The organism is Tabrizicola sp., from assembly GCF_030694085.1.
In the GTDB taxonomy this organism is placed as follows: domain Bacteria; phylum Pseudomonadota; class Alphaproteobacteria; order Rhodobacterales; family Rhodobacteraceae; genus Tabrizicola.
Genome location: NZ_JAUXZE010000005.1, coordinates 55,596 through 108,707 on the forward strand (window position 1 = coordinate 55,596; position 53,112 = coordinate 108,707).

At 65.3% G+C, this 53,112-nt stretch carries 49 protein-coding genes, 1 tRNA gene and 1 pseudogene (1 of these 51 cut by a window edge); 18 read left to right on the forward strand and 33 right to left on the reverse strand.

The window, feature by feature from the left end; all coding sequences use genetic code 11:
- On the reverse strand, positions 1 to 2,328 hold the 5' portion of the coding sequence (gene ileS, locus Q8M85_RS00605) for an isoleucine--tRNA ligase (RefSeq protein ID WP_305539021.1). Its footprint begins 591 nt before the window's first position; 2,328 of the gene's 2,919 nt are visible here — the first part of the coding sequence; it begins with the start codon at positions 2,326 to 2,328; the stop codon falls past the left edge of the window.
- Between the two features lie 342 nt (positions 2,329 to 2,670).
- Between ileS and Q8M85_RS00610 the strand changes: the two genes are divergently transcribed.
- The 3 genes from Q8M85_RS00610 (at position 2,671) to Q8M85_RS00620 (ending at position 4,803) form a co-directional block, all read left to right on the forward strand.
- Positions 2,671 to 3,849 (forward strand): NAD(P)/FAD-dependent oxidoreductase, encoded by a 1,179-nt coding sequence (locus Q8M85_RS00610; RefSeq protein ID WP_305539023.1) that lies wholly within the window; start codon positions 2,671 to 2,673, stop codon positions 3,847 to 3,849.
- Positions 3,850 to 3,957: 108 nt separating this feature from the next.
- Positions 3,958 to 4,326, forward strand: a complete 369-nt coding sequence (locus Q8M85_RS00615; protein ID WP_305539025.1) for a DUF2237 family protein — start codon at positions 3,958 to 3,960, stop codon at positions 4,324 to 4,326.
- 84 nt (positions 4,327 to 4,410) lie between these two features.
- A complete protein-coding gene (locus Q8M85_RS00620) occupies positions 4,411 to 4,803 on the forward strand; it encodes a group III truncated hemoglobin (protein WP_305539026.1) in 393 nt (130 codons plus the stop codon).
- On the opposite strand, the gene Q8M85_RS00625 is transcribed toward Q8M85_RS00620, so the two are convergent.
- The 11 genes from Q8M85_RS00625 to Q8M85_RS00675 form a co-directional block, all read right to left on the reverse strand.
- Positions 4,792 to 5,328, reverse strand: coding sequence for a LuxR family transcriptional regulator (locus tag Q8M85_RS00625; RefSeq protein WP_305539028.1), 537 nt, complete (start codon positions 5,326 to 5,328; stop codon positions 4,792 to 4,794). The genes Q8M85_RS00620 and Q8M85_RS00625 overlap by 12 nt on opposite strands.
- A 33-nt stretch (positions 5,329 to 5,361) precedes the next feature.
- Entirely contained in the window at positions 5,362 to 5,751 is a 390-nt protein-coding gene (locus Q8M85_RS00630) for a hypothetical protein (RefSeq protein ID WP_305539030.1), read from the reverse strand.
- Between the two features lie 88 nt (positions 5,752 to 5,839).
- Positions 5,840 to 6,274 (reverse strand): PepSY domain-containing protein, encoded by a 435-nt coding sequence (locus Q8M85_RS00635; RefSeq protein ID WP_305539032.1) that lies wholly within the window; start codon positions 6,272 to 6,274, stop codon positions 5,840 to 5,842.
- Between the two features lie 297 nt (positions 6,275 to 6,571).
- Positions 6,572 to 7,804, reverse strand: coding sequence for a tryptophan synthase subunit beta (gene trpB, locus Q8M85_RS00640; RefSeq protein WP_305539034.1), 1,233 nt, complete (start codon positions 7,802 to 7,804; stop codon positions 6,572 to 6,574).
- Between the two features lie 49 nt (positions 7,805 to 7,853).
- Entirely contained in the window at positions 7,854 to 8,297 is a 444-nt protein-coding gene (locus Q8M85_RS00645; protein ID WP_305539036.1) for a GNAT family N-acetyltransferase, read from the reverse strand.
- Positions 8,294 to 8,959, reverse strand: a complete 666-nt coding sequence (locus tag Q8M85_RS00650; RefSeq protein ID WP_305539038.1) for a phosphoribosylanthranilate isomerase — start codon at positions 8,957 to 8,959, stop codon at positions 8,294 to 8,296. The genes Q8M85_RS00645 and Q8M85_RS00650 overlap by 4 nt, the downstream gene beginning before the upstream one ends.
- A 1-nt stretch (position 8,960) precedes the next feature.
- The gene (locus Q8M85_RS00655) at positions 8,961 to 9,314 is read right to left on the reverse strand and encodes a LapA family protein (RefSeq protein ID WP_305539040.1); all 354 of its coding nucleotides are present in this window, start codon (positions 9,312 to 9,314) and stop codon (positions 8,961 to 8,963) included.
- 69 nt (positions 9,315 to 9,383) lie between these two features.
- Entirely contained in the window at positions 9,384 to 9,665 is a 282-nt protein-coding gene (ihfB, locus tag Q8M85_RS00660) for an integration host factor subunit beta (RefSeq protein WP_294983597.1), read from the reverse strand.
- A 178-nt stretch (positions 9,666 to 9,843) separates the two neighbouring features.
- Entirely contained in the window at positions 9,844 to 11,523 is a 1,680-nt protein-coding gene (gene rpsA, locus Q8M85_RS00665) for a 30S ribosomal protein S1 (RefSeq protein WP_305539044.1), read from the reverse strand.
- 172 nt (positions 11,524 to 11,695) lie between these two features.
- Positions 11,696 to 12,553 (reverse strand): YihY/virulence factor BrkB family protein, encoded by an 858-nt coding sequence (locus Q8M85_RS00670; RefSeq protein WP_305539046.1) that lies wholly within the window; start codon positions 12,551 to 12,553, stop codon positions 11,696 to 11,698.
- A gap of 38 nt (positions 12,554 to 12,591) precedes the next feature.
- Entirely contained in the window at positions 12,592 to 13,182 is a 591-nt protein-coding gene (locus Q8M85_RS00675) for a d(CMP) kinase (protein ID WP_305539048.1), read from the reverse strand.
- Positions 13,183 to 13,539: 357 nt separating this feature from the next.
- Here Q8M85_RS00675 and Q8M85_RS00680 point away from each other — a divergent pair, with 357 nt between their 5' ends.
- Entirely contained in the window at positions 13,540 to 13,746 is a 207-nt protein-coding gene (locus tag Q8M85_RS00680) for a cold-shock protein (protein WP_103258321.1), read from the forward strand.
- 51 nt (positions 13,747 to 13,797) lie between these two features.
- On the opposite strand, the gene Q8M85_RS00685 is transcribed toward Q8M85_RS00680, so the two are convergent.
- Positions 13,798 to 14,229, reverse strand: coding sequence for a hypothetical protein (locus Q8M85_RS00685; protein WP_305539053.1), 432 nt, complete (start codon positions 14,227 to 14,229; stop codon positions 13,798 to 13,800).
- A gap of 280 nt (positions 14,230 to 14,509) precedes the next feature.
- On the opposite strand from Q8M85_RS00685, the gene Q8M85_RS00690 reads away from it, so the two are divergent.
- Positions 14,510 to 15,238 (forward strand): class II aldolase and adducin N-terminal domain-containing protein, encoded by a 729-nt coding sequence (locus tag Q8M85_RS00690; protein ID WP_305539055.1) that lies wholly within the window; start codon positions 14,510 to 14,512, stop codon positions 15,236 to 15,238.
- Here Q8M85_RS00690 and Q8M85_RS00695 read toward each other — a convergent pair.
- A complete protein-coding gene (locus Q8M85_RS00695) occupies positions 15,235 to 18,807 on the reverse strand; it encodes a hydantoinase B/oxoprolinase family protein (protein WP_305539057.1) in 3,573 nt (1,190 codons plus the stop codon). The two genes, Q8M85_RS00690 and Q8M85_RS00695, sit on opposite strands and share 4 nt — an antisense overlap.
- A 217-nt stretch (positions 18,808 to 19,024) precedes the next feature.
- Positions 19,025 to 19,624 (reverse strand): arylesterase, encoded by a 600-nt coding sequence (locus Q8M85_RS00700; protein WP_371135157.1) that lies wholly within the window; start codon positions 19,622 to 19,624, stop codon positions 19,025 to 19,027.
- A 97-nt stretch (positions 19,625 to 19,721) separates the two neighbouring features.
- Here Q8M85_RS00700 and Q8M85_RS00705 point away from each other — a divergent pair, with 97 nt between their 5' ends.
- Entirely contained in the window at positions 19,722 to 20,417 is a 696-nt protein-coding gene (locus tag Q8M85_RS00705) for an ABC transporter ATP-binding protein (RefSeq protein WP_305539061.1), read from the forward strand.
- Positions 20,414 to 22,927, forward strand: coding sequence for an ABC transporter permease (locus Q8M85_RS00710; protein ID WP_305539062.1), 2,514 nt, complete (start codon positions 20,414 to 20,416; stop codon positions 22,925 to 22,927). The genes Q8M85_RS00705 and Q8M85_RS00710 overlap by 4 nt, the downstream gene beginning before the upstream one ends.
- Here the strand turns inward: Q8M85_RS00710 and Q8M85_RS00715 are convergent.
- The 5 genes from Q8M85_RS00715 to Q8M85_RS00735 form a co-directional block, all read right to left on the reverse strand.
- Positions 22,924 to 23,667: a class I SAM-dependent methyltransferase gene (locus Q8M85_RS00715; RefSeq protein ID WP_305539064.1), complete on the reverse strand. Its 744-nt coding sequence runs from the start codon at positions 23,665 to 23,667 to the stop codon at positions 22,924 to 22,926. The genes Q8M85_RS00710 and Q8M85_RS00715 overlap by 4 nt on opposite strands.
- Positions 23,668 to 23,806: 139 nt before the next feature.
- Positions 23,807 to 24,718: a pirin family protein gene (locus Q8M85_RS00720; RefSeq protein WP_305539066.1), complete on the reverse strand. Its 912-nt coding sequence runs from the start codon at positions 24,716 to 24,718 to the stop codon at positions 23,807 to 23,809.
- Between the two features lie 273 nt (positions 24,719 to 24,991).
- On the reverse strand, positions 24,992 to 25,495 hold the full coding sequence (locus tag Q8M85_RS00725; RefSeq protein ID WP_305539068.1) for a hypothetical protein: 504 nt from the start codon (positions 25,493 to 25,495) through the stop codon (positions 24,992 to 24,994).
- Between the two features lie 138 nt (positions 25,496 to 25,633).
- Positions 25,634 to 26,281, reverse strand: a complete 648-nt coding sequence (locus tag Q8M85_RS00730; protein ID WP_305539070.1) for a GntR family transcriptional regulator — start codon at positions 26,279 to 26,281, stop codon at positions 25,634 to 25,636.
- Positions 26,282 to 26,314: 33 nt separating this feature from the next.
- On the reverse strand, positions 26,315 to 27,007 hold the full coding sequence (locus tag Q8M85_RS00735) for a M48 family metallopeptidase (protein ID WP_305539072.1): 693 nt from the start codon (positions 27,005 to 27,007) through the stop codon (positions 26,315 to 26,317).
- 124 nt (positions 27,008 to 27,131) lie between these two features.
- On the opposite strand from Q8M85_RS00735, the gene Q8M85_RS00740 reads away from it, so the two are divergent.
- Both Q8M85_RS00740 and Q8M85_RS00745 read left to right on the forward strand, forming a co-directional pair.
- Positions 27,132 to 27,467 (forward strand): TIGR02300 family protein, encoded by a 336-nt coding sequence (locus Q8M85_RS00740; protein ID WP_305539074.1) that lies wholly within the window; start codon positions 27,132 to 27,134, stop codon positions 27,465 to 27,467.
- Positions 27,468 to 27,570: 103 nt separating this feature from the next.
- Positions 27,571 to 27,646: transfer RNA gene (locus Q8M85_RS00745), tRNA-Ala, on the forward strand.
- 181 nt (positions 27,647 to 27,827) lie between these two features.
- Here Q8M85_RS00745 and Q8M85_RS00750 read toward each other — a convergent pair.
- Together Q8M85_RS00750 and Q8M85_RS00755 are read right to left on the reverse strand one after the other, a co-directional pair.
- Complete coding sequence (locus Q8M85_RS00750) at positions 27,828 to 30,977, reverse strand: efflux RND transporter permease subunit (protein WP_305539076.1); 3,150 nt, start codon at positions 30,975 to 30,977, stop codon at positions 27,828 to 27,830.
- Positions 30,974 to 32,071, reverse strand: a complete 1,098-nt coding sequence (locus Q8M85_RS00755) for an efflux RND transporter periplasmic adaptor subunit (RefSeq protein WP_305539078.1) — start codon at positions 32,069 to 32,071, stop codon at positions 30,974 to 30,976. The genes Q8M85_RS00750 and Q8M85_RS00755 overlap by 4 nt, the downstream gene beginning before the upstream one ends.
- Positions 32,072 to 32,411: 340 nt before the next feature.
- Between Q8M85_RS00755 and Q8M85_RS00760 the strand changes: the two genes are divergently transcribed.
- The gene (locus tag Q8M85_RS00760) at positions 32,412 to 33,767 is read left to right on the forward strand and encodes a DEAD/DEAH box helicase (RefSeq protein ID WP_305539080.1); all 1,356 of its coding nucleotides are present in this window, start codon (positions 32,412 to 32,414) and stop codon (positions 33,765 to 33,767) included.
- A gap of 46 nt (positions 33,768 to 33,813) precedes the next feature.
- On the opposite strand, the gene Q8M85_RS00765 is transcribed toward Q8M85_RS00760, so the two are convergent.
- Positions 33,814 to 34,266, reverse strand: coding sequence for a hypothetical protein (locus Q8M85_RS00765; protein WP_371135158.1), 453 nt, complete (start codon positions 34,264 to 34,266; stop codon positions 33,814 to 33,816).
- A gap of 370 nt (positions 34,267 to 34,636) precedes the next feature.
- Here Q8M85_RS00765 and Q8M85_RS00770 point away from each other — a divergent pair, with 370 nt between their 5' ends.
- The gene (locus Q8M85_RS00770; protein ID WP_305539084.1) at positions 34,637 to 35,215 is read left to right on the forward strand and encodes a thymidine kinase; all 579 of its coding nucleotides are present in this window, start codon (positions 34,637 to 34,639) and stop codon (positions 35,213 to 35,215) included.
- Here Q8M85_RS00770 and Q8M85_RS00775 read toward each other — a convergent pair.
- A complete protein-coding gene (locus tag Q8M85_RS00775; RefSeq protein ID WP_305539086.1) occupies positions 35,188 to 36,123 on the reverse strand; it encodes a DMT family transporter in 936 nt (311 codons plus the stop codon). The two genes, Q8M85_RS00770 and Q8M85_RS00775, sit on opposite strands and share 28 nt — an antisense overlap.
- 127 nt (positions 36,124 to 36,250) lie before the next feature.
- Between Q8M85_RS00775 and Q8M85_RS00780 the strand changes: the two genes are divergently transcribed.
- Entirely contained in the window at positions 36,251 to 37,327 is a 1,077-nt protein-coding gene (locus tag Q8M85_RS00780) for a hypothetical protein (protein ID WP_305539088.1), read from the forward strand.
- Between the two features lie 5 nt (positions 37,328 to 37,332).
- On the opposite strand, the gene Q8M85_RS00785 is transcribed toward Q8M85_RS00780, so the two are convergent.
- The 8 genes from Q8M85_RS00785 to Q8M85_RS00820 all read right to left on the reverse strand — a co-directional run bounded on the left by Q8M85_RS00785 (position 37,333) and on the right by Q8M85_RS00820 (position 44,308).
- Positions 37,333 to 37,860 carry an SPOR domain-containing protein gene (locus Q8M85_RS00785; RefSeq protein WP_305539090.1) on the reverse strand — a complete coding sequence of 176 codons (528 nt, stop codon included), beginning with the start codon at positions 37,858 to 37,860 and terminating at the stop codon, positions 37,333 to 37,335.
- On the reverse strand, positions 37,857 to 38,489 hold the full coding sequence (gene upp / locus Q8M85_RS00790) for a uracil phosphoribosyltransferase (RefSeq protein ID WP_305539092.1): 633 nt from the start codon (positions 38,487 to 38,489) through the stop codon (positions 37,857 to 37,859). Before upp ends, Q8M85_RS00785 begins: the two co-directional genes overlap by 4 nt.
- Positions 38,490 to 39,467 (reverse strand): adenosine deaminase, encoded by a 978-nt coding sequence (locus tag Q8M85_RS00795; protein WP_305539094.1) that lies wholly within the window; start codon positions 39,465 to 39,467, stop codon positions 38,490 to 38,492. It abuts the gene before it with no gap.
- A 76-nt stretch (positions 39,468 to 39,543) separates the two neighbouring features.
- Positions 39,544 to 40,752 (reverse strand): phosphopentomutase, encoded by a 1,209-nt coding sequence (locus Q8M85_RS00800; RefSeq protein WP_305539096.1) that lies wholly within the window; start codon positions 40,750 to 40,752, stop codon positions 39,544 to 39,546.
- A complete protein-coding gene (locus Q8M85_RS00805) occupies positions 40,752 to 42,062 on the reverse strand; it encodes a thymidine phosphorylase (RefSeq protein ID WP_305539098.1) in 1,311 nt (436 codons plus the stop codon). Before Q8M85_RS00805 ends, Q8M85_RS00800 begins: the two co-directional genes overlap by 1 nt.
- Positions 42,059 to 42,472 (reverse strand): cytidine deaminase, encoded by a 414-nt coding sequence (locus tag Q8M85_RS00810; protein ID WP_322245966.1) that lies wholly within the window; start codon positions 42,470 to 42,472, stop codon positions 42,059 to 42,061. The genes Q8M85_RS00805 and Q8M85_RS00810 overlap by 4 nt, the downstream gene beginning before the upstream one ends.
- Before the next feature lie 116 nt (positions 42,473 to 42,588).
- Entirely contained in the window at positions 42,589 to 43,671 is a 1,083-nt protein-coding gene (locus Q8M85_RS00815; protein ID WP_305539100.1) for a cupin domain-containing protein, read from the reverse strand.
- A 10-nt stretch (positions 43,672 to 43,681) separates the two neighbouring features.
- Complete coding sequence (locus Q8M85_RS00820) at positions 43,682 to 44,308, reverse strand: GntR family transcriptional regulator (protein ID WP_305539102.1); 627 nt, start codon at positions 44,306 to 44,308, stop codon at positions 43,682 to 43,684.
- A 255-nt stretch (positions 44,309 to 44,563) separates the two neighbouring features.
- On the opposite strand from Q8M85_RS00820, the gene Q8M85_RS00825 reads away from it, so the two are divergent.
- The 5 genes from Q8M85_RS00825 (at position 44,564) to Q8M85_RS00845 (ending at position 51,934) form a co-directional block, all read left to right on the forward strand.
- The gene (locus Q8M85_RS00825; RefSeq protein WP_305539104.1) at positions 44,564 to 46,852 is read left to right on the forward strand and encodes an NADP-dependent malic enzyme; all 2,289 of its coding nucleotides are present in this window, start codon (positions 44,564 to 44,566) and stop codon (positions 46,850 to 46,852) included.
- A 3-nt stretch (positions 46,853 to 46,855) separates the two neighbouring features.
- Positions 46,856 to 47,803: a hypothetical protein gene (locus tag Q8M85_RS00830; protein WP_305539106.1), complete on the forward strand. Its 948-nt coding sequence runs from the start codon at positions 46,856 to 46,858 to the stop codon at positions 47,801 to 47,803.
- A gap of 204 nt (positions 47,804 to 48,007) precedes the next feature.
- Positions 48,008 to 49,894, forward strand: a complete 1,887-nt coding sequence (locus Q8M85_RS00835) for a propionyl-CoA synthetase (protein WP_305539108.1) — start codon at positions 48,008 to 48,010, stop codon at positions 49,892 to 49,894.
- Between the two features lie 73 nt (positions 49,895 to 49,967).
- Entirely contained in the window at positions 49,968 to 50,501 is a 534-nt protein-coding gene (locus Q8M85_RS00840) for a hypothetical protein (RefSeq protein WP_305539110.1), read from the forward strand.
- Positions 50,498 to 51,934 carry a sigma-54 dependent transcriptional regulator gene (locus tag Q8M85_RS00845; protein ID WP_305539111.1) on the forward strand — a complete coding sequence of 479 codons (1,437 nt, stop codon included), beginning with the start codon at positions 50,498 to 50,500 and terminating at the stop codon, positions 51,932 to 51,934. Before Q8M85_RS00840 ends, Q8M85_RS00845 begins: the two co-directional genes overlap by 4 nt.
- Positions 51,935 to 52,007: 73 nt before the next feature.
- Here Q8M85_RS00845 and Q8M85_RS00850 read toward each other — a convergent pair whose 3' ends face one another.
- Positions 52,008 to 52,772 carry an NAD kinase gene (locus tag Q8M85_RS00850; RefSeq protein WP_305539113.1) on the reverse strand — a complete coding sequence of 255 codons (765 nt, stop codon included), beginning with the start codon at positions 52,770 to 52,772 and terminating at the stop codon, positions 52,008 to 52,010.
- 199 nt (positions 52,773 to 52,971) lie between these two features.
- On the opposite strand from Q8M85_RS00850, the pseudogene glyA reads away from it, so the two are divergent.
- Positions 52,972 to 53,112 (forward strand): annotated as a pseudogene (gene glyA, locus Q8M85_RS00855) (serine hydroxymethyltransferase); the annotation flags it as partial.

The following is a 53,112-nucleotide window of genomic DNA, read 5'->3' on the forward strand; positions in this document are numbered from 1 at the left end:
GACCGCCGACAGGTCCGTGGTGCAGAAGGTGAACAGCTTCTGGAACACGCCCTGGAAGTCGTATTTCGCGTAACCCTCGCGGACCTCCTGGTCCAGTTCCGCCAGCCGATGCAGCACCCACCGCTCCAGCTCCGGCATCTCCGCAGGCTCCACCCGCTCGGCATCGCTGAACCCGCCAAGGGCGCCCAGCATGTAGCGCATCGTGTTGCGCAGGCGGCGATAGCTGTCGGCGACGCCTTTCAGGATTTCCTTCCCGATCCGCAGGTCCACGGTGTAGTCCGACTGCGCCACCCAGAGCCGCAGGATATCCGCACCGTACTCGCCGATCACCGCTTGCGGCGCCACGGTATTGCCAAGCGACTTGGACATCTTCATGCCCTTCTCGTCCAGCGTGAACCCGTGCGTCAGCACCCCGCGATAGGGCGCGCGGCCCTTGGTGCCGCAGGACTGCAGCATCGACGAATGGAACCATCCGCGATGCTGGTCGGTGCCTTCCAGGTAAAGGTCCGCGATCCCGTCCGCCGCGCCATCCTCGCGGTCGCGCAGCACGAAGGCATGGGTCGAGCCGCTATCGAACCACACGTCCAGCACGTCGAAGACCTGTTCATAATCGGACGGATTGACGATGCCATCCAGCATCCGTTCCTTGAATCCCTGCACATACCAGACATCGGCACCGTCCGCCTCGAACGCCGCCCTGATCCGCGCGTTGACCTCGGCGTTCCGCAACAGGAAGTCCGGCGCATCCGGCCGCGCCCCCTTCTTGACGAAGGCGGTCAGCGGAACCCCCCAGGCGCGCTGGCGCGACAGCACCCAGTCCGGCCGCGCCTCGATCATCGAATGGAGGCGATTGCGGCCCGTCGCGGGCGTCCACTCCACCAGCTGATTGATCGACGTCAGCGCCCGCTTGCGGATCGTGTCGCCATAGGTGGTCATCCCGTCGTCAAGCGTCCGGTCGATCGCCACGAACCACTGCGGCGTGTTGCGGTAGATGACAGGGGCCTTCGACCGCCAGCTGTGCGGATAGGAATGTTTCAGCTTCCCCTTGGCAAAAAGCGCGCCCGAATAGGCCAGCTGCTTGATGACGCTGACGTTCGCCGGCCCCTCCTTGCCCTCGGGCGTGATGATGTGCTGCCCGCCGAACAGCGGCAGGTCGGTGCGATACGACCCGTCCGCTTCGACGTTGTAGGTCATCGGCAGGCCGAACTTCACGCCCAGCTGATAGTCGTCATCGCCGTGGCTGGGGGCTGTATGCACAAACCCCGTCCCCGCATCGTCCGTGACGTGATCACCGGGAAGCATGGGCACGTCATAGTCCCACTCACCGTTACCGCCTTCGACACCGCGGAACGGATGCGCCAGCACCATCCCTTTCAGGTCCGCCGCCGAAACATCCGCAAGCCGCCGCACCATTTCCGGCCCGACCAGCTTGGCCTGCCCGAACACCGCCTCGGCCAGCTTGTCGGCCACCACAACCCGTTGCCCGATGGTGGCCTGGCTATCCTCCGGCCGCCCGATGATCTCGTAAAGCCCATAGGCAATCTCGGGCCCGAAGGCGACCGCCCGGTTCTGCGGGATCGTCCAGGGAGTCGTCGTCCAGATCACCACATCCGTCGGCGTATTGGAAAAGACCGCATCGCCGTGGATCACCCGGAACCGCACCCAAACCTGATGGCTGGTATGGTCGTGATACTCCACCTCCGCCTCGGCCAGCGCGGTCTTCTCGACCGGCGACCACATCACTGGCTTCGACCCCTGATAGAGCGAGCCGTTCATGACGAACTTCATGAACTCGTCCGCGATCACCGCCTCGGCGTGGTAGTCCATCGTGAGATACGGACGGTCCCACTTGCCCGTCACGCCCAGCCGCTTGAACTCCTCGCGCTGGACGTCGATCCAGCCCTCGGCAAAGCGGCGACATTCCTGGCGGAAGTCGACGATGTCCACGTCGTCCTTGTTCAGGCCGCGGGCGCGGTACTGCTCCTCGATCTTCCACTCGATCGGCAACCCGTGGCAGTCCCAGCCCGGCACATAACGGGCATCGCGGCCCATCATCTGCTGGCTGCGCACCACCATGTCCTTCAAGACCTTGTTCAGCGCGTGGCCGATGTGCAGGTGTCCGTTCGCGTAAGGAGGACCATCGTGCAGCACGAACGGAGCCCGTCCGGCAGCCGAGGAACGCAGCCGGTCATAGACCCCGATCCGCTCCCACCGGGCCAGCCAGTCCGGCTCGCGCTGGGGCAGGCCCGCCCGCATCGGGAAGGCGGTCTCGGGCAGGAATACGGTGTCACGGTAATCGACAGACGGGGCGGCGGTATCGGCGCACATGGCAGGAAAACCTCAAAGGTCAGGGGCAGAAGGGTCCATTCCGGGACCAGCGGCAAGACAACGAACCCGGCCAGGCCTCAGCCCGCCGGGCAAGTAATTCGCGACCGAACGACCCACCACATCTGCATGATCGGCCTTATAGACAAAGCCCCGACAGGGGTCCAGCCCGCCCCAATCCCTTTCACGTTTGCCCAAGTATCCCTGCCAGAGGCCGACCGAGGAGGAGGCGAAGCCCGACGACGAGACAGAAGACTTGCGCGTCAGCGCTCAATTTGAAAACCGTCCAGCCACGCGACATCGCTACCCTTGCGAAAGCCGCAATCGCCTGCCACCGATGCACGCATGACCTACCGCATCGCCATCACCGGGGCCGGGATGGGTGGCCTCGCAGCCGCCGCGCTCCTTGCGCAGGACGGCCACGCTGTCACCCTTTTCGAACGCTTCCCCGCAGCAAGGCCCCTCGGCTCCGGCCTCGTCGTCCAGCCCGTCGGCCTTGCCGTGCTTGACGCCCTCGGAGCCGGAAACGAAGCCCGCAGTCTTGGAGCGTCCCTGACCCGGATGCTCGGCCACTCTGGCCCCCGCATCGCGCTTGACGTCTCCTACCGTCCAGGCCAGCCCGGCCTTGCGATGCACCGCGCGGCGCTTTTCCATTGCCTCTGGCAGGCAGCCACCCGCGCCGGGGTCAGCCCCAAGACCGGACACACCGCCACCGGCACCCGCGAAACCTCGACCGGCATCGATCTGATCACCGACCGGGGCAGCCACGGACCCTTCGACCTGATCATCGACGCCGCAGGCGCAGGCTCTTCGCTGTCGCCCCTCACGTCCAGACCCCTGCCGTTCGGAGCCGTCTGGGCTCATGTCCCCTGGCCCGACACCGACCTGCCCGGCAACGAACTGCGCCAGCGCTACCACCGCGCCTCGCGCATGGCCGGCATCCTCCCCATTGGCCGGTTGCCCAAAGACCCCACCCCCAGGGCTGCCGTCTTCTGGTCACTTCCCACCGCCGACCTTGACGCCTGGCCGACCCGAGATCTGGACGACTGGAAAACCGAAGTCACAAGCTTCTGGCCCGCCCTGTCCCCCTTCCTGACCCACATCACCGAAAAAGACCAACTCACCCCCGCCCGTTACAGCCACGGGACACTTGCCACGTCTTGCAGCCAGCGTCTCATCCACATCGGCGACGCTGCCCACCGCGCCAGCCCCCAGCTGGGCCAGGGCGCCAACATGGCGCTTCTTGACGCGCAGGCGCTGGCCCTTGCCCTTCGCCTGCCGCTGGAGGACGCTCTGCCCGCCTATCGCCAATCCCGCCGCTGGCACCTCGGCCTCTATCAGGCGCTCTCCGCCGCCTTTACCCCGCAATACCAGTCCCACAGCCGCGCTTTGCCCGCCTTGCGTGACCTTATCCTGTCGCCGCTTTCGCGCCTCTGGCCGCTGCCTGGCATCCTCTCTGCCCTGGTCTCGGGCGACCTGATCCCGCCCATCGCGGGCCATGCCTGGGGCGCGCAGGACAGGTAAACACTTCCTGAACGCCCAGGTCCAACCATTTGAATTCATTGAATCCAAGGCCTGCGTCCTGCGTGGACAAGGCTGGACAGCCCGCCCCCGACCTGCCATCGTGAGCCCATGAAACTCCCATCCCTCAACGTCCTGGGGCAGGATCTGCAGCCCTGCTCCACTGATCCCGTTACCGGCTTTTTCCGTGACGGCTGCTGCAACACCGGCCCGATGGACCGCGGCCTCCATACCGTCTGCGCCCTGATGACGGCCGAGTTCCTGGCCCTGTCCAAATACCTCGGTAACGACCTCTCCACTCCCCGGCCCGAGTACGGCTTCCAGGGCCTCAAGCCCGGCGACCAGTGGTGCCTCTGCGCCGCCCGTTTCCTTCAGGCACACGAGGAAGGCGCCGCCCCCAAGGTCCGCCTTGCGGCGACACACCAGGCAACCCTGGCCCTTGTCCCCCTTGATGTGCTGCGGCAATACGCCACCGACTGACCCGCTGCCCTCCGGTGGACTTCCTTCGCTGACCGCGCGACACCGGCGAGGGGCGTATGAAAGTCGCGACGACGAGCGAACCCCATGACCCCGCCTCGATTCGACGTCACCGAAGACCAGATCGCCCGTGTGGTGGCCACGTTCTATGCCTGCGTCCGCGACCATCCCGGCCTTGGCCCGGTCTTCGCCTCTCACGTCGCCGACTGGCCCGCACACGAGGCGAAGATCACCCGGTTCTGGCGGAACGCAATCCTGCACGAACGCAGCTACGACGGGAACCCGCTGGCCGTCCACCGCGCCGCGGGGAATGTGCGGCTGGGAATGTTCGAGGTCTGGCTCGGCCTGTTCGACTCGGTCCTTCGGCTTGAACTCCCACCCGATACGGCTGCAGCCTGGTCGGCTCTCGCCCATCGGATCGGGCGTGGGCTCATGTTCGGGATGCAGGGGGAAAAGGGCGCGCCGCCCTCACTTCGCTGAGATCATTGCCGAGGCGGGGGGGGCAGGCATCGGTCGGACCGCCCCGTCGTCGCGCATCAGGTCCTCGATGAACAGCGACAGAAGCTGCGACCGCCCGCTGACCCCGGCCTTGCGGTAGATCGCGTTGGTCTGCGCCTTGACGGTGCCCTCGGACGTCGCGCGCAGGGTCGCGATCTCGGCAGTCGACATGCCCTTGATTGCAAACAGCGCCACGTCCTTTTCCGATGGCGTCAGCCCCCATTCCGCGAACCGCTCCTGCAGAAGGTCCATGAACGCCCCCGAGGCGCGCCGAAGCTGCTCCTCGGCCGTGTGCCGATCCCGAAGCGCCCGCCGCAGCATGAAGCCGCCCAGGACCACGCCCAGGATCAGCCCAACTGCGGCACCGATCTCCAGAAGCTCGCGCATCTCCCAGCTGATCGGAGCGGTCTGAAACCCGAAGAAGGACGACAGGATGTCGGATACGAAAAAGAAGGCACAAAGCGCCTGGATCACGAAGATCGCAATGAAGGGGGCGGCGCGCCTCACGCGGACGCCCAAGCCGGGTGCCCGGACACAGGGTCAGTCGTCATCATCGTCGCCGTCATCATCATCATCATCATCGTCATCATCGTCATCATCGTCGTCATCATCGTCGTCATCGTCATCGTCCGACCTGCCTGACCTGGAACGATCTTCGATGATCCCGACCTGACGCTTGCCGCCGGACTTCGATGTCCAGAGATCGCGCAGGATCTCGCCGGTGCGCGGGTTGACGATAATCTCTCGCACGCCGTCATGGCGCGACGCGATGATCCGCACGCGGCCAAGCAGGGTGCGTTCAGTGACGACCGATCGGAAGCCCTGCCGCTTCAGCTGCGCGATGATGTCGTCCACAACGCCCTGAGCCAGCGCCGGCCCTGCTACCGCAGCCCCTGCCACCAGCCCGATAAGAAACGCTCTGCGTTTCATGTTCTACCCCACCCGAGTTCAGGCCGACTATGCGACATGGGTCTGGCCCCGGCAAGACCGGGGCCAGACCACAGGTCAGTGTGCGACCTCAGTTGTCGTCATCGTCATCATCATCGTCATCGTCGTCGTCATCGTCGTCGTCATCGTCATCATCGTCATCATCGTCATCATCATCGTCGTGATCCGGCCCGTGATCATCGTCGTCGTCGTCGTCGCCGTCCTCGAAGTCCTTCTTTACGGTCTTCACATCCTTGCCGGTGCGGCCAGCGTCATCGCTGTCCGCCGCCTCGTTTTCCTGCTTGATGATCTTGCCAGTGGCATTGTCATAGATGACCTCGATCTTGCGGCCGTCCTTGATCGCCTCGACCTTGGTCTGGGTCGGGCCGATCTTCACCTCGACGAACGTGTAGCCTTCGGCCAGGTAGTCATCGGCCAGCTTCATGCCATCGATCGCGGCGAAGGCGGCGCCGGCCGAGAGGGCGAGCGCGGCGGTATAGGTCAGGAGCTTGGTTCTCAGCTTCATCAGGTGATCTCCTCGGGTTGCGGGTCCAGCTCGTCCAGGGGCCGCATGACCACCGTCGAGAGCATGAGAGGAGAAAGCCGTATCCACGCCAAGCTTACCATTGCACGGCGGTTTAGGGGATGGGACCTAGTCCAACGGTTTGCGGCAATAAACCCAGGTTTATGCCAAAAGCCTGACAAAACCGGCCCGATCCGCCTTGCAGGGGAAAAGCACAACACGGGCAGCCCTGACTCGTGGAAATGGAAAAGACCCGCAGCGGGGTGCCACGGGCCTTTATCGGTCAAAAGTTTAGGGGGGTCAGACCTTCATCTGAAAGCCAAGGTGCTTGGCGACGGTGAAGATGTCCTTGTCGCCCCGACCGCACATGTTCATCACGATGATCTGGTCCTCCGGCAGGGTCGGGGCCAGCTTCATCACTTGGGCGAGGGCGTGGCTCGGCTCCAGCGCCGGGATGATTCCCTCCAGGCGGCAGCACAGCTGGAACGCCTCCAGCGCCTCGGCATCGGTGATGGAAACATATTCGGCGCGGCCCACATCGTGCAGCCAGGAATGTTCCGGCCCGATCCCGGGATAGTCGAGGCCCGCGCTGATCGAAAAGCCCTCCAGGATCTGCCCGTCCGCGTCCTGCAACAGATAGGTCCGGTTGCCATGCAGCACACCGGGCCGCCCGCCAGTCAGGCTGGCGCAATGCTCCATCCGGTCGTCGACGCCCTTGCCGCCCGCTTCGACACCCACGATCCGCACCGACTTGTCGTCGAGGAACGGGTAGAACAGCCCCATCGCATTCGACCCGCCGCCGATGGCCGCGACCAGCACGTCGGGCAGGCGACCTTCGCCCTCCTGCTCGGCCAGCTGCCAGCGGACCTCCTTGCCGATGATCGACTGGAAGTCGCGCACCATTGCCGGATAGGGGTGCGGCCCCGCAACCGTGCCGATGCAGTAGAAGGTGTCGCGCACGTTGGTCACCCAGTCGCGCAGCGCGTCGTTCATCGCGTCCTTCAGCGTGCCACGACCGGAGGTGACCGGAATGACCTCGGCCCCCAAGAGCTTCATGCGGAACACGTTCGGCGCCTGGCGTTCGACGTCATGCGCGCCCATGTAGACCACGCATTGCAGCCCGAACTTGGCACAGACCGTTGCCGTCGCCACGCCATGCTGGCCAGCACCCGTTTCCGCGATAATCCGGGTCTTGCCCATCCGCCGCGCCAGGATGATCTGGCCCAGCACGTTGTTGATCTTGTGCGCGCCGGTGTGGTTCAGCTCGTCGCGCTTCATGTAGACCTTGGCACCGCCCAGGTGTTCGGTCAGACGCGGCGCGAAATACAGCGGCGAGGGTCGGCCGACGTAGTGCTTCCAAAGATCGTCCATCTCGGCCCAGAATGTCGGGTCGGTCTTGGCGAAGTTGTAGCGCTCTTCCAGCTCCAGGATCAGCGGCATCAGCGTCTCGCTGACGAACCGCCCGCCGAACAGGCCGAAGCGCCCCTGCTCGTCCGGCCCCGTCATGAAGCTGTTCAACCCGTCCTCGGCCATCGCGCACCCCCTTGTTTGATAGTGCATCTAGCGCCCTATGCGGGCGGCGTCAAAGTGGCTTCTTCATCCCCAGGTGCGAAGCCAGATAGCCCAGCCGCTCATAAAACCGATGGGCTTCTTCGCGGCTGCGGTCGGTGGTCAGCTGGATGATGGTGCAGTCCGCCGCCCTGGCCCGCGTCTCGCACTCTGCCATCAGCTTAGCGCCGATGCCCTGAGACCGCAGATCCGCCGCGACGCGCACCGCCTCGACCAGCGCCCGGCGATTGCCACCACGCGACAGGCCCGCAAGGATGGTCAACTGGCAGCAGGCGATGATGCGGCCATCGGCCTCACCCACGATCAACTGGTGCATGGGGTTGGCCACAATGTCGTCATAGGCGGCAAGGTAAGCGTCAGAGGCTGCCTGCTCACGGTCCTTGCCCAGCGTATCGTCTGCCAGTAGTCCGACAATCGCAGTCACATCGTCACGGGTGGCATCGCGGAAACGGATCATCGCAGGATCGGCACGCCGGCTTTCACGCCCTGCGCCGCTTCGACGAAAGCTGCGATCTTCGCGGCATCCTTGACCCCCGGCGCGCTTTCGACGCCGCTTGCCACGTCGACCTGCCGCGCGCCGGTCAACCGGACCGCCTGCGCCACATTGTCCGGGGTCAGCCCGCCCGCCAGCATCCACGGCTTCAACCACTTGCGCCCGACCAGAAGCCGCCAGTCGAAGGTCAGCCCATTGCCGCCTGGCAGGACCGCGCCCTTCGGGGCCTTGGCATCGACCAGGATCTGATCCGACACCAGCTGATAATCCAGGAGATCCGCCAGGTCCGCCTCAGTTGCCACGCCGATCACCTTCATCACCGGCAGGCCATAGCGCGCCTTGATCTCGGCGACGCGCGCGGGCGTCTCGTGACCGTGCAGCTGCAACATATCCAGCGGCACTTTGGCCAGGATGGACTCCAGCAAGGCGTCATCGGCATCGACGACCAGCGCCACCTTGCACAGCCCGTCCGGGGCCTCCAGCGCCAGAGACCGCGCCTCGGCGGGCGTCACATAGCGCGGCGATTTCGGGAAGAAGTTGAACCCCGCATAGGCCGCGCCGGACCTGGCCACGGCAGCCACATCCCCGGCAGTCCGAAGTCCGCAGATCTTGACGCGCACATCCATCTCAGGGCTTTTCCAGCAACGCCAGAACCTCATCCTTCGGCGGGACCGAAGTCGCATCCTTCAGCACTGCCAGCTCCCGCTCCAGCCGCGCGACCTCGCGGGATTTCTGGCTGGCGGTGGCACGGTGGCCATGTTCACGAAACCATTCCCAGACAAAGCCGATGAGAACACCCGCGATGATCCCGCCGAAGATGATCAGGAACAGCGGCAGCTCCATCGCCCAGGTCAGCCTGGTCAGCGCCGCCAGATCCTCGGGCAAAAGCCGCACCGGCACTACGGCGCGATTGGCCAGCGCCACCGTCAGCAAGAACAGCCCCAGCAGGGCCAGAAGGATCAGTCTCAGGTAGCGGATCATTTGCTTCGGTGCCCCAGGCTTCCGAACCAATATCGACCCGATCCGGGTCGGGTGCAAGGCAAAGGGGGGTTACTTGCCGTTCAGCCGGTCGCGCAGAAGCTTGCCGGTCTTGAAGAAGGGAACCTTCTTGTCGTCGACCTTCACCGCCTCGCCCGTCCGGGGGTTGCGGCCCACGCGGGCGTCGCGCGCCTTGACCGAGAAGGCCCCGAAGCCGCGCAGTTCGACCCGGTCGCCCTTGGCCAAGGCTTCGATGATTTCCTCGAAGACGGTGTTCACGATCCGCTCGACGTGCCGCTGCGTCAAATGCGGGTTCTCATCCGCGATCTTCTGGATCAGTTCCGAACGGATCATCCGTAGTCCCCCCCTGTGGTTCGGTCGCTGGCAGGCGGCCGCCACGATGTTGTATTCGCGAGACTATAGCGGCAGGATTTGAATTCAAGCAAACAAAAACCGGGACTTGGCCCAAACGAAAAGGCCCCGCTTGTAGCGGGGCCTTTCCATTCAATCGCAGGTTCAGTGACCTGACGGCTTAGCTGCGGTCCTTGAGGGCCGCACCCAGGATGTCGCCCAGCGACGCGCCCGAATCGGACGAGCCATACTGTTCGACGGCTTCCTTCTCTTCGGCGATCTCGCGCGCCTTGATCGACAGGCCCAGCTTGCGGGTCTTCGGGTCGATGTTGGTCACGCGGACGTCGACACTGTCGCCCACCTGGAAGCGCTCGGGGCGCTGGTCGGCACGGTCGCGGGCCAGGTCCGAACGGCGGATGAACGACTTGGCGCCGTTGTATTCGACCTCGATCCCGCCGTCCTCGATGGCGGTCACGGCCACGGTGATCACCGCGCCCCGCTTCACGCCATCAACGGCATCGGTGAAGGTGTCGTCGCCCAGAGCCTTGACGGAAAGCGAGATGCGTTCCTTCTCGACATCCACTTCGGTGACAGCGGCCTGAACCGTGTCGCCCTTGCGGTAGTTCTGGATCGCTTCTTCGCCGCGCTGGTCCCAGGACAGGTCCGAAAGGTGGACCATGCCGTCGATGTCGTTGTCGAGGCCGACGAACAGACCGAATTCGGTGATGTTCTTGACTTCGCCTTCGATCGACGAACCGACCGGGTGAGTCTCCGCAAAGACTTCCCACGGGTTGCGCTGCGTCTGCTTCAGGCCCAGCGAAACGCGACGCTTGGCGCTGTCGATTTCCAGGACCATGACGTCAACCTCTTGCGAGGTCGAAACGATCTTGCCGGGGTGCACGTTCTTCTTGGTCCAGGACATTTCCGAGACGTGAACCAGACCTTCAACACCGGCTTCCAGTTCCACGAAGGCGCCGTAGTCGGTGATGTTGGTGACGCGGCCTTTGTGGACCGTGCCGATGGCATACATCTTCTCGACGGCATCCCACGGATCGGACTGGAGCTGCTTCATGCCCAGGCTGATACGGTGGGTTTCCTTGTTGATCTTGATGACCTGCACTTTGACAGTCTCACCAATGGCAAGGATTTCCGACGGATGGTTGACGCGGCGCCAGGCCATGTCGGTGACGTGCAGCAGGCCGTCAACGCCGCCAAGGTCAACAAACGCACCGTATTCGGTGATGTTCTTGACCACGCCGTCGACGACTTGACCCTCAGTGAGGTTGCCGATGACTTCGGCGCGCTGTTCGGCGCGGCTTTCTTCCAGGATCGCACGGCGCGAGACAACGATGTTGCCGCGACGACGGTCCATCTTCAGGATCTGGAACGGCTGCTTCATGCCCATCAGCGGGCCAGCGTCACGCACCGGGCGGACGTCAACCTGGCTACCCGGCAGGAAGGCAACGGCGCCACCAAGGTCGACCGTGAAGCCGCCCTTGACCCGACCGAAGATCGCGCCATCGACGCGCTGCTCGGCGGCATAGGCTTTTTCCAGACGGTCCCAGGCTTCCTCGCGGCGGGCCTTTTCACGGCTGATCTGGGCTTCGCCACGAGCGTTCTCGACGCGGTCCAGATAGACTTCCACAGTGTCGCCAACATTGATGTTGGGCTGCTCACCGGGGTTGGCGAATTCTTTCAGGTCGATGCGGCCTTCCATCTTGTAGCCGACATCGATGATGGCCTGGCCCGCCTCGATGGCGATCACGCGGCCTTTGACGACAGTTCCCTCTTCGGGGGTGTCGATCTCGAAGCTTTCCTTCAACAGGGCTTCGAAGTCTTCCATGGTTGCTTTAGCGCACATATAGATCAGTTTCCTTTTCACGTCATTTCACAGGCCATGCGGTTGGCTCCGCCGGTCTTGACCTCAACGAAAAAACGCTGCCGTCCGGGAAACCGGCTGGCGTGAGTCCTTTCAGGATGGGCGGCCTATAATCCCATCGCCCGCATGAGGCAAGGAAAACCGGGGCGCGCGCCTAGACGGCAGGCACCGAACCGCCACGCCGAACGGTGCGCCGGTCCAGCTCGGCGTTGATCTCGGCGCCCAGAAGGACCATCACCGTCGAGAGCCAGATCCACAGCATCAGCACCACCACCGCAGCCAGAGAGCCATAGGTCTCGTCGTAGCTGCCGAAGTTGCTGACATACCACGCCAGGCCAGCCGAGGCCGCGATCAGCCCGACCGTGGCCACCACAGCGCCCGGAGTGATCCAGGCCCACTCGGGTTCGGGCCAGTCGGGGCCCCAGTAGTAGATCGCCGCAAGCACGGCCAGAAGCAGCACCAGGATGACGGGCCAGCGCAGGGCCAGGATCAGGGTCTCGCCCACCGGACCCAGCTGATTGACCAGGAAGGGCAGCGCCGCGACCAGGACGCCCAGAACGATCACCAGTCCGATTCCCGCCAGCGTGAAGCCCAGCGACACCAGGTTCAGCCGGACAAAACCTCGGGTCTCCTTGACATCATAGGCTATCCCCAGCGCCTCGATCAGCGCCTTCGTCCCGCCGTTCGCCGACCACAGCGCGATCATCAGCGCAATCAGCGCCGTCAGCGACAGCGTGTCATTCGCAGTCCCCGAGATCCGCTCGGCCTGCGCAGTGATCAAGGAGGCCGCCTCCGCGGGCATCAGACGGGTGACGGGGGCCAGCAGGCCCGGCACCTCGGCGGGCGACAGCACCAGACCGAAGACCGAGATCAGCGCCGTGATCGCCGGGACGACGGCCAGAATGGCATAGAAGGTCACTCCCGCCGCGACGGCCAGTACGCGGTCGCGGTCGACCTCCTCTTTCAGGGCGCGCAGAAAATCCCGAAGGTCGGCGAAGGATCGGATCGGCATTTGGCAGGCTCCTTTGCAAGGAAACCCGCAAGAGTGGTTCAAGTTCCGGCCAGACGCGCTGCCACCACTGCAACGGCAGCCGCCACCGCGTCGTCGATGCCCATCGCGCTGGTGTCGATCAGCACGGCATCCTCGGCCGGGCGCAGCGGAGCATCGGCCCGCCCCATGTCGCGCGCATCGCGTTCCTTCACCTCGGCCAGCACGCGCGATTCGTCACCACCGATCTCCAGCCAGCGCCGATGCGCGCGGACTTCGGGACTGGCGGTGACGTAGAGCTTCACCTCGGCTTCGGGACAGATCACCGTGCCGATATCGCGCCCGTCCAGCACCGCGCCGCCGTCGGCCCGGGCAAACCGACGCTGAAAATCGACCAGGGCCGCCCGCACCTCGGGCAGAACCGCGACCCGGCTCGCTGCCTGCCCCGCCTCCAGCGTGCGCAGGTCGTCCCGGTCCAGGTCTTCGGGCGTCAGATGCCGCGCGGATTGGGCCGGGTCGCCGCCCTTTACCCCCACGGCCCGATACAGCAGCCCGGTGTCCAGATGCCGGAACCCGAAGCGCCCGGCCACAGCCCGGCTGATCGTGCCCTTGCCCGCCGCTGCCGGCCCGTCGATTGCCACTGTGAAGATCATCACCTTGCCCCTGCGCCCGCCCCGGGATGCAGGGGTCGATTAGGGGGAAAAGCGCAGGCCGTGAAGCGCTTTTTGCGCATGGACCGGCCAGCCCGCGCCCGTAGGGTGGGCAATCTGCCCACCGCCCGTCGGATAGCACCGCCCCAACCCCTTGAAAAGGCTTGTCCGCAGCCTGCCGACACCAAGCTTTTTTACATGATTTTCGCTTGGAATCGCGATGCAACCTGCCTATCTTTCCTTCTGCGACGTTAACTTTTCGACCACTGTCTCCGACCATCGGCCACAGCAATCGACCACAAGCTGACGGGGCCAAGCCGCCGCATCCCGCGGGCGGGACGACAGACAGGAGAGTTCACGATGGCCAAGGGCACCGTGAAATGGTTCAACGAAACCAAGGGTTACGGTTTCATCGCGCCGGAAGGCGGCAAAAAGGATGTATTCGTCCACATCACCGCGCTGGAGCGTGCGGGTCTTCGCAGCCTGAAGGACGGCCAGCCGGTCACCTTCGACATCGAAGCCGGCCGTGACGGCCGCGAAAGCGCGACCAACCTGGCGCTGGCATAAGCCTCCGGGGGCGGTTTGTCGCCGCCCCCACCCGTCTTCAGTTCATCGTCTTCAGTTCATCGTCATCGTGGCCCGGTCGCGCAGCACGTGATCGAAACCGATGCGGAAGCTGGCGTCGGACACATCCTCGGGCAGGCAGACCGCAGTGCGGCGGCCCAGCGGATAGGCCGGCACGTCAAACTCACCGCTGATCAGCATCACCCGCATCTTTGCCGCGCCCGCGATCAGCGCGGCAACCGCACGCTCGGCCCCGGCAACGCCGCCGAAACCATCGCAGTCCATGACGAAGAGGTCATACCCGAACGGATCGTCCAGGATCGCGGCAACTGCCCCGTCCAGATCGTCCGTGACATCAACCAGGCTGCCAAAGTCAGCCAGACGACTTGCAGTACGGCCACTGGAGGCATCGCTAAGAAGCATAACCCGGACACCCAGGGTGTGCTGTCGAACCTGCTGGCGGCCGGTCTGAATGAAAGTCTGCACGTGCACTCCTCCACTACCTTCTGCCAATCTCGCTGAACAATGCGGAGAGCATTCGCCGGAATAAAGGAAACTTGCAGGAAAAACTACCGAACTGCGCCACATTCAAGCCAAGGTTGCCGACCCCAACCCCACATTCCACATTCAGGTTGCAAGACTCACCCCTTTGTAACGCGGAAGTACCCATTGCGGCCCTGTTAACCTAATCTGACGTGCATTGCAGCCCATGAATGGGTTCTTGCCTGATTCGCTGAAAGGCCTCTGTATGAATCATCACACGAACATGACTTTCCTGGACCTGCGCCAGGACCTTGCGGCCGCCTTTCGCTGGACAGCGCGCCTGGGTCTGCACGAAGCAGTGGCGAACCACTTCTCTCTCGCCGTAAACCCTGAGGGGAGCCGGTTCCTCATCAACCCGAACGGTCGCCACTTCAGCCGGATCACCGCCTCGTCCCTGGTCGAGATCGACGCCAACGACCCCAGCACAATGTCCCGCCCCGACGCACCAGACCCGACCGCCTGGGGTCTCCACGGGTCGATCCACCGCGCCCTGCCCCATGCGGCCTGCGTCATGCATGTCCATTCGATCCACGCGACGGTGCTTGCCAGCCTTGCCGATTCTCGCCTGCCTGCAATCGACCAGAACACTGCAATGTTCCATAACCGTCAGGTCATCGACGATCATTACGGCGGCATGGCCTTCGAAGAAGAGGGCGCCCGCTGCGCCCAGCTTCTGTCAGACCCGAAGATCACCACGATGATCATGGGCAACCACGGCGTCCTCGTCATCGGGCGCACGGTGGCCGAGACGTTCAACCGCCTCTACTACTTCGAGCGCGCTGCCGAGACCTACATCCGCGCCCTGCAGACCGGCCGCCCACTGCGGTTCCTGTCCGAGGAGGTCGCAGAAAAGACCGCACGCGAATGGGAAGCCTACCCCGGTTTCGCCGAAAACCACCTGCGTGAGTTGCGGGCGATCCTCGACGTCGAGGACTCGGGCTACGCCCATTAGGCGCCCCAGCCGCCTCCGCCCGGCGTCCGCATCTCGAAGACCGCGCCTGCGGGCAGGTCGCACTCGTCGTTGCCTTGCAGCCGTTCCGTCCGGCCGTCGGGCCAATGCACCCAGTTCTCGCCGACCGCCCCCGGCCCGCCGCCCTCGCCCCCGAACGGAGCAATCTTTCGGCTGCCGCACAGCGTGGTGACCGTCACCGGCGCCAGGAACCGCAACTTCCGCACCGCGCCGTCGCCTCCGTGCCACTTGCCCGTGCCCCCTGAACCGCGTCGGATACCGAACTGTTCCAGCCGCACCGGAAACCGCTTTTCCAGGATCTCCGGGTCGGTCATCCGCGTGTTTGTCATGTGACTTTGCACCGCGTCACACCCGTCAAAGCCAGGTCCGGCCCCGGTTCCGCCCGCGATGGTCTCGTAATTTTGAAACCGCTCATTCCCCCAGATGAAATTGTTCATCGTTCCCTGTGCCGCCGCCACTACCCCCAGCGCACCGTAAAGCGCGTTGCAGGCAGACTGGCTGACCTCGGTGTTGCCCGCAATCACCGCGGCCGGAGCCACCGGGTTCAGAAGCGTTCCCTCCGGCACGATGATTGTCAGCGGCTTCAGGCACCCCTCGTTCAGCGGGATCGCCTTTCCGACCAGGGTGCGGAACACATACAGCACCACCGCGCGCGTCACCGCCTGCGGCGCATTGTAATTGCCCTTGTGCTGGGCGCTTGTCCCCGTGAAATCGACAACAGCAGACCGGCTTACACGATCAACGGAAAGCTTAACATGAATAGTCGTTCCAATATCCATCGGATAAACGAACGTTCCGTCATGCAGATGGTCGATCACGGCTCGCACACATTCCTCGGCATTCTTCTGGACATGACTCATATATGCCGCGACCACCTCGGCCCCGTGCAAGGCGACGACCTGCTGCAACTCGCGCCGACCGGTCTCGTTCGCTGCAATCTGCGCCTTCAGGTCCGCCATGTTCTGACCAATCGACCGGCAGGGCCAGCGACCCGAACCGAGCAGCGCCCGCGTCTCGACTTCGCGAAGCGTGCCGCGCATGACCAGCGGGAAGAGGTCGATCACCACCCCTTCCTCCTCGATCGCCGTGCTGTCCGGGGGCGCAGAGCCCGGCGTCCGCCCACCGATATCTGCGTGATGCCCGCGCGAGCCCAACCAGAAAGCCGCTCTGCCACCTACGAAAACCGGAGTGATGACCGTCACATCCGGCAGATGAGTGCCCCCGTTCCAGGGCGAATTCAGCATCCAGGCATCGCCCTCTTGCGCCGTCTCGCCCACGGCGGCAATCACTGTCTTCACCGCATGCGACATCGACCCCAGATGCACCGGCACATGCGGTGCATTTGCCACCAGATCGCCGCCCGAGTCGAAGATCGCGCAAGAAAAATCCAGCCTTTCCTTTATGTTGACTGACCAGGCGGTGTTCGCCAGCGTCGCACCCATCTGGTCGGCCACCGACATGAACAGGTTGTTGAACACCTCCAGCAGCACCGGATCCGCCTCGGTTCCAGCCGCCGGTGGCCGCGCCACCACCTCGACCCGCCGCAGGATCAGATTCGCCTGCCCGTCCACGGTCGCCTCCCAACCCGGCTCGATCACAGTCGTCGCTGTGGCCTCGGCGATCACCGCCGGTCCGGCGATCCGTGTCAGTGTCCCGCAGTCTTCGCGGCGGTACAGCGGGACCTCATGCCACGACCCGTCGGTCCAGATCGTCAACTGCTCCACCGGCTTGCCTGCTGCGGCACCCGGAGCAAGATCAGGCAACTCCGCGCCACCGCCCTCGGCCTCGACCGCCAGCATCTCGAACAGCACCGCACGTTCCGGGGAAGCGAAACCGAACCGCGCTTGATGGGCCAATGTGAACATATGTTTCATTTCTTTCGCCGCGCTGAACGACACCGGCAGAGACTGGTGTTGGCCCTCATAGCGCAGGTAGGCGGTGCGGGTGATGATTGGCGCCGTGATCCCCTGATCCGCCAGTTCGCGGGCCGCTTCCGCCGCCAGGGCCTCAACTCTGGCCCCAGCCTCCGCATCGGCGGACAGCGGAGCATCGAACTGCGCTTCCCGCAGCTCACGCAGCTGCGCAAGCCCCATCCCGAACGCCGACAGCACCCCTGCCTGAGGATGGATGAAAACCGTTTTCATACCAAGCGCGTCCGCCACCCTGCAGGCATGTTGCCCACCGGCTCCGCCAAAGCATTGCAGCGCATACGTTGTCACATCATGCCCGCGCTGGACGCTTATCTTCTTGATTGCATTTGCCATATTGTCGATCGCGATACGCAGGAACCCTTCGGCAATTACCTCCGGCGGGTCCAACCGCCCAGTTCCTGCCGCAACCTCCTGTGCCAGAGCCGCAAATTGCTTCTGCACGACGTCTGCGTCCAGAGGCTGATCGCCCTCCGGCCCAAACACCGCCGGAAAATGCGCCGGGTGAAGCCGCCCCAGCATCACGTTGCAATCGGTGATCGTCAGGGGTCCGCCGCGCCGGTAGCTCGCCGGTCCGGGGTTTGCCCCGGCGCTTTCCGGTCCGACCTGAAACCTTCCGTCGCGGAACCGGCAAATCGACCCACCCCCTGCCGCTACAGTATGAATGTCCATCATCGGTGCCCGCATCCGCACGCCGGCAACTTCGGTCTCGAACGACCGTTCATAAACTCCGGCATAGTGACTTACGTCAGTCGAGGTGCCGCCCATATCGAAGCCGATCAAGCGGTCAAAGCCGGCGGCCTGCCCGGTCAGGACCATCCCGACGATGCCGCCAGCCGGACCCGACAGGATCGCGTCCTTCCCCTGGAAGCGTCCGGCTTCGGTCAGACCACCGTTTGACTGCATGAACAACAGCCGCCCCGTCGCCCGGCCCATATCAAGCGCGCCTTCCACTTGCGCCACATAGCGCCGCAGGATCGGCGAAAGGTAGGCATCCACCACCGTGGTATCCCCCCTCGGCACCAGCTTTGCCAGGCGCGATACCTGGTGTGAAAGGGAAATCTGTGTGAACCCGGCAGCCTTCGCCAGTTCCCCGACGCGCGCCTCGTGGACAGGGTTCAGATGCCCATGCATCAGCGCAACAGCCACCGCCGCGATGCCATCGGCCCTCGCAGTCCGCAGCGCCGCCATGACAGCCGCTTCGTCCAGGGGCCGCACCTCACCGCCCTCGGCGTCCAGTCGGCCCGGGATTTCAAACACACGTTCATAAAGCAGGTCCGGCCGCCGGATGTTCAGATCGAACAGCGCCGGACGTGCCTGCGTACCGATGCGCAGCAAGTCGCCGAAACCTTCGGTTATCAGCAATGCGACCCGCTCACCCTTCCGCTCGAGCAGGGCATTGGTCGCAACTGTCGTCCCCATCTTCACGGCCTCGACCGCGCCGTCCGGGATCGGCTCTTCGGCCTTCAGCCCCAGGCAATCCCGGATTCCCTGTACAGCCGCGTCGGGATAGCGTTCGGGGTTCTCGGAAAGAAGCTTCACCGTCACCAGCCGCCCATCGGGTAAGCGCCCGACCACGTCAGTGAAAGTTCCCCCCCGGTCGATCCAGAATTCCCATGCCATGCCGCACCTCCGCGCCCTTTGGTGGCCCGCCACGCGCCCGGATGCAACACTTGAGCGATGCCTCAAGTCGTCTGCGACGGCCAGTTGGCATCCGGGTGCGCTGTCATCCGCAGCGCGACGGGAGGCAAGATTGGCGAGGATGTTCGACCAACCGTCAAGGCTGTCAGCAGCTTTCCCGCCACAGCTTCCGCGTTGCGGTTTGCGCCCAGCAGATTGCTCAGGGCGCGACTTTGGCCAGCAGGTCCTCGACTTGCGGCCCCAGCCCGTCGACGATCAGCTTCACGCCATCCGGGTTCGGGTGCAGCCCATCCGCCTGCATGAACGCCGCCAGCGAGGCCGGATCGGACGGGTCCGCCCCCGCAGACCGCAAGCCCGCGAAGAAGTCATCTGCCAAAAGGGTCCCGTAAGACGTCGACAACTCGCCGTACATCGCGTCGAACGCCGCCTTGTACTCTGGCCCGAAGTTGCCCGGAGCCTTCATCGCCACCAGAAGGACTGGCAGGTTCCGTGCCTCCGCTTCCTTCAGGATGCCGTCCAGATTGGCCTTCGACGCCGCCGGATCGATCCCGCGCAACAGGTCATTGCCGCCCAGCGTCACGATCAGCGCGTCGGCCTCTGGCCCCAGTGACCAGCCAACCCGCGCCAGACCGCCCGCCGTCGTATCCCCCGAGACCCCCGCGTTCTGCACCGTGACGTCATGTCCCTTGGCCTGCAGCCAGCCCTCCAGCACCGGCACGAAACCATGCGTCTGGTCCGCAAGCCCATAGCCGGCCGTCAGGCTGTCGCCGAGTGCCACGATCGTGACCGGCTCGGCCATTGCGAAACTTGACAGTGCCAAGACTGCAATTGCAGCATTGCGAATTCGCCGCACTGCGCCATATCCCACTGAAAGCCCTGCCCGAAGGACCCCTTGCATGACCGATCCCGTTCTCGCGCTTACCGATGCGCGGCTGACCCTTGCAGGCAATGCCGGCCCGGTCGAGATCCTGAAGGGCATCAGCCTTTCGGTCCACAAGGGCGAAACGGTCGGGCTGATCGGGCCATCGGGGTCGGGCAAGTCATCGCTCCTCATGCTTATGGGCGGGTTGGAGCGTGCCACCGGCGGCAAGGTGCTTGCGCTGGGGCAGGACCTGACCGCGATGGACGAAGATGCGCTCGCCCGGTTCCGTCGGGGGAATATGGGGGTTGTGTTCCAATCCTTCCACCTCATTCCGACGATGACCGCGCTGGAGAACGTGGCGTTACCGCTGGAACTGGCCGGGACCGCAGACGCCTTCCCCCGGGCCGAGGCCGAACTGACCGCCGTGGGCCTTGGGTCGCGGATGCACCACTACCCCAGCCAGATGTCAGGCGGCGAACAGCAGCGCGTGGCGCTGGCCCGTGCCGCCGTGCCGCGCCCCGCGATCCTGCTGGCGGATGAACCCACCGGCAATCTCGACGGGGTCAACGGCCAGGCGATCATGGACCTTCTCTTCGGCCTGCGCGACCGCCACGGCGCGACCCTCGTCCTGGTTACCCACGCGCCCGAGCTTGCCGCCCGATGCGACCGGGTGATCCGCTTGGCCGACGGCCTTCTCGCGCCCGAAGCGCACGCCAAGGCCGCCGAATGAGCCTCGCCTTCACCATCGCCCGGCGCGAACTGCGCGGCGGCTTGCGCGGCTTTCGCGTGTTCCTTGCCTGCCTCGCGCTTGGCGTTGCCGCCATCGCCGCCGTCGGAACGCTCCGCACCGGCATCCAGCAGGGCCTGTCCGACCAGGGCGCGGTCATCCTTGGTGGCGACGCCGAGATGCGCTTCACCTATCGCCCCGCCGACGCGGACGAACGCGCCTACATGGACCGCATTTCGACACAGGTGTCCGAAGTTTACGATTTTCGCTCGATGGCATTGGTTCAGGACGATCAGGCCCTCACCCAGATCAAGGCCGTCGATGACGCCTGGCCTTTGACAGGGGCCGCCCAGCTTGACCCGCCGATCCCGGTGGCCGAGGCGCTGGCCGACCAGAACGGCCTGCCGGGAGCGATCATGGACCCCGTCCTGATCGAACGCCTCTCCCTCAAGCCGGGCGACACCTTCCGTCTTGGCACCCAGGATTTCCGCCTCACGGCAGCCCTGGTGCGCGAGCCGGACAGCGCCTCCACCGGCTTCACCCTCGGCCCCCGCACTGTCGTCCACTCGGACGCTCTGGCGACGTCCGGCCTCCTGGCGTCCGGCTCGATGTACGAGACCCGCTATCGCCTGGTCCTGCCGCCCGGCTCGGACCTGCAAACTCTTGAGGACGAAGCCGAAACCACATTCCGCGACAAGGGCATGCGCTGGACCGACAGCCGCCGCGCCGCGCCGGGGATCGAATCCTTCGTCGACCGCATTGGCAGCTTCCTCGTCCTCGTCGGCCTTGCGGGCCTAGCGGTCGGCGGTGTCGGCATCTCGGCCGCGATACGCAGCCACCTTGACGGCAAGGTCGAGACCATCGCCACGCTGAAAACCCTTGGTGCCGAGGGTGGCCTGATCTTTCGCAGCTATCTCTGGCAAACTGCAATTCTCTCCGCCCTAGGCATCGCCCTCGGCCTCGCGCTCGGGGCCATCGTCCCCCTCCTCGCCGCCCCCCTGATCGAGTCCTCTCTCCCCTTCCCGGCCAAGATTCGCCTCTCCCCCGGCGCGCTGGTGGAGGCCGCCTTCTACGGCACCCTTTCGGCCCTCATCTTCACCCTCCTCCCCCTCGCCCGGACCGAACGCATCCGCCCCGCCGCCCTCTATCGTGGTGGCAGCGGCACCCGCACCTGGCCAAGGAAACGCTACCTCGCTGCCCTCGCGCTCCTCTCCGTCGCCCTGATCGGCAGCGCCACCTGGCTTTCCGGCATCCCCGAGCTTGCCCTGGGTGCCGCTGGTGGGGTCCTTGGCGCTCTCCTCATCCTTGCCCTTGCCGCCCTCGGCCTGCGCGTCGCCGCCAAGCGCCTGGCCCGCACCCGCCTCACCCACGGTCGCCCTGCCACCCGGGCCGCCCTTGCCGCCATCGGCGCACCAAGGTCCGACGCGACCTCGGTCGTCCTCTCGCTTGGCCTCGGGCTTTCCGTGCTGGCGGCTGTCGGCCAGATCGACTGGAACCTGAGGCAAGCCATCGCCACCGATCTTCCGACCCGCGCACCCGCGTTCTTCTTCGTCGACATCCAGCCCGACCAGCTGGACCCGTTCCTCGCCACCGTCGACGGCAACCCTGCTGTCACGGAAATCGAAACCGCCCCGATGCTGCGCGGCGTCATTACCCAGATCAACGGCAAGCCCGCCCGTGAAGTCGCCGGCGACCATTGGGTCGTAAGGGGCGACCGCGGCATCAGCTACGCGTCAACCCCCGGCGAAAAGACCCGCATCACCGCTGGGGCCTACTGGCCCGAGGATTACACCGGCGATCCCCAGATCAGCTTCGCCGCCGAGGAGGCCGAGGAAATCGGTCTCAGGCTTGGCGACACCATGACCGTCAACATCCTGGGCCGCGACCTGACCGCGACCGTGACCTCGTTCCGCGAGGTTGACTTCTCGAACGCCGGGATGGGCTTTGTGATGACGTTGAACCCTTCGGCCCTGGCCGGCGCGCCGCATACCCACATCGCCACCGTCTACGCCCCCCCGGAAGCCGAGGCGCAGATCCTGAAGGATGTGACGAAAACCTGGCCCAACATCACCGCCATCGGCATCCGCGAGGCGGTGGACCGCGTGGCCGAGGCCCTGTCGGCCATCGCCACGGCCACCGCCTGGGCCGCTGCCGGGACGTTGATCACCGGATTCGTCGTCCTGATCGGCGCGGCAGCGGCGGGCGAACGCGCCCGGATCTACGAATCCGCGATTCTGAAAACCCTCGGCGCGACGCGGGGCAAGATCCTTGCCAGCTTTGCCCTCCGCTCGGCCCTGATGGGCGCCGCTGCGGGCGTCGTCGCGGTTGTGGCCGGGGGCATCAGCGGCTGGGCGGTGATGACTTTCGTGATGGATTCGGCCTACCGCTTCGAACCTGTCTCAGCCATCGGCATCGTCCTGGGCGGCATCCTAGCCACCCTTCTGGCCGGGCTCTTCTTCGCGCTGCGGCCGCTGAACGCCCGCCCCGCCGGAACGCTGCGCGCGCAGGACTAGGGCGTTACGGGAACCGGGTCCAGCGCCGCGTCCCCGACAGCGGCAGGGCGGAACAGAGGAAACCCCGCGTGCCGCTCTGCCCGCGCGCTAAGCAACTGGAACGACGCGAAGAACCGCTCGACCCCGTAGCCCCCCAGATCGGCGCCGGAGAATTCAGCGACGATCTGATCATAGCTTTCGGAAAGCACCCGGCTTTCCGGGTTCAGGCCCGATACGCAGACAATCCCCGTCGACCGGCAGTCCAGCACGGTCAGCCGCAAATCGGGCCGCCAGCGCTGCAGGATCGGGATCAGTTTCCAGACATCCCCCGTCCAAGGCCCTTTGGGCAGGTTCGCAAGGTCTCGCGTCGTCATGCCCATCCCGTAGGGCACACAGTCATGCAGCAGGATCACCCCGCCCTGCGCCATCGCCGCCTCGGAATGGATGAAGTCGCGCAAGAGGAACTCGAACAGGTGCATCCCGTCCAGGAACGCGAGCCCCGGTCTGATGCCATTCCGAGCGAGGAACCCCGAGGCAAAGAAATCGTCGCTGGTCGCCTGGAACACATGCAGCGCAGGCTTCTTCCCGATGATGTTGATCTCGGCCTGGAAGAACGGATCGACGGCAATGGTCTTTGACCGGACGGGGGCAAAACTTTCCCCCGACCGGCAGCCGACCTCAAGATACCAGTCGAACAGGCAGGCCTCATGCAACAGCCGCAGGAAGCGGTAGTAGGGCATGCCAGAGGGTTTGACGAACATCGGCGGTCTCGTGACTGTACGCGCGCACTTTGCCGCGCGACCTGTCCAGCCGCAACCCCGCCTCGGGCCTGCGCCGGGGCCTCCCACGGTGGGGGAGGTCCCTGGTCAAGCCCGGGACGAGGTCTTGTCACTGCGCCGGTTAATGCGCGGGTCGGATGAAGGTCCCGTTGCGCAGTTCCCTGAACGCCTGCTGCAACTCGGCCTCGCTGTTCATCACGATCGGCCCGGCCCAGGCCACCGGCTCTTCGATCGGCGCACCGCTGACCAGCAGGAACCGCACCCCGTCCGGCCCCGCAGTCACCGTCACCTCATCGCCCGCGCCAAAGCGGACCAGCGTGCGGTTGCCCGAAAGGTCACGGATGTTGACCTCCTGGCCCTTCACTTCCTTCTCCAGAAGCACGCCCTCGGGCCGCGCCGCATCGCGGAAGTTCCCCGCACCCTCGAACACATAGGCAAAGGCCCGGCGGCGGGTGTCGACCTTGAAGGTCTTGCGCTTGCCCGCAGGCACATAGACGTCCAGATACTGCGGGTCCGCTGCAATGCCATCGACCGGGCTTTTCACCCCGCGATAGTCGCCGATCACCACACGGATGCTGGTGCCGTCATCTTCATGCCGTTCCGGCAGCGCGCTGGCCTCCATGTCCTGATAGCGCGGCGCAGTCATTTTCAGCGCGCGCGGCAGGTTGCCCCACAGCTGGAACCCGTGCATCCGGCCCTTGGCGTCACCCTTCGGCATCTCCTGATGCAGGATACCCCGCCCCGCCGTCATCAGCTGCAACGACCCCGGTCCAAGGATACCCCGGTTGCCAAGGCTATCCCCATGCTCGACGGTCCCGGCAAGGACATAGGTGATCGTCTCGATCCCCCGGTGCGGGTGCCAGGGGAAGCCAGCCGAGTAATCGCGGGGATGATCGCCGCGAAAGTCGTCAAACAGCAGGAACGGGTCCGCCTCGGTCGGGTCCTGGAACCCGAAGGCGCGATGCAGATGAACGCCCGCGCCTTCGATATGGGGCTGGGCGCGGCGGGTTTCGATGACGGGACGGATGGACATTTGGTGTCTCCTGATTTCGCTTGGGCAGAAGATGGGGCGAACGGGGCGGCGCGCCAAGGCGCAAATGCGTGGGTCATCTGTGCAGGGATGCACCGAAATGCGCAGACACAGGGCAGCGCCCGACCGCCGGGTGGGCGCTGCAACCTCAGTTCTACGCACTTTATGGTTCAACCCCTCCCACCGAAGTTCTAGGCGAGACGCTGCAAAAGCGCCCGCCCGAGGGGGCGGTCGGGCGCTGCCCGGCGGGCTTCGCCCTTGATTCCGGGCAACAGGTCAGTCGGCAGCTTGCTGCTCTCTTCCCCAAGCCCAACATTCTCTTTGTCGAGCGCGATGAAATTCGTGGGCGTCGGAGAAGCTGTGCCCTAATCGCCGTGCTCCTTCAACAAAGCCAAGCAAAGCAGAAGGGTCCAACTCGCCCGTCTCTAGATTGGTTTTGTTGACGCAGATCGCAGGGAGCATAGGCAGTCCCTTTGCGTGGCATATGTCAAGAAGCCCGTCCAGATGACCTTTCGCCCCGTTCATATGGTGCCGCGCCTTACTCCACTTTATTCCGCTGGCTTCAGCGATTTGCCCGTAGGAAACGCAAATCTGGGTCACCGCAGCTTCCCGCAGAACAGCTAAAGACTTGTTGAAGTCCAGTAGACTCTTTGCTTGCGCGCGCCTTGCTCTTTCTTCGAGCAAGAGAGGGTAGAGCGGCAGGCCTCGCGCGTTCTTTTCTTCATGGTTCCTGATCAAGGCATTGATTGGCCCATCAGTTTTGGAGCTTGGGTCAAGCAAATCGGGTCTCCTCGTCATTGCCTCAAGTGGGAAGTCTGCCCTGTGCAAACCAATGGCGGTCAATCCTTTCCAAATCCCTAACGCCCGCGAACAACCCATTGATTTCCCTTCCTCATCCGCGTTTGTCCACCGTGGACACTACCCCGCCAGATGCCGCAGCCCCTGCGTCACGTCGGTCCGCACCGCCAGCCGCAACCCCGGCTCGTCCCCCGCCTTCAGGGCCGCCAGGATCACCCGGTGGTGCATCGGCGGCTCCCTCCGCTTGACCTTCGCATAGACCGCCCGCATCGTCGGCCCCAGTTGCAGCCAGACCGTCTCGCACATCGCCAGCATCGCCGGGGTCTGGGCGCGCAGGTAGAGCGTCCGGTGGAACTCAAGGTTCGTGCGGACATAGGTCACCGCATCCCCCCGCACCGCCGCCTCGCCGTTCATCAGGTTGATCGCCGTCAGCCGCTCGATCAGCGCGAAGTGGGCGCGGGGCAGCGCGCGGGCGGCCATCTCCGGCTCCAGCAAAGCCCGGATCGCCGCCAGTTCCTCTATCCGCTCCGGGGTCAGTTCCGGCGTGGAAATGCGGCCCGACGACGACAGCGTCAGCGCACCTTCAGCCACCAGTCGCCGCACCGCCTCACGCGCGGGGGTCATCGAGACACCGAAGGTCTTGCCCAACCCCCGCAACGTCAGCGACTGGCCGGGGTTCATCTCGCCATGCATCACCTGCTGGCGCAGCGACCGGTAAAGCCGTTCATGCGCGGCAGCGTTGGGATCGGTGGGACGGGGCGTCAGCATGGGATGCAGGGAAGCACCCCGGCCGCAGACGGGTCAATCCTGAAAGCGTACCCGATGAAGGGTGTTGCCGTTCGTCTTCAGCCAGTTCCGGTGATCCTTCCAGTCCGGGCAGATCGACGTCACGACCTTCCAGTAGTCCGGTGAGTGGTTCAGCTCGACCAGATGCGCGACCTCATGCGCGGCGACATAGTCCAGCACGGCAGGCGGGGCCATGATCAGCCGCCAGGAATACATCAGCCGCCCGTCCGGCGAGCAGGAGCCCCAGCGTGAGCGGGTATCGCGGATTGCCAGCGACGAATACCGGCGCTCAACAAGTTCTGCATAGCGGGTCGAAGCGGCGGCGAGCCGATCCCGCGCCAGAACCTTCAGCCAGGCCGCAACCCGCGGTCCCAGAGTTTCCAGATTTCCCGGAACCAGAAGCTGTTGCCCCTCGACGCGGACCCCGCGACCGGTTGCCGGGGTCAGGACCAGCTCGGCCCCCTCGACCGGAACAACCGCGCCCGGCCCCACCGTCCGCAGCGCCGAGCCCGGCATTGTCGACAGGGTCTGCCGCAGCCAGTCCTCGTTGCCGCGCAGGAAGGCCATCGCCTCACCATCCCGCGCCCTGACGGGCATCGACAGCGTCACCTTGCCGTCCAGCCGTGACACCCGCAACGAGAATCGGCGCGCGCGGGCCGACCGTTTCAGATGCACCTCGACCGGCGGCGAGCCTGGCAGAACCGGCATGCAAATCCCCTTGAAAGCTTCGGCGAAGATAGCCATTTCCCGTGACGCACGAAAGCCTTTGACAGTCGCCTGCACCTGTGGCAAGCGACCATTTTCCCGTTACCCACCACCTAAAGGGATGACCATGCCCAAAGCAGAATGGGGCACGAAGCGGATTTGCCCGACCACCGGCAAACGCTTCTATGACCTGAACAAAAGCCCGATCGTCAGCCCCTACACGGGCGAGGTCGTGGACATCGAATCCGTACGGCGCAAGATGGCCGCCTCGGTCATCGCGCGGGCTGTTCCCGAAAAGGACGACGACGTTCTCGTCGAGGATCTGGAAACCGAAGACGTCCTGCTGGACGGCGCCGTCGCCGACGATGCCGAGATGGACGACGATCTTCTGGAAGACGATGCGGACGACACCGTCTCGCTGGACGACCTTGCCGACGTGCCGGGCGACGAGGAAGAAGTCTGAGACAAGCGCCGGGGGAAAGGGGCGTTTTTCCCCTTGCACCCCCCCGCGACCTGTCCTAGATACCCCGCATCGCGGCGGCAACGGCGCGGTGCTTCTCTCCGGTGGGGTCATAGCTCAGATGGGAGAGCGCTTGAATGGCATTCAAGAGGTCGGGAGTTCGATCCTCCCTGGCTCCACCAAAAAGAGACTGAAAGCGGGACGGCATTGCCGTCCCTTTTTCTTTTCCGGGCCCATGACTCCGGCCTGAGCCCACACCACCGCGCGGCAGGGTCAAGACTAGAGGAATCCAGGCGGCAGGCGTGCTACCTGACGCGAACTTTTCAGTCAGGCCGGGGCGGTGCGCTGTAGCGCACCCTACGATTACTCTGCAGGCTGGGCCCGGCCCCTGCCGCGCAGCTTGGCGGGGCGGTGTTCAGCATACCAGGCCCGCCGCTTTTCCCGCTGCCAGAACCAGGGCTTCGGATGGTCGTCCCGCGTCACCAGCATCAGCATCGAGGGGATGATGACCAGCGTCAGCACCGTGGCGAAGGCCAGGCCATAGACGATGGCGCTGGACAGCGCGATCCACCATTGGGTCGAGGGCGCGCCGATGGTGACCTCGTGGCTAAGAAGCTCGAGGTTCAGGCCAAAGGCGATGGGCAGCACACCAAGGATCGCGGTCAGCGCGGTCAGGACCACGGGGCGCGCCCGTTCGCGGCAGGTCTGCAGGATCGCCTCTATCTTCGGGCGGCCCTCGCGGCGCAGGGTGTCGTAGGTGTCGATCAGCACGATGTTGTTGTTCACCACGACCCCCGCCAGCGCGATGATGCCGATGCCGGTCATCACCATCGTGAAGGGCTGGCCCATGATCATCAGGCCCAGAAGGACTCCGATGGTTGACATGATGACCGCCGACAGCACCAGCCAGACCGAGGTGAAATTGTTGAACTGCGCCAGAAGCACGATGAAGATCAGGAAGATCGCGGCACCGAAGGCCTTGGACAGGAAGGCTCCGGCCTCGGCCTGCTCGGCGTCCTCGCCTGCCAGTTTCCAGCGGATGCCGTACTGGTCAAGGCTGGCTGCTTCCAGCGCGGCGGTCACCTGGGCGTAGATCTTGTCGGGCTGCACGCCCTCGCGGATACCGGCCTGGACCGTGACGGTGCGGGCGCTGTCCAGACGGGTCAGCGTGCCGGTGGTCGGCGCGGCCTTGCGCGTGACGAAGTTCGAAATCGGGACCGATCCCTCGGCCGTCTGGATGCGCAGCTGGTCCAGCGCGGAAATGGTCCGCTGGTCGGCCGGCAGGCGCAGGACGATGTCCACCGCGTCATCGGCCCCGGCAGGGCGGTAGTCCGACAGTTTCAGCCCGCCCGTCACCAACTGGACCATCGCCCCCACGGTCGAGGGCGCAATGCCATAGCGCGACGCGGCGGCACGGTCGACCTGCAGCTCCCAGTCGACGCCGGGGGGCGGCAGGCCGTTCGAGATGTCGATCACGTCCGGCACATTGGCCAGCCGCGCGGCAACCTGCTGGGCGACCTCGTTCAGATAGGTCGGATCATCGGCGGAAAGCTGGATCTGGATCGCCTTGCCGGTAGGTGGCCCCGCCTGCGGAACCGAAACCTGAATGTCCACGCCCGGAATCCCGACCATCGCCTGCCGCAAGTCGGCAAGGATGGCATTGGCGTTCTTGCGCATCCGCCAGTCGACGAATTCGTACTGGATGACACCGATCACATCGGCATCGATCTCTTGGCCCATTCCGCCGCCCGCGCCGGTGCGGGTATAAACTGTCTCGATCCCCGGCCAGCCCAGGATGCGTTCCTCGGCCTGGGCGACGAGGGAATCCTTTTCGGCGATGGAGAGGTTCCCGCGCGCCTTGACGTAGAGAAGGCCGAACTCGGGTTCCACATCGGGAAAGAAGATCACGCCCTTTCCATACTTGGCATAGGCGAAGGGCACCGAGACCAGCAACCCGACGGCCACGAAAAGCATGATCACCGGATGCCGCACCGCCTTGCCGACGACCCACATATAGGCCCCGTCCTTGTGCTCGGGCGGGTGCTTGAACGGCTTGGCGATCAGCGCGCCCAGCGTCGGCACGAAGATCAGCGCGTAAAGCATAGAGGCCGACAGCGTGACGATCAGCGTGATCGGCAGGTACTTCATGAACTCGCCGACGATACCGGGCCAGAACAGGAGGGGCGAGAAGGCCGCCACCCGCGTCATCGTTGCCGCGACGACGGGCCCGGTCATCTTGTGCGAGGCCATCGCGAAAGCCTCGCGCTTGTCCATGCCTTCGGACATGCGGCGTTCGGCGTATTCCGTGACGATGATGGCGTCGTCGACCAGCATCCCAACGGCCAGGATCAGCGAGAACAGGACGACGATGTTGACCGTGTAGCCCCAGAGCGACAGCGCCAGCATCCCCATCAGGAACGAGGCCGGGATCGCCAGCCCGATCAGGATCGAGGCACGGACCGACAGTGCATAAAGGATGACGATGAAGACCAGGATCACCGCCGTCAGCACGGAATTCTGCAGGTCGAACAGAAGCTGGCGGATGTCCTTGGACTTGTCCTGGCTGAAGGTCACTTCGGTGCCTTCGGGCAGCAGAGCCTTGAACTCTTCGGTGACCGCCTTCACCTGGTCGACCGTTTCGATCAGGTTGGCTCCGGTGCGCTTTGAAACTTCGATGGCGATTGCCGGCGCGCCGTTCAGGCGGGTCACCGTCTCGGGTTCCTTCAGCGTCGGCAGGATGCCAGCGATGTCGCGGACCCGGACGGTGGCGGTCCCGGTCGAGACGACCGGCAGGTTCGCCACATCCTCGATGGTTTCCAGCAGCGACGGCACCTTGATCGCATAGCGGCCCTCGGCCCCTTCCAGCGACCCTGCGGCCACCAGCTGGTTCCCGGCAGCAAAGCCCGCGATCAGGATATCGGGGCGCAGGCCATAGGTGGCCAGCTTGCCGGGATCTATCACGACTTCGACCAGATCGTCGCGCACGCCCTGAAGCTCGGCGTTCAGGACCGGGGGCAGCTCTTCCAGCCGGTCGCGCAAGTCGCGGCCCGCGCGGGCCAGCACGCGTTCCGGCACGTCGCCAGAGAGGGTGATGACCAGGATCGGGAATTCGGACAGGTTGACCTCGTTCACCGTCGGCTCGTCGGCCCCGTCCGGCAGCTCGGGCCGCGCCATGTCGACCTTGTTGCGCACATCGTCCAGCGCCTTCTTGAGGTCGGCCCCGGCCTGGAATTCGATCAGCACGTTGCCGCCGCCCTGATAGGCGGTCGAGGTCATCTTCTTGATGCCGGTGATCGACTTCAGCGAGGTTTCCATCGGCCGCAGCAAGAGCCGCTCGCTGTCTTCGGGCGAGATGCCGGTGTAGTGCATGCTGACGTAAAGGATCGGGATCTGGATATCCGGCTCGGCCTCCTTGGGGATCGAGACATAGGCCATGGTCCCGGCCAGCATCAGGAACAGCAGGACCGAAACGGTCAGCCGGGCATTGGCAATGGCGGTTTCGACGATCTTCATTGGCCGACCCCAGAGGCTACCTCGACCGTGTCGCCGTCGCGCACGAGGTCTTGACCTGCGGTGATGATGCGCACGCCTTCGGGCACTCCGGTGACGACCAGGCCCTGGGCGGTGTCATCGATGATCTGGACGGCGGCGAACTGGGCCACGTTGGCCTTGTCCACGACCCGCACCCCAAGTTCGCCCTTGTCCGACAGCGTGATGATCGACCGCGGGACCACGACGGCGCGAAGCGGCTGGGCGTAAAGCGACACCTCGGCCGTCATGCCCGAGGGCAGCGTCATCCGCGGGTTCGGCAACGCGATTTCCACCGGGAAGGTCCGGGTCTGCGCCGAAGCCTCACGCGCCACCAGCCGCACGGTCCCGTCCATCTCGGTCCCGTTGACGAGGCGCACCTTGGCGGTGGACCCCACGGCGACGGCGGCCAGGTCGACCTCGCTCACCTCGGCCTTAACCAGGATCGGATCCAGCGACAGGATCGTGGCAACCGGGGTTCCGGTCTGCACCCATTCGCCAAGTTCGACGGTGACGGTATCCACAACGCCGGCGAAGGGTGCCTTCAGCCGCAGACGGTCGGCCGAGGCCTGGGCGCGCGCAAGCTCGGCGGCGGCGGCGTCACGGGCGGACCGGGCGTTGGTCAGGTTCGACTCTGAAGTGCTGCCACCCTCGAACAGCCGCTGCGCAACCTCGAGATCCCGCTCTTTCTGGTCCAGCGCGATGCGGGCGATCCTTTCCTGGGCCACGGCCTCGGGGCCTTCCAGCGTCATGACCTCGGACCCAGCCCCGACCATGCCACCCTTGGTCATTGCCAAGGACGCGATGACCCCGTCGGCGCGTGCCGCCAGTTCCACCCGCTTGTCGGCCTCGGTGATCCCCGAAAGACGGATCGCGCGGGCGTGGTCGACGAAGACCGGCTCGACGGCCGATACGGTGCGGACCAGAGGCTTGTTTTCAGTGGCGGGGGCCTCGGGCGTCTGGGATTCCTTACCCTCGGCGGTCTGTGCGCTGCCGACCGACGAGAACTCGCCAGTCGCGATCCAGGCAACGGCGCAAGCCATGACAGCAAGGGCGGCAAGACGGTGGAATTTCGGCATGGCGAGGCATCACCCGGATAAGCTGTTGATCGGAAAAGATTTCTTCTGTCGCGAGCCAATATTGGCCCAACGGCCGGAGCTGGAACAAGACTCTGTACGCGGACGCGCGAAGTCATACGCCCGGCGGGAAACAAGGTCCAGTCCGGTGTTGCAACCGCTTTGGCTTGACTTCGAAGGTGAAAGCGCCCATCTCCACCATGTCCGACGCCCGTGCCGCGTGAGCACCGAAAGGCCCGGACGCTCTGGTTCCCATTAGTCACGCAGGGGCGCCGCTTGCGGCACGGTCACGGGCATAGGCCCGGGGCGAGGGTCGCAGGCCCTCTGAACGAATGGGATTCCCATGACCACTTTTGCCGACCTCGGCCTTTCGCCGAAAATCCTGAAAGCGCTGGAAAAGACCACGCTGAAGACGCCCACGCCGATCCAGGCGCAGGCAATTCCCCATATCATGGCGGGCCGTGACCTGATGGGCCTGGCCCAGACCGGCACCGGCAAGACCGCCGCTTTCGGCCTGCCGCTTCTGCACCGCCTTCTCGACATCGGCCACCCACCGGGGCCGAAGAACGTGCGCGCCCTTATCCTTGCGCCAACGCGTGAGTTGATCGCCCAGATCAAGGACAACTTCGAGGTCTTCACCAAGGGCACCGCCGTCAAGGTGACGATGGTCGTTGGCGGCGCGTCCCTCTTCAAACAGGCGCAGGCGCTCTCCAAGGGCACTGATGTTCTGGTGGCTACCCCCGGCCGTCTGATCGACCTTCTGGAGCGTGGTGACGTCAAGCTGGACCAGTGCGCCTATCTGGTGCTGGACGAAGCTGACCACATGCTGGACATGGGCTTCATCCATTCCCTGCGGAAGATCGCCAAGCACATCCCGCTCAAGCGTCAGACGATGCTTTTCAGCGCTACCATGCCGAAAGACATCTCGGAAATCGCCGACACCTACCTGCGTGACCCGATCAAGGTGCAGGTGGCACCCCCCGGCAAGCCGGTCGAGCGGATCAGCCAGGGCGTCCACTACATCCCGAACGGCGACAAGGCCCGCGTGCTGGAAGAGTATCTGAAGAAGCACCCGGGCGAGCAGGCCCTGGTCTTCGGTCGCACCAAGCACGGCTCGGAAAAGCTGATGAAGCTGCTGGCCGTCTGGGGCTTCAAGGTCGGCTCGATCCACGGCAACAAAAGCCAGAACCAACGTGACCGCACCCTGACCGAGTTCCGCAATGGCGAGCTTGACGTGCTGGTCGCCACCGACGTCGCCGCCCGCGGAATCGACATTCCTACCGTGCGCCACGTCTACAACTTCGACATGCCCAACGTGCCGGAGAACTACGTCCACCGCATCGGACGCACCGCGCGGGCGGGGGCCAACGGGTCCTCGATCAGCTTCTGCGCTCCGGCTGAAATGGGCGAGCTGCAGGCCATCGAGAAACTGCTGAAGACCCCGCTTCCCGTTGTGGGCGGCGCGCCTTGGGCGGCGGACGTGGTTGCTGCGGCTCCGAAGCCGGGGCAGAACCGCGGGCAGCGGCAGGGCAATGGCGGACGGCAGGGCCAGAAGCTGACGGCCAAGCCGCAGGGCCAGCGGTCCGGTTCGGGCAAACCAGCGGGTCAGGGTCGTCCGGCGGGTCAGGGCAAACCTGCGGGCCAGCGCCCGGCCAAGCCTCAGGGCGGCAGCTTCGCGCCGCGCCGCGACGCACGCTAGAAACGGCGGGCGGGGTCGGTATAAGCCGGCCCCGCTTTCGTTCCGGTCAGCTTGCCTCTTCTTCCAGGTTCAGCTTCATCTCCAAAAGCACCTGCTGGATCGCCAGCGTCTCGCGCAGAAGCCGCTTGGCCTCGTTGACCGAGATCTTTCCGTCGCCGATTGCCTGATTGTATTCCGCCATCAGCATCCCGAAACGCTGCGCCAGGGCAACGACATCCTGGTTCACCCCCGAGGACGAGGCGTTCCGCTTTTCGCCGTCATAGGACAGCGTGATCCCCCGCAGGTCCGCCAGGGCCGCCGTCACATGCGGGAAGCGGCTTGAGGACTCCAGCGCCGCCACCACGTCAATCGGCATGAAGCGGTCGTCGTGTTCGTCGCTGTCCGAGTAATACCGCCCCAGCGTGGCCTTCGACTTTCCGGTGATCGCGCAGGCCGATTCAATTCCCACGTCCTTGACCAGCGCCTCGGTGTGTTTCTTCAGATAGGACGCAACCGACATCACCCACTCCACTGACCTGCATGCCCCAGGGTCAAGCCGGGGGAAACGCGATGTTTTTTTCCCATTAATCGGATGGGAACCGTTTGTCATGGATAAAGAGGTTCCGGGCTGTCCGGAACGTTAGCGAGTGGTCGATGTCCCCAGCATCGGCAAGCGTTGGGTCCGCCGCATCAACCCGGCAAACGGGCTGACGGCGGCGCCGACTAAACGCGGCGGGCCCGTGTTTTGCGAGTGTGCGGGCGTTCCCGCCGGTATGTGTGTTTCGGGCCTGCGGTCCCGCCCGGTAAGGGGTTATCTTCGGTAAGTCGGGTCGTGTCTGCCAGCCAATAGGCTTGCAGCGCGGCCCGGTGATCGGCTAGGGGATCGCCTCATGGCCAAGCTTTATTTCCACTACTCCACCATGAACGCGGGGAAATCGACCTCGCTGCTGCAAGCCTCGCACAACTACCGCGAGGGGGGGATGCAGACCTATCTGATCACTGCGCAGTTCGACAACCGCGCCGGCGAAGGCCGCATCGCCAGCCGCATCGGCATCGGCGAGCCTGCCGATACCTTCGGCCCGGATGAGGACATGTTCGAAAAGCTGAAGGCGCGGTTCGCAAAGGGCCCGGTCGCCTGCGTCTTCATCGACGAAGCGCAGTTTCTGTCCAAGCCGCAGGTCTGGCAGCTGGCCCGCGCGGTCGACGACCTGGGCGTGCCGGTCATGGCTTACGGCCTCCGCGTGGACTTCCAGGGCAACCTCTTTCCCGGCTCGGCCGCGCTTCTGGCCTGGGCCGACGAGATGCGCGAGGTCCGCACGATCTGCCATTGCGGCAAGAAGGCCACGATGGTCATCCGCCGCGACCCGGACGGGCGCGCGCTGAAGGAAGGCGAGCAGGTGGTGATCGGCGGGAACGAGACCTACGTCAGCCTCTGCCGCCGTCACTGGCGCGAGGCGATGGGCACCTGATCCCGTTGCGGGCGGGCGATGATGATCCCCGCCAGCGCAATCAGCGCCATGCCGACCCAGGCGAACCAAGCCAAACTCTCGCCCCACAGCAGGAACCCCCACAGCGCCGAGGCGGGCAGGATCACGTACTCGAAGACCGACACGCGCGAGACCTCGGCCATCTGGTAGGCCTTCACGAACATCCCCACCCCGACCAGCGAGCCTGCCGCCTGCACGAAGGTCCACCAAAGGAACTCTCCCGTCGGCCAGACCGGGCCGCGCTGGAGAAACCCGTCTGGACCCTCGGGCACCGCCAGCGGGAAGGCCCAGAGGACCGCCATCCCAAGCAGCCCGTAGACCCCCAACATCCCGAAGAACCCGGCCACCACTGTTTCGGCCGTCTCGCCCGCGCACCAGCGCTGGGTGGCGATGTTGCCCATCGCGTAGAGCGCACCCGAGATCACTGGCAGAAGTGCGGCCAGCGTGGCCCCAGACAGCGCCTCGGGTCCCAGGACCAGGACAACGCCCGCAAAGCCGATCAGCACAGCCAGGATCTGCACACCGCGGATGGGCTGGCCGTAGAGATACCGCTGGAAAAACAGGACGAACAGCGGCGCGGTAAAGAGGCCCGCCGCGACCTGGGCCACGGGCAGGAAGGCCAGCGCTCCGAAGTAGATCAGCATCGCCGTCCCGTGGATTGCCGACCGCGCGATGACCGCCCAGGGCCGTTTGGGCCACAGCTTCAGCCCCATCGACACCGCCACCAGCGCCAGGATCGCGAAGGCCATCGCCGTCCGCGTCGCATGGAACTGCCACAGCCCCGCATCCCTGGCGATCACCCGGACGTAGTTGTCGGTGAAGGCGATCACGCTGGCATAGACCAGCACCGCGCCAAAGGCGGCCAGGGTTCGGTTCGGGGTATCGCTCATCTGCGCGTCCGGTTTTCGTTTTCCCGACAGGACCCGACATCCGGGCCCTGCGCCAGCTTGAACGCGACCAGTCCCGACAAATCCGGGTCGCTGGCGTGTTTCGCTGCCAACGCCGGGGGAAGGGTGATTGTCGCCGCCGTCCGGGCCGGATAAGCTGGCCGTCAAACAGGCAGAGACCCCGCAGCCGATGACGGCGCTACGTAAGTATCAACGGCTGGAATGTGGAGGCCTGTGGCGCGAGACGCCGCAGGACCAACGGCGTGACGTGCTGGTCCACTTCGGCGAGGCGACGCTGGTCCTGTCCGACCCGAAAAGCGGCACCGCGATCAGCCACTGGTCGCTGCCCGCCATCGAACGTGTGAACCGGGGCGAGGACCCGCCGATCTTTGCCCCCGGACCGGATGCCAGTGAAAGCCTGGAACTGACTGACCCCGACATGATCGCGGCACTGGGTGCCGTGCGCCACGCGGTCCAGGCTGCCACGGCCAAGCCCGGCCGCCTGCGTGGCGTCCTGCTGGCCGGGGCAGCTGCTGCGGTGGTGCTGGTTGCCGTCGTCTGGCTGCCGGGGGCGCTTGTCCGCCATACCGCCTCGGTGGTGCCACTCGCGCAGCGCGCAGACATCGGTCAGCGGGCACTGGACGATCTTACCCGTGTGACCGGGGCGGCCTGCAACAACCAACTTGGCCTGCAGGCGCTCGCCGCCTTGTCCGAACGCGTCTTCGGTCCGGTGGATACGCCGATCCTCTACGTCCTGCCCGAAGGCATCGACGAACCGCAGCACCTGCCCGGCGACGTCATCATGCTGCCCCGCCGACTGATCGAGCAGTCGAACGGCCCCGAGGCCGTTGCCGGTGCCGCCCTGGTCGAACGGCTGCGCAGCCGCACCCGCGATCCGATCATCCCCCTGCTGGAATATGCTGGCATCAAGGCGACGGTGCAGCTTCTGACCACGGCCGACCTGCCCGACGCAGCCCTTGCGGGCTATGGAGAGGCGCTTCTTCGCGCCGCCCCCGTGCCCCTGGCCGAAGCCAGCGTGCTGGCGGCGTTTGAGGCCGCGCAGGTCCCCGCCACGCCCTATGCGCTGGCCGTCACCCCCGAAGCAAATGTGGGCCTTGCCACGAACGACCCCTACAAGGGCCTCGCGCCGTCGCCTCTGGTCCCGGACGAATCCTGGATAGCCCTGCAAGGGATTTGCGGCGGCTAGGCGCGCTAGGGGCTGACCACCGTTGCTTGCGCAAAGCCTGCGTCCCGCAGCGCCAGCCACGCAGCTTCGGCCGAAGCCTGGTCTGGGAACGGTCCCGCGAAGACAGTGATCACCGCTCCGCCGCCACTCTGCACCCGGCCACGGACCACGTCATAGTCCAATTCCTTCAGCCGCGCCTCGGCCTGCTTGGCGGCCCTGGACTGGCCGAAGCTGCCGACCGCAACAAAATGGCCACCGTCGGCCTCTGCGCTGGGTGCGTTCGGGGTCCCCTTCACCGGCTGCACCCCGATCTCCTCGACCACCGGGACAGGCTGGCCCGAGGGAGGGCTGCCACAGACCGGCACCCCCTGGCGCGAGACGCGGGGGACCCACACCACCTGAGACCCAGTGCCGGCACGGGCGAACATGCAGCCTTTGCTGTCGACGTATTGCAGACCGGCATAATCTGCCGGCGGCACTTCCGCGGGCTGCAGCGGCTGGGCTTCCGCTGCCACCCCGGCCAGCATCAGCAGTGGCACCAAAGCCCGGATCATTTGGTCCCGAACATCCGGTCCCCGGCATCGCCCAGACCCGGCACGATGTATCCGTGATCGTTCAGATGGCTGTCCACCGCTGCCGTGACGATCGGCACGTCCGGGTGGGCCTCCTTCATCCGGGCGATCCCTTCGGGCGCAGCCAACAGGCACAAGAACCGTATCTGCTTCGCCCCCGCCTGTTTCAGCAGCGACACCGCCGCCGCCGACGAGTTTCCGGTTGCCAGCATCGGGTCCACGACGATGGCAATCCGGTCCTCCATGTGTTCGGGCAGCTTGCAGTAGTACTGCACCGGCTGCAGCGTCTCGGGGTCGCGGTACAGCCCGACGAACCCCACGCGCGCCGCCGGGATCAGCTCCAGGATGCCATCCAGAAGCCCGTTCCCCGCCCGCAGGATACTGACCAGCGCCAGCTTCTTGCCTTCGATCACGGGGGCATCCATCTCCTCCAGCGGCGTCTCGATCCGCTTGGTGGTCATCGGCAGCTCGCGGGTGACCTCATAGGCCAGCAACAGGCTGATCTCGCGCAACAGCTTGCGGAAGCTGGCGGTCGAGGTGTCCTTCTCGCGCATCAGGGTCAGCTTGTGCTGGACCAGAGGGTGCGACACGACGGTCAGGTGATCCAGCATTCAGGCCTCCAGCAGCTTTCCGATCCTGATCTTGGTATCGGCGTCGCAAAAGGCCGCGTCAAGCGACTGGCGCGCGATCCGCCGGAATTGCCCGTCGTCCCAGTCGAAGGCCTTGTGCAACTCCTCGTACTCGCGCGACATCGTCGTGTGGAAGAAGGGCGGATCGTCGGTGCTGATGGTCACCTTTACCCCCCTTCGGTCCAATTCATCGATCGGATGATCCCGGAACGAGGGATAGACCCCCAAGGTCACGTTCGACCCCGGACAAACCTCCAGCACGATCCCCTTCTCGGCCAACTCGTCGACCAGCGCCAAGTCCTCGATCGCCCGCACCCCATGCCCGATCCGCTCCACCTCCAGGTCCCGCACCGCATCGCGCACACTCTCGGGGCCGCCCCATTCCCCCGCATGCGCCGTCAGCCGCAGCCCCGCTTCCCGCGCGCAGTCGAAGGCCCAGCGGAAGTCCTTGGGCGCGCCCACCTTCTCGTCCCCGGCGATCCCGAACCCGACGATCCAGTCCCCGGCGGTTTCCGCCGCGCAACGTGCCGTCTCCCGCGCCTTTTCGGGGCCGAAATGTCGGATGCAGGTGATGATCCCGCGAAGGGTGATTCCCATCTCCCGCTCCGCCTGATCCGCCGCCTCGCGCATTGCGTGGAGGTATTCCTTCCAGGCCCCGACATCGCGACCGCCACAGAAATCGGGCGACAGGAAGGTCTCCGAATACACCACCCCCGCCTTCGCTGATTCCTCCAGCACCGCCAGCACCAGCCGCTGATAATCGCGCGGGGTCTGCAGCGCCGAGGTCGCCGCCTCATAGACCTTCAGGAAATCCCAGAAGTCCTTGTAGCGGTAGTTCCCCCGCTCGTCGAAGACGCCGGCTATGTCCAGATGCTTCTCCTTCGCCAGCCCCGCGATAAAGGCGGGCGGCGCCGCCCCCTCCAGATGCAGATGCAACTCGACCTTCGGCAGTCCGCTCACGAAACACTCCTTATTTCATCTGTCCATAAGTATCCCACGGGGGTCCGGGGGTGTGAAACCCCCGGTCCGGCAGAGGTCACAGGAAACTCCGCCCCGGCCCCTGCACCGCCACCCCCAGATGCGCCGCCACCGACGCGCCCACATCCACGAACCCGCACACCCCGACCTCGCGCAGACCCGCACCCCAGCCCACCACCGGCACCCGCTCCCGCGTATGTTCGGTTCCCCTGAACGTCGGGTCGTTGCCGTGATCGGCGGTGAAGATCGCCAGGTCCCCTGGTCGCAGGGTCGCAAGAAACCGCGGCAACTCGGCGTCGAACCACTCCAGCGCGCGGGCATAGCCCGCCACGTCGCGGGGGTGACCATACAGCGTGTCGAACTCGACGAAGTTCGCAAAGGTCAGGGACCCGGCCTCGGCCTCCGCCCCAAGTCTTACCAGGTGTTCGAAAAGGTCAGCGTCGGACTTGCCCTTGTGCAGCTTCCCGATCCCGCGCATCGAGAAGATGTCGCCGATCTTGCCGATCCCATGCGTGGCACGTCCGGCGCCTGCGACCCAGTCCAAGAGCGTCGGCGCGGGCGGCGCGATCGCAAAATCCTTGCGGTTGGCGGTCCGCTTGAAGTCGCCACAGCCGCCCGTGAAAGGCCGCGCGATCACCCGCCCGACCTTGCGGGCATGCAGCATCGGCGCCAGGTCCCTGCACAGCTGCAACAGCCGCTCCAGCCCGAAGGCCTCTTCATGCGCGGCGATCTGGAAAACGCTGTCCGCACTCGTGTAGCAGATCGGCCAGCCGGTCCGCATATGCGCTTCGCAATGCTCGGCGATGATCGGCACGCCCGAGGCATGGCAGTTCCCCAGGATCCCCTCGGTCCCCGCCAACCGGCAGACCTCGGCCACGATGTCGTCAGGGAAGGCGGGCACGGTGTCGGGAAAATAGGTCCAGTCCCAGGGCACCGGCACCCCTGCCAATTCCCAGTGCCCGGACGGAGTGTCCTTGCCCCGCGACACTTCGGTCGCAGCCCCCCACAGGCCTTCGGGCACGGCGTCCATCCCCGGCGTCGCCACACCCGAGGCCAGCCGGATTGCCGCCCCAAGCCCCAGCCGGTCCAGGTTCGGCATCCGCATGGGACCCGAGCGCCCGACCTCTGCCCGGCCCTCGGCACAGGCCGCCGCGAGGTGGCCCAGCGTGTTCGACCCTTCATCGCCGAAGGCCGCCGCATCGGGTGCGCCGCCGCAGCCAACGCTGTCCAGCACCACCAGAAACGCCCGCCCGCCAGTGCTGGCCATCAGCCAATCCTCATCTGTATCAGCGCGGGCTCCTCCGCAAACTCCGGCGCGATCTGGTAGGCCGCCTGCACCGCCCGTACTGCTGCCCGCGCCGCATCCTCGGTTACCGCATGGACCATCGCCAGCGGCACGCCTGCGCCCATTTCCTCTCCGATCCCCGCCAGATCCGTGAGGCCGACCGAGGGGTTCACCCGGTCGCCCTCGCGCAGGCGCCCCCCGCCCAGATGCACAACCGCCTGGCCCAGCGCCTCGCCGTCGATCCGCGCCACGAAGCCGTCCGTCGGCGAGGGCACCTCCATCATCACCGGGGCCGAGGGCAGGCGGTCCGGCCAACGTTCCACAAAGTCCGCCGGCCCCCCCTGCGCCACAACCATCCGCCCGAAACATTCTGCCGCCGCACCGGATTCCAGCGCCTGGGCGATCCGCCCCTCGCCATCCTCCGCGTCACTGGCCAGTCCGGCCAGCGCCAGCACCTCGCCGCCCAAGGCCACCGTCACGTCCCACAGAGCCTCGTTGACCGAGGTGCCGGTCAGCGTCTCCATCACCTCGATCACCTCCAGCGCGTTCCCCGCTGCCGTGGCCAGCGGCTGCGACATGTCGGTGATCAGGGCACTGGTCATGCACCCCGCCCCCTGTGCTGTCTTGACCAGGGACCGCGCCAGCGCCTCGGCGTCCGCTGCCGTCTTCATGAAGGCACCCGAGCCGCATTTGACGTCCAGAACCAGCGCCTCCAGCCCCGCCGCCAGCTTCTTCGACAGGATCGAGGCGGTGATCAGGTCGATCGACTCCACCGTCGCCGACACATCGCGGATCGCGTAAAGGCGTCGGTCTGCCGGGGCCAGGTCGGCCGAAGCCGCCACGATGGCGCATTTCACCTCGGTCATCTGCTTGCGCAGCGCCGCTTCCGTCAATCCGGTTCGAAACCCAGGTATGGCTTCCAGCTTGTCCAGCGTCCCACCCGTATGCCCCAGCCCCCGACCCGAGACCATCGGCACATAGGCCCCGCAGACCGCCAATGCCGGGGCGAGGAGCAGAGAGGTGCAATCCCCGATCCCGCCCGTCGAATGTTTGTCCACCACCGGGCCGGGCAGGTCCCATTCCAGCACCTTCCCGCTGTCGCGCATCCCCCGCGTCAGCGCCACGCGCCCTTCCTCGGACAGGCCCTTCAGCAGCACCGCCATCGCGAACGCGCCCGCCTGCGCATCCGTCACCGCGCCCGAGGCCAGCCCCATCGCGAACCAGCGCAAATCGTCGGTCGAGGGTTGGCCCCCGTCCCGCACCTTGGCGATGATCAACCGCGCGTCGGTCACGTGCGGTCCATGTGCGCGGCGGTGAAAACGCCTGGCAAAAGCTCGGCCACGGTCATCACCTTCTGCTTGCCGTCTGTGGTGCAAAGCGTGACGCGCACGTCCTGGGCCGCAAACTCGGCGATCTTCTGACGGCACCCGCCACAAGGAGGCACCGGGTCCGGGCTGTCGGCGATCACGCAGACCTCGGCGATCCGCGTATCCCCTGCCGCGATCATCGCCGCAATGGCCCCCGCCTCGGCACAGGTGCCCTCGGGATAAGCCACGTTCTCGACATTGCAGCCGACATGCACCGCACCGCTTGTGGCGCGCAAGGCCGCCCCGACCTTGAACCGCGAATAGGGCGCATAGGCCCGCTCTCTGACCGCCGTCGCCGCCTCCAGAAGCGTCATCGCCACCCCCTGTTTGACCATTTGGTCAGAGTGTGATGCCGCCCGCAGATTTCCGCAAGCCGGGTGTGCTCGTCGTGCTACTTCGTCGCCTCCTCGCAGGGCCTCCCGACGAGAAGACGAAGTCGCACGAGGAGGCGCTATCTGGGAACCACCCGCGTCACCGGATTGCCCGGCAACGTCACCTCCAGCAGTTCCAGGTCAGGTGTCGCGTCAGAATACCGCGTCGCCAGGCCTGGGGGGATCACGAAGGCATCGCCGGGCGACAGGCGGTAGGGGTCCTTGCCCTCGCCCTCCAGCGTCATTCCGCCGGACATGACGAAGGTGAACAGGATATCGCCCTCGTGCACCGTCCAGGGAGCCGTGCCCGCTGGCCGTGCGACCATCACCGAAGCCACGCCCTTCGTCGCCGCCATGATCGTCGTATCCCGCGCCTCGAAACCCGGGATGCGGAACGGCTTGAACACGCCGTCCTTCCCGATGTCATGCACGAATTTCTGCCCGTCCCATTCCCGATCCGGCCGGAAATGCGGGGTGGGCAGCGTCATCTCATGGTCGATCTCGGTCACATGCTCGGCGGGCACCCCGATCTCGACCACTTGCACGCCTTCCGAATGCAGCACCTTGTGGCGGATGCCCGGCGGCTGGATGAAGCAGTCCCCGGCATGGATGCGCCGGATACCGCCTTGATCTTCATAAAGGACATCCACCCAACCCGCGACGCAGAAGATCAGCTGGAAGCCCACCTTGTGGAAATGCACCATGTCCGGCACCGGCCCGTCCGGCACCCGGATATGGCTCGCGATCATCGCCCCGCCCAACCGCGTCGGGATCAGGTCGCGATACTCCATCCCCGCCCGCCCGATCACCCAGGGCGCCTGGTCCGCCAGCCTGCGCACCACAAAGGCATGTTCCGTCGCGGGCGTTACGACCGGAGGGTTCAGCTCATCCACCTCCACCTTCGTCCCGTTGGGTGCTGTCAGCGACTTCGCCCCCCCCGCAAATCCCGGATCGTCAGTCAGGATGCGCAGCGTCCCCGGTGCCTCGCTTGCCCCCTTCTCGATCCGCAGCCGCACCCCATGCCCGGACAGCACGGCGACCGAGGGGTTGTCGGCAGGAAAGATCATGTCCAGCCGAAAGCCAAGCGTCTTGGTATAAAACGGCAAATCTTCCCGCAGCTCTTGCGTGGGCAGCCGGATCTCGGCGCGGGTCTCCTGGGTCATGGTCTCTCCTTCAGGCAATCTGGGCATAGGCAGTTTCTGCGTCGTAGATGAAACGCAGCATCAGATCATGGGCGTGAGGGCCATCCTGCGCTTCGACGGCCTGAAGCAGAGCCTTCAGACCATCGACAATGATCTTCCGCGCCGCCGGGTCCGGCAGTGTCGCAAAGCGCACCGATTGCACCTGGCCCGAATAGCGCTGGATGGCATTGCGCAGCTCATTGTTCCGCACCGCCCCAAGCCAGGCATTGCGGAAGGCCTCGGCCCCCCGATGGAAGGCGGCAACATCTCCTTTCGCACTCTCGGCCAGCGCCAGCGCATCACGCATGGCGAGCAGGTCATTCACCGTCCGATCGCGGGCGACACAGACCACCGCATGTGGCTCCAAAAGCCGCCGCAGGACAAAGACCTCTGCAATCCGCTCGGGCGACAGGTTCGGCAGCGCGAAGCCCCGGCTGGTGCCTTCCAGATAGCCTTCGGAGACGAGCTGCATCAGCGCCTCACGCACCGGCATCCGGCTGACGCCCATCTCTGCGGCGATGGCATGGTCCACAAGCCGCACATCCGGCCCAACCTCGCCGCGCAGAAGGCGCAGGCGCAGTGCCTCGTGAATCCGGGAGCGGTGGCTGGTGCGGGACATCGCAAAAAGAGTATACCACCCAGACAAAAAGTCCAGGAAATTAGCCATTCTTCCCATGATTATGGCAGTTTCGGTATACTTTTATTGAACCAGGGGCCGGCACTTGCTTGCAAAGCCGAAAAGCCCTTGCGGGATTTCACTGATTTCCATAGGCCGCAAATGCAGGCATGGTGGCGCTGAAAGGCCGGGCCGGCACCGATACAACCGGCTTCGGAACGGATGGTTCAACGTTAAACCATCTTCAGGAGGGGACTTATGGACGACCGGCAGGACGAGGCGAAGCAGGCGGCACGGCAGGCGGCGCTGGACTATCACGAGTTTCCAAAGCCCGGAAAACTCGAGATCCGCGCCACGAAACCGCTTGCCAACGGCCGCGACCTTGCCCGCGCCTATTCCCCCGGTGTTGCCGAAGCCTGCCTGGAAATCAAGGCCGACCCCGCGACCGCTTCCCGCTACACGTCCAAAGGCAACCTCGTCGCCGTGATCTCGAACGGTACTGCCGTTCTGGGCCTTGGCAACATCGGTGCGCTTGCCTCGAAACCGGTGATGGAGGGCAAGGCCGTCCTCTTCAAGAAATTCGCCAACATCGACTGTTTCGACATCGAGGTGAACGAAGCCGATCCAGTCAAACTGGCCGACATCGTCTGCGCGCTGGAACCCACCTTCGGCGCGGTTAATCTTGAGGATATCAAGGCCCCCGACTGCTTCATCGTCGAAAAGCTGTGCCGTGAGCGGATGAACATCCCCGTTTTCCACGACGACCAGCACGGCACCGCCATCGTGGTCGGGGCCGCCGCCACCAATGCGATGATCGTCGCGGGCAAGTCCTTCGACACGATAAAGGTCGTTTCCACTGGCGGGGGCGCGGCCGGCATCGCCTGCCTGGAAATGCTGGTGAAGCTGGGCGTCCGGCGCGAGAACGTCTGGCTCTGCGACCTTGAGGGCCTTGTCTACCACGGCCGGGCCGAACAGATGACTCAGCAGAAAGCGGCCTTTGCGCAAGGGCATAGGCCCGCCACCCTTGCAGACGTCATCACCGGGGCCGATCTTTTCCTCGGCCTTTCCGGCCCCGGCGTCCTGACGCCCGCGATGGTGCAGACGATGGCGCCTAACCCGATCATTTTCGCCCTCGCCAACCCCACGCCGGAAATCCTGCCCGACGACGCCCGCAAGGTCGCCCCCGGCGCGATCATCGCCACGGGCCGCTCGGACTTCCCGAACCAGGTCAACAACGTCCTCTGCTTCCCCTTCATCTTCCGGGGTGCCCTCGACGTCGGCGCGACCACGATCAACGACGCGATGGAGATTGCCTGCATCGAAGGCATCGCCGCCCTTGCCCGTGCAACCACGTCAGCCGAAGCCGCCGCCGCCTACCGGGGCGAGACCCTCAGCTTCGGCCCCGACTACCTGATCCCGAAACCCTTCGATCCCCGCCTGATCGGCGTTGTCGCCAGTGCCGTCGCCAAGGCCGCAATGGAGACCGGCGTCGCCACCAGGCCGCTCGACGACCTTGACGCCTACAAGCGGGGCCTTGACGGATCGGTCTTCAAGTCCGCCCTTCTCATGCGCCCGGTTTTCGAAGCCTCGAAGATGGCCGCACGCCGGATCGTCTTTGCCGAAGGCGAAGATGAACGTGTCCTCCGCGCTGCCAACGCAATGCTGGAGGAAACCAACGACCAGCCCATCCTGATCGGCCGCCCCGAGGTTGTCGAGGCTCGCTGCGAGCGTTTCGGTCTGCCGATCCGCCCGGGCCGCGACTTTCATCTGGTGAACCCGGAGAACGACCACCGCTACCGCGACTACTGGGGCACCTATCACGAACTGATGGCCCGCCGCGGCGTCACCCCCGACACCGCCCGCGCGGTGATGCGGACGAATACCACCGCCATCGCCGCGATCATGGTCCACCGCGAGGAAGCCGACAGCATGATCTGCGGCACCTTCGGCCAGTTCAACTGGCACCTCGGCTACGTCCGCCAGATCCTTGCCCGCAGCGGCCGGCACCCCGTCGCGGCGCTCAGCCTCATGATCCTGGAGGACGGCCCCCTCTTCATCGCCGACACCCATGTCCACCCTGAACCAAGCCCGCAGCAGATCATGGAGACGGTCATTGGCGCCGCCCGCCACGTCCGCCGCTTCGGTCTTGCCCCGAAGATTGCGCTTTGCACCCAGTCGCAGTTCGGCAACATGGACACTGCCAGCGCCCGCCGGATGCGCGACGCGCTGGAGATGCTGGACCAGCGCGAACCCGACTTTGCCTATGAGGGCGAGATGAACATTGACGCCGCCCTCGACCAGTCGATCCGCGACCGCCTTTTGCCGGGAAGCCGCTACGAAGGCGCGGCGAACGTGCTGGTCTTCGCCTCCAGTGAAGTCGCTTCGGGCGTCCGCAACATCCTGAAGGTCAAGGCCGGCGGGCTGGAGGTCGGCCCGATCCTGATGGGCATGGGCAACAAGGCCCACGTCGTCACCCCAGCGATCACCGCTCGCGGGTTGCTGAACATGTCCGCCATCGCGGGGACCCCCGTGGCGCACTATGGCTAGCATATGATATCTGCAGACCCTCCGCGAAAATCGTCGCAAGAAGTCGAACTCGACCACCTTCTAGCGGAGGAGTTTGCATGCGATCCCGGCTTCATCATCAGATTCTTGGCTGCCTGTCAGCTTGATTCCGATCTAGGATCGGTGCGCAGAGTCGTTGCAGAGCCCAGCCTCGGAGGGAACGGCTTCGGTGATTTGTTAGTTGAGCTAGAGCGTGATGATCGTCGTGTGGCCCTGCTGATTGAAGACAAGATCACCGCCTCGCCCGCCGCAAGGCAAGCGGAACGGTATCGCGAATATGCAGCGATGCTGAAGGACGATGGCTGGGATCAGGTCCTCTGCGTTGTTGTTGCGCCGCAAGCATGGCGCGGAGACCGGGATGGATATGACGCGCATCTTGCCTTGGAGGAGCTGTCAGGACTTCTGGAGTCTGCCGACCCAGGCCGGTTAGGCTGGCGTCGTGCCATCATAAATCGTGCGCTGCAAAAGCACCGGACATCAGGTGTGAAGCTGCCTGACTCGAGGGTGTTGGCATTCAAGACTGCCTATCTTGAGACTGCAAACGACTGGGCGTCACGTAACAAAGTCCCCCTTTTGTTCCCTGTCCTCAAGACAGCCTATTACGACGGCGACTCCTGGGTTGAACCCATCCTGCACCCTGCATTGCCGCAGCGGTGCAAGATACGCCACCGCTGTTGGACTTCTGTCCGGACAGGGACCGGGCTTGTAGATTTGATTGTGCTCGGTGCGACCCCGGAGGAAGCCGCACTGTTGACGGGAAAGCGCGCGAGCGACTCGCTCGTATCGTCGTTCTCCGGCGGCAAGGGCATCTCCGTTTCGTTGCCCGTAGCTGAGCTACGACCGACATCGACTTTCCACGTCGAAACCTTAGAGGAATCGTTGCGCAAAATGGTTAGCTTGGTTGACTGGTTTGTGAGCATGAATATCGGCTAATTGGTTGGCGCTACCAAGCGTCGACTTTGCAAAGCTTATCGCTACATACTGGGCAGGATTTGGAATCCGCCTACTTTGCAAACTATCCACGGTCTGCACCAAGAATTCTGCAAATTTGTCGCATCGCGCTACCGGTAACACCGTTGCGCGAAGGGCATCCCTTCGCATACCACCGCGTCAGAGCATCAGCGGGGGGAGATCGCGATGAGCTACGCACAGGTCTACGGTCAGTGGCAGCAGGATCCCGATGGGTTCTGGCTTTCCGCCGCCGGGGGAATCGACTGGGTGAAAAGGCCCTCGAAGGCGCTGGATGACAGCCGCGCGCCGCTCTACGAATGGTTCACCGACGCCCAGGTCAACACCTGCTGGAACGCCGTCGACCGCCACGTCATCGCCGGTCGCGGCAAGCAGCCCGCCATCATCCACGACAGCCCCGTCACCGGCACCAAACACGTCATCACCTATGCCGAACTGCAGGACCGCGTCTCCCGCCTCGCCGGGGCGCTCAAGGCCAAGGGCATCTGCAAGGGCGACCGCGTCATCATCTACATGCCGATGGTCCCCGAGGCGCTGGAGGCGATGCTCGCCTGTGCCCGCCTTGGCGCGATCCACTCCGTCGTCTTCGGCGGCTTCGCGGCGCACGAACTCGCCGTCCGCATCGACGACTGCGCGCCGAAGGCGATCATCGCGGCAAGCTGCGGGATCGAACCCTCCCGTGTCGTCCACTACAAACCGCTCCTCGATAGCGCCATCGAGCAGGCGACCCACAAGCCCGACTTCTGCGTGATCTTCCAGCGTGAGCAGGAGGTCGCCAAGCTGACCGAAGGCCGCGACCACGCCTGGCACGAGTTCCAGTATGGCGTGGAACCCGTCGACTGCACCCCGGTCGAGGGCAACCACCCGGCCTATATCCTCTATACCTCCGGCACCACCGGCGCGCCCAAGGGTGTCGTCCGTCCCACCGCCGGGCACCTCGTCGCGCTCAACTGGACCATGCGCGCGATCTACAACTGCGGCGCGGGCGACGTGTTCTGGGCCGCCAGTGACGTGGGCTGGGTCGTCGGCCACAGCTACATCTGCTACGCCCCTCTCATCGCGGGCTGCACCACTGTCGTCTACGAAGGCAAACCCGTCGGCACCCCCGACGCCGCCGCCTTCTGGCGCGTGATCAACGAACACAAGGTGCGCAGCTTCTTCACCGCCCCGACCGCCCTTCGCGCCATCAAGCGCGACGACCCGGACGGCAAGCTGGTGCCGAAACTTCCCACACTCCAGGCGCTCTACCTGGCCGGAGAACGTGCCGACCCCGACACGATCCACTGGGCGCAGAACCACCTGAAAGTCCCGGTCATCGACCACTGGTGGCAGACCGAAACCGGCTATGCCATCGCCGCGAACCCGCTGGGGATCGAACACCTGCCGGTCAAGATCGGCTCGCCTTCCGTGCCGATGCCCGGCTTCGATGTGCAGGTCCTCGACGAAGGCGGCCACCCGGTCAGCCCTGGCACCCTTGGCGCCATCGCGATCAAGCTGCCCCTGCCCCCCGGCACACTGCCGACGCTGTGGAACGCCGAGGATCGCTTCCGCAAAAGCTACCTCAACCACTTCCCCGGCTACTACGAGACCGGCGACGCGGGCTATATCGACGCCGACGGCTACCTCTACATCATGGCTCGAACCGATGACGTCATCAACGTGGCCGGCCACCGCCTGTCCACCGGCGCGATGGAGGAGGTTCTGGCCGCCCACAAGGACGTCGCCGAATGTGCCGTGATCGGCGTGGCCGACGACCTGAAGGGCCAGTCGCCGCTGGGATTCCTCTGTCTCAACAAAGGGTCGAACCGCCCGCATGACGAGGTGGTCAAGGAATGTGTCAAGCTGGTCCGCGACCAGATCGGCCCCGTGGCGGATTTCAAGCGCGCCGTCGTGGTGGACCGCCTGCCGAAAACCCGCTCGGGCAAGATCCTGCGCGGCACGATGGTCAAGATCGCCGACGGCCAACCCTGGAAGATGCCCGCCACCATCGACGATCCGGCCATCCTGGACGAGATTACCACGGCGCTGCAAAGCCTCGGCCTCGCCAAGGGCTGACGCGACACTGGACAGGCCGCGCGCGCTGAGGCAATCTTTGCATTATGCAAAGATTGCTGTCAGCCTGCACCGCATGACCCGTCCCGATTCGACCACAGCGGACCCCCGCGCCGGGGCCCTTGTCGCCTTGCGCCAGGCAATCCAGGCGTTGCATCCGCACCTGACCACGTCCGACGATCAGGCCGACCTCGCCCTGATCGAGGAAGCCGCCAATCGCCTTGCGCAGCCCCGCGAAACCGTCGCCCTTGGCATTACCGATTTCGACCCGACCCGGCTGGCCCATCTTCTGCAAATCACCGGCCCTTCCCTTGGCCCCGAGCTGCTGGCCCGCCTGACCGAAGACCTGACCACCACTCAGGAGACCCTTGCCACGGGGGCCCGGACCGCCGACTGGAAGCGCCTGCGCGAAGGCAGCCATGTGCTGATCTCGCTTTCCGGGTCGGTGGGCGCGCTCTCGCTTCAGGCGATGTCGGAAAACCTGAACGCCCTCGCCCATGCCCAGAACCGCGACGCCCTGGTCGCCCTGATGCCGCCGCTGGAGGCCGAGCTTTCCGCCCTGATCCGCCTGATCAGCGCCACCCGCGTCCCGACCGGGAGTGCCGAATGAAGTCTTCCGCCCCACTCTCGCGCCCCGCCGTTCTTCTGGTCGAGGACACGCTGTCGCTGCAGATGGTCTATCGGTCGATCCTTGCCACCTCTGGCCACCGCGTCGCCGTCGCCGCCACCGCTGCCGAGGGGCTCGACCAGTTCCGCACCCACCGGCCGATGGTCGTGCTCTTGGACCTGATGCTGCCCGACCGCGACGGGCTGGAGGTGATGCAGGAAATCCAGTCGATCCAGCCCGAAACACGCGTCATCGCCATCACTGCCAACGGCTCGGTCAACCGCGCGGTCGAGGCGATGCGGGCCGGGGCGCATGACTTCCTGGTCAAACCCTTCGACGAGGGGCGGCTCTTGTCCGCCGTGCAGAATGCGCTGTCCGAGGCTGGCCCGCGCGACGCGGTGAAACCCGCCGATCCCAGCGCCTCGGCCACCCGCAGCCGGGACGCAAGCCAGATCGCCGACGGGTCGGGCTTCATCGGTTCGTCCGAGGCGATGAACCGCATCCACGGCACGATCAATTCCGTCGCGCGCTCGATGGCCACCGTCTTCATCACCGGCGAAAGCGGAACCGGGAAAGAGCTTTGCGCGCTGGCCGTCCACGCCAATTCCAATCGCGCCGCAGGCCCGTTCATCGCGCTGAACTGCGGGGCCATCCCGCAGGATCTGCTGGAATCGGAAGTCTTCGGCCATATGAAGGGCAGCTTCACCGGCGCGATTTCCGACAAGCAGGGCGCGGCCACGGCAGCGGACGGCGGGACGCTGTTCCTGGACGAGATCTGCGAAATGGCCCCGGCCTTGCAAACCAAGCTCCTGCGCTTTCTGCAGACCTCCACCGTCCAGCCCGTCGGCGCAACGCGTCCCCGCAAGGTCAATGTCCGCATCGTCTGCGCAACCAATCGCGATCCACTCGACGCCGTCCGCCGCGGCCACTTCCGCGAAGACCTGTACTACCGCCTCTACGTCGTGCCGATCCACATGCCTCCCCTGCGCGACCGCGGCCAGGACATCCTGGAAATCGCCGAAGCCGCCCTGTCTCGCTTTGCCCAGGAAGAGGGGCGCGAGTTCCACGGTCTCGACCCTGTGGTGCGCAACTTGATGCTCTCGCTCCCCTGGCCCGGCAACGTCCGCCAGTTGCTGAACGTCATGCGCAACGTCGTTGTCCTGAACGCCGGCGGCTGGGTCACGCCCGACATGCTGCCCCCCGGCCTTGCCGACGAAAGCCGCCCGGCCGATCCGCAGCCCCTGGCCCTTGCCACGCCCGAGGCCTTCACGTCCGACAGCCTTCTGGGTCTGCCGCTCGCCGAAGCCGAGCGCCGGCTGATCGAAGCGACCCTTGCGCTGCATGGCGGGTCGATCCCCAAGGCCGCGCGGGTGCTGGACGTCTCGCCCTCCACTCTTTACCGCAAGATCGAGGCGTGGAACGCCCGCGCCAGCTGACCGCTCCTCGATGCCTTCGTCACGCGTCGCTGCCATAGCGACGAGAAGACGCAGTCGCACGAGGAGCTGCCCGTCAGACGAACTGCTCGCCGATCAGCCGCTCCTCAAGACCATGCCCGGGGTCGAACAGCAACCTGTGGCTCACCGACTGGTCCGACCGCACCTCGACGCTGGTCACATCGCGCACCGAGGACCGGCTGTCCGCATCCGCCATCACCGGCCGCTTCTCCGCTTCGATCACGTCGAACCGCACCACCGCCGACCGCGGCAGCAGCGCCCCCCGCCAGCGCCGCGGACGGAAGGCCGACATCGCCGTCAGCGCCAGCACGTCCGACCCGATGGGCAGAATCGGGCCGTGGGCCGAATAGTTGTAGGCCGTCGACCCCGCAGGCGTCGCCACCAGCGCCCCGTCGCAGACCAGCTCCTCCATCCGCACCCGCCCATCGATGCTGACCCGCAGCTTCGCCGCTTGCGGCCCCTGGCGCAGCAACGAGACCTCGTTGATCGCCGAAGCCTCGGTCACCTTTCCCTTGGCATTCTCCGCCCGCATCACCAGTGGGTTGATCAGCGTTTCTTCCGCCGCCGCCAGCCGCGCGGGCAGGTCCTCCAGCGCATAGGCGTTCATCAGAAAACCGATGGTGCCGCAGTTCATCCCATAGACCGGCAGCCGCTGCCCATGCGCCGCATGCAGGGTCTGCAGCATGAACCCGTCGCCACCCAAGGCCACGATCACCTCGGCCCGCCGCCCATCCGCCTGCCCATAGGCCGCCGTCAGCGCCTGAAACGCCGCCGCCGCCGCCGGAGCCTTCGAGGCCGTGAACCGGATCCGCTGTGTCATGTCTGGGGGTCCCCTTTGCGCCAGTCTTGGCCGGGTCACCCCGCAAACTCAAGCCCGCACCGGGGTTTCCTTTTGGCGGCACCGGTTTCCGCCACGTCGCTTTATTTCGCCCCGGTCCCGGAACACGTCGCTTTCCTGCCTTTCCCGGTGACCGCGACTGCTCTACATAGCCGCAAACTCCATGCATGAGGGCAGAACGATGAACGCTTCCCACCGCGACACCGGCTTTTTCACCGAACCCCTGTCCTCGCGCGATCCCGAGCTTTTCGGCGCGGTCACTCAGGAACTTGGCCGCCAGCGCCACGAGATCGAGCTGATCGCCAGCGAAAACATCGTCTCC

Bases quoted from the DNA above. Each gene is read 5' to 3' on its own strand.
- Q8M85_RS00815 (WP_305539100.1), bottom strand. From the start codon at position 43,671: ATGACCCAGGAGACCCGCGCCGAGATCCGGCTGCCCACGCAAGAGCTG.
- Q8M85_RS00710 (WP_305539062.1), top strand. From the start codon at position 20,414: ATGAGCCTCGCCTTCACCATCGCCCGGCGCGAACTGCGCGGCGGCTTG.
- Q8M85_RS00645 (WP_305539036.1), bottom strand. From the start codon at position 8,297: ATGATCCGTTTCCGCGATGCCACCCGTGACGATGTGACTGCGATTGTC.
- Q8M85_RS00610 (WP_305539023.1), top strand. From the start codon at position 2,671: ATGACCTACCGCATCGCCATCACCGGGGCCGGGATGGGTGGCCTCGCA.
- Q8M85_RS00850 (WP_305539113.1), bottom strand. From the start codon at position 52,772: ATGACACAGCGGATCCGGTTCACGGCCTCGAAGGCTCCGGCGGCGGCG.
- Q8M85_RS00845 (WP_305539111.1), top strand. From the start codon at position 50,498: ATGAAGTCTTCCGCCCCACTCTCGCGCCCCGCCGTTCTTCTGGTCGAG.
- Q8M85_RS00750 (WP_305539076.1), bottom strand. From the start codon at position 30,977: ATGAAGATCGTCGAAACCGCCATTGCCAATGCCCGGCTGACCGTTTCG.
- Q8M85_RS00830 (WP_305539106.1), top strand. From the start codon at position 46,856: ATGATATCTGCAGACCCTCCGCGAAAATCGTCGCAAGAAGTCGAACTC.
- Q8M85_RS00650 (WP_305539038.1), bottom strand. From the start codon at position 8,959: ATGGATGTGCGCGTCAAGATCTGCGGACTTCGGACTGCCGGGGATGTG.
- Q8M85_RS00670 (WP_305539046.1), bottom strand. From the start codon at position 12,553: ATGCCGATCCGATCCTTCGCCGACCTTCGGGATTTTCTGCGCGCCCTG.
- Q8M85_RS00785 (WP_305539090.1), bottom strand. From the start codon at position 37,860: ATGATCCGGGCTTTGGTGCCACTGCTGATGCTGGCCGGGGTGGCAGCG.
- Q8M85_RS00760 (WP_305539080.1), top strand. From the start codon at position 32,412: ATGACCACTTTTGCCGACCTCGGCCTTTCGCCGAAAATCCTGAAAGCG.
- Q8M85_RS00765 (WP_371135158.1), bottom strand. From the start codon at position 34,266: ATGTCGGTTGCGTCCTATCTGAAGAAACACACCGAGGCGCTGGTCAAG.
- Q8M85_RS00705 (WP_305539061.1), top strand. From the start codon at position 19,722: ATGACCGATCCCGTTCTCGCGCTTACCGATGCGCGGCTGACCCTTGCA.
- Q8M85_RS00720 (WP_305539066.1), bottom strand. From the start codon at position 24,718: ATGTCCATCCGTCCCGTCATCGAAACCCGCCGCGCCCAGCCCCATATC.
- Q8M85_RS00655 (WP_305539040.1), bottom strand. From the start codon at position 9,314: ATGATCCGCTACCTGAGACTGATCCTTCTGGCCCTGCTGGGGCTGTTC.
- Q8M85_RS00690 (WP_305539055.1), top strand. From the start codon at position 14,510: ATGACTTTCCTGGACCTGCGCCAGGACCTTGCGGCCGCCTTTCGCTGG.
- Q8M85_RS00680 (WP_103258321.1), top strand. From the start codon at position 13,540: ATGGCCAAGGGCACCGTGAAATGGTTCAACGAAACCAAGGGTTACGGT.
- Q8M85_RS00840 (WP_305539110.1), top strand. From the start codon at position 49,968: ATGACCCGTCCCGATTCGACCACAGCGGACCCCCGCGCCGGGGCCCTT.
- Q8M85_RS00620 (WP_305539026.1), top strand. From the start codon at position 4,411: ATGACCCCGCCTCGATTCGACGTCACCGAAGACCAGATCGCCCGTGTG.
- Q8M85_RS00800 (WP_305539096.1), bottom strand. From the start codon at position 40,752: ATGGCCAGCACTGGCGGGCGGGCGTTTCTGGTGGTGCTGGACAGCGTT.
- Q8M85_RS00615 (WP_305539025.1), top strand. From the start codon at position 3,958: ATGAAACTCCCATCCCTCAACGTCCTGGGGCAGGATCTGCAGCCCTGC.
- Q8M85_RS00675 (WP_305539048.1), bottom strand. From the start codon at position 13,182: ATGATCTTCACAGTGGCAATCGACGGGCCGGCAGCGGCGGGCAAGGGC.
- upp (WP_305539092.1), bottom strand. From the start codon at position 38,489: ATGCTGGATCACCTGACCGTCGTGTCGCACCCTCTGGTCCAGCACAAG.
- rpsA (WP_305539044.1), bottom strand. From the start codon at position 11,523: ATGTGCGCTAAAGCAACCATGGAAGACTTCGAAGCCCTGTTGAAGGAA.
- Q8M85_RS00635 (WP_305539032.1), bottom strand. From the start codon at position 6,274: ATGAAGCTGAGAACCAAGCTCCTGACCTATACCGCCGCGCTCGCCCTC.
- Q8M85_RS00740 (WP_305539074.1), top strand. From the start codon at position 27,132: ATGCCCAAAGCAGAATGGGGCACGAAGCGGATTTGCCCGACCACCGGC.
- Q8M85_RS00735 (WP_305539072.1), bottom strand. From the start codon at position 27,007: ATGCCGGTTCTGCCAGGCTCGCCGCCGGTCGAGGTGCATCTGAAACGG.
- Q8M85_RS00770 (WP_305539084.1), top strand. From the start codon at position 34,637: ATGGCCAAGCTTTATTTCCACTACTCCACCATGAACGCGGGGAAATCG.
- Q8M85_RS00715 (WP_305539064.1), bottom strand. From the start codon at position 23,667: ATGTTCGTCAAACCCTCTGGCATGCCCTACTACCGCTTCCTGCGGCTG.
- ihfB (WP_294983597.1), bottom strand. From the start codon at position 9,665: ATGATCCGTTCGGAACTGATCCAGAAGATCGCGGATGAGAACCCGCAT.
- Q8M85_RS00810 (WP_322245966.1), bottom strand. From the start codon at position 42,472: ATGGTCAAACAGGGGGTGGCGATGACGCTTCTGGAGGCGGCGACGGCG.
- trpB (WP_305539034.1), bottom strand. From the start codon at position 7,804: ATGGCCGAGGACGGGTTGAACAGCTTCATGACGGGGCCGGACGAGCAG.
- Q8M85_RS00820 (WP_305539102.1), bottom strand. From the start codon at position 44,308: ATGTCCCGCACCAGCCACCGCTCCCGGATTCACGAGGCACTGCGCCTG.
- Q8M85_RS00835 (WP_305539108.1), top strand. From the start codon at position 48,008: ATGAGCTACGCACAGGTCTACGGTCAGTGGCAGCAGGATCCCGATGGG.
- Q8M85_RS00695 (WP_305539057.1), bottom strand. From the start codon at position 18,807: ATGGCATGGGAATTCTGGATCGACCGGGGGGGAACTTTCACTGACGTG.
- Q8M85_RS00775 (WP_305539086.1), bottom strand. From the start codon at position 36,123: ATGAGCGATACCCCGAACCGAACCCTGGCCGCCTTTGGCGCGGTGCTG.
- Q8M85_RS00730 (WP_305539070.1), bottom strand. From the start codon at position 26,281: ATGCTGACGCCCCGTCCCACCGATCCCAACGCTGCCGCGCATGAACGG.
- Q8M85_RS00755 (WP_305539078.1), bottom strand. From the start codon at position 32,071: ATGCCGAAATTCCACCGTCTTGCCGCCCTTGCTGTCATGGCTTGCGCC.
- Q8M85_RS00825 (WP_305539104.1), top strand. From the start codon at position 44,564: ATGGACGACCGGCAGGACGAGGCGAAGCAGGCGGCACGGCAGGCGGCG.
- Q8M85_RS00630 (WP_305539030.1), bottom strand. From the start codon at position 5,751: ATGAAACGCAGAGCGTTTCTTATCGGGCTGGTGGCAGGGGCTGCGGTA.
- Q8M85_RS00700 (WP_371135157.1), bottom strand. From the start codon at position 19,624: ATGGCCGAGCCGGTCACGATCGTGGCACTCGGCGACAGCCTGACGGCC.